This is a genomic window from Microvirga pakistanensis (genome assembly GCF_004458765.1).
Taxonomy (GTDB): Bacteria; Pseudomonadota; Alphaproteobacteria; order Rhizobiales; family Beijerinckiaceae; genus Microvirga; species Microvirga pakistanensis.
Genome location: NZ_SPJX01000288.1, coordinates 1 through 54,914 on the forward strand (window position 1 = coordinate 1; position 54,914 = coordinate 54,914).

Consider the following 54,914-nt stretch of genomic DNA (forward strand, 5'->3'; position numbering starts at 1 on the left):
GGTGCCCACGCTCAGGGGCATGCGCACCGCCTCGGGCACCTCCAGAAGCCGGAACAGCTCGTAGAGGATCGGCACCGCCACGGCCCCGCCGCCAACCCCGAACACCCCCGCTAGAAGTCCCGTCACCGCCCCGGCCGCCAACAGCGCAGCCACAAGCCAAACAAGATCAATAACCGCGATACCGTACATGAGAAAACCAGCGAAGAACGGGGAGGGGACGCTCGTTCCCGGTTAAAGCAAAGCCGCCGACAAGGGAATTCGCCTAAAGGGAAAGGCGTCCTGCCTGTCTGCGGATGTCCGAAAAGTTCTCATCGAGGCAATGCCATCCCGGCGTGATCCGATGGATCAGGCTCTCCGCAACGGGCGTCAGGATTCTGAGCGCTCCACAGGCGGTCTCTCCCGCAAGGATGCCGAGACCCACATCCCGGCCATGCGGATCGGACAGCCCGAGCAGGAGACCGACGGGGGGAGACGGGAATTGACAGCCGCCGACACGATGATGGTCGACAACAAGTGTCGGAGCATGCCGGAAATAGTCGCGAAAAGCCTCCCGGCGGGCGGCCCGCCGTTCCCCATCGGTCTTGCGCCTCGCGCTGGGAGAGGAGGGGAGGCGCAGGACGGGGATGCCGGGGCGCTCGCCGATCAGGATCTCGATGTCGGGTGCGGCTCCAAGGACGAGCAGCAGATCGGGCCGGATGACGTCGATCTCGGCGGCTTTCAATCTCCGTCCGGGACCCGCCACCAGCCCGCTGGTATTGACGATCCTCACCTGTGCATGGGCCCGCGCGGACAGCCGGTGCACGCCTTCGAGAAGCGGCTTCCAGCCGAGAACGGGATCGGTCGTTCCGACAAACGCGAGGGACAGGCCATCCGCGTCGTTCATGGTGACGCAGGCCGGAGGACCCACCATCTTCTGGCCGAGATCGGTGTCGATCAGGGCTGGTTTCAGGCCTGTCCCCGTCGCCGCCGCGACAAGGAAACGGGCCAAGGTGCTCTTGCCGCTGTCCGCCGGGCCGATCACGCCAACGGTTCGGGACCCGTCGCGTCCGATCCGGCGGGCTGCCTCGTTCCATTCTGGAGGCACATGCGGCTTCGGCAGCGGCTCCATGGATCGATGCCTCTCTTTTGATAAGAGCATCGCCTGTTGCGGAAAACCGGATCCACTTTTCGGCACGATGCTCTAGCCGAGAAAACGATTGGTCGCGCGCTCGACCATCTCGGGCGGGACGACATGGCCCCCGTCGAATTCGTGATACTCCACGTCGTAACCCGCGTTCTGCAGGGCAGGCACGATGCGGCGGCTGCAGGGTCCGATGGGCAGCACCTCGTCGCGCATGCCGTGCGAAATGAAGATCCTGGGCGCGTCTTCGGTCGCGGTCGGCGCCATGAAGCCGGGTGAGAAGGCCAAAAGATGCTTGAAGAGCTCGCCGTTGATGACGCCGAGGGAGAGCGCATAGGAGGCTCCGTCCGAGAAGCCCGAGACGGCAACATGCGCAGGATCGACCGGATGCATCCGGAAGACCCGTCGAAGCGCTTCGTCGATGAAGGTCACGTCCGGCCCGTAGCCGCCACGGATCACATCCCAGGTGGGACCGCGCGACTCGGGCGCGAGAACGATGATACCCCGCGCTTCCGCAAAGGGGGCGAGCAGGGCCAGCATCTGCGAGGCGATGCCGCCGGCGCCGTGAAGGCCCACGATCAGCGGCGCGGGCTTGGCCGGGTCGAGCCCCGGCGGAATGAGCACGATTCCGTCTCGCCCCTTGCCAAGGTCGAGCGCATGACGTCCCGGCGGCGTGCCGGCCGGGGCCGCGATCGTCTCAGGCCGGGCGCTGAGACGACCTGACGTGTGGGCTGACGAAGGGATGGCCATGCTGCGCGATCCTTTTGAGTGCGCGCCAACGCCGGGCGGCTGCGGATGTTCCCGCAGCCCCAGCGCCGGAACAACGCCGGGATCCGGGCGTTGAGGGCCTCTCACCCGATGGATCTCTTTCGATGTCTCTCATGGACTATACCGGCTACGCGGCCGCGCTCTGCACGACCTCCGCCTATATCCCGCAGGTGATCCGGGTCTGGCGCACGCGCTCCACCAAGGACATTTCGCTCAAGATGTTTCTGGTGCTCGTCACAGGGCTTGCCCTCTGGCTCACCTATGGCTTCTGGAAGGGGGAGATCCCGCTGATCGCCGCCAACGGGGTGACGCTCGCGCTGGCGAGCACCATTCTCTATTTCAAGCTCAAGCACGGGTGAGGCATGATCAAAGCGGTAATCTTCGACGTGGACGGAACCCTCGTCGACACGGTCGATCTTCATGCCGCGGCCTGGGTGGAGACCCTGAAGCATTTCGGTTTCGAGGTCGCGTTCAGCGACATGCGCGCGCAGATCGGAAAGGGCGGCGACCAGATCCTGCACGGCCTGCTCCCGCCGGATCTCCTCGAACAGCGCAGGGACGAGATCGAGGCCTTCCGGGCGGATCTCTTCGAGCGTGAATACTTGCCGAAGGCCCGCGCGTTTCCGAGTGTGCGCGCATTGTTCGAGCACATCCGCACCGCGGGCCAACGCGCGGTTCTCGCCTCCTCCGGCAAGGAAGACGAGGTGGAGGGCTACAAGAAGATCGCGAACATCGCCGACCTCGTCGAAGCCGCCACGTCGTCCGACGATGCGGAGCGTTCGAAGCCCTTCCCCGACATTTTTCAGGCGGCCCTGGAGAAGCTGTCGCCGCTCTCCGCCGACGAGGCGGTGGTGGTCGGCGATACGCCCTATGACGCGGAGGCCGCGCGCCATGCGGGTCTCAGGACGGTGGGCGTGCTCAGCGGCGGCTTCTCCGAGCAGGCGCTGCGCGAAGCAGGCTGCATCGCGGTTTATCGCGATCCGGAGGATCTTTTGAGGAATTACGGCAGCTCGCCTCTTGCAGCGTCGTAGACCCCCCGCCGGATCGCTCCGGCGGGGATCGGCCCGCTACGCGGCGCTGCTTTCCACGCGCAGATTGTTCTGCACGTGCCGCACGCCCGAGGCGAGTTCGGCGAGGTCCTCGGCGCGGCGCTTGAGGCCGCGGCTCGCCACCGTGCCGGAGAGCGTCACCTCGCCGTCCTTGACCGTCACCTCCACGTTCGAGGCATCGATGAAGCGGTCTTCCGTCAGGCGCTCGCACACGTCCTCATGAATGCGCTCGTCGGAGCGCGTGTAGCCTTTCGGGCCGCGTCCGCGATGGGGGCCGGACAGGTCGCGGTCCCTGTCGCGCCCGCCGCGCAGATCGGGATCGTTCGGGTCGCGGTCTCCGAGCGCCCCTAGTCCCGAGCGGTGCCGGGCATAGGCGGGCGCGAAACCTTCATCGTCGCGAGGGCCGCCGCGGCCGTCGTCGATGACGCCGCCGGAGAACTCGTTGGCATCGCTGCCGTAGCCGCCCGGATATTCCCGGCCCTCGCCCCGGAAGCCGACGGCGCCGCCCGGCACGTCGCCATAGCCGTTGTCGTCGTTGTACGGGTTCCGATTCCTGCGGCGGGTGTCTACCATGGCTTGAGCTCCTGTTCTGTGCCAAGAGCAACAACCCGATCTCGCCCAGGTTCCCGTCCCATGAAGGCCGCGCAACGTGTCAAGCTGTTCGAGACGATCTATGCCCGCGACGGCGGGCATTGCGTCTATTGCGGCGTGAAAACGCACCGCTTGGCCAAAGGGCTGAGCCGCTCGCCCGGCTTGGCGACTCTCGATCATGTGGTGCCCCGCTCCCAAGGCGGGCCGCTGAATTCCGCCAATCTCGTGCTTGCCTGCCAAGCCTGCAACAACCAGCGGGGCGTGATGGATGCGCAGGCGTTCCGCGCTCTCAAGAAGGTCGGGCCGTCATCCTGATTGTGGAACGCTCGCTCCCGGCCAGCGTTCGGCAGGCAGAGAGCGGATCTGGAGAAGGAGTGCGCCATGAATCTCGAAGACAAAGTGCGCGAGGCGATCATCGCCGAATTGCGACGGCAGGCGGAAGCCGGTCAGCAGGGTCTGCGGGTGGATGCTAAGGAAGCCGAGATGATGACGATCGAAGGACGCGTGAACCTCGACGAACTGGCGATGGCGATCGTCGGCTCCCTGGCCGGCGGGCCTTGATCCTATCACGCGTAAAGGCGGACCCTGGCGCGCATCGCACCGAGCCCGAGAGCGGAATGCAAGCCCCGGTCCGATGCTCTAAGCGCGCACACGGGCGCCCGCCGCGGCCGCGGCCGCAGCCTTGCGCGGATCCAGCCTAATCACAGTCAGCCGGGTTGCCTGGCGTCGCGCCTGGGCGAGCTGTGCGAGCGCATGCTCCATGTCCCGCATGCCGGCCGCCCAGCGGTCCTGGAGCGAGGCGGGCGAGTAATCGAAGGTCTTTCCTGCGCGCTCGTCGCTGCCGGACTGATAGGCAAGATGCAGGAGAGTGACGGATGATCCATCCGGGTCGATCCGCTCGTGAAGCGCGTATTCCCGCTGCAGGGCCCGGATGCTGCGCCGGGTGGCGCTGGCGAAAATCAGGTCGTTGGCGCGCTCGGCGCTCGCACCGAGCGAGACCGGACGCGAGGCCGTCAGGCTGAAGAGCTCGACCGCGATGCAGAGCATGTCTTCCGGAGGCGGTGTTTCCAGCACGACATCCAGCGGCAGGTTGTTGGTGAAGCCCGGATCGCACAGAAGGCGTCCGCCGATTTCGACCGGCGGGAAGACGGGCGTGATGGCGGATGTCGCCAGGAGGTGCTCGGGCGCAACCTCCCCCTGCGCGGTATCGAAGACAACCTCGTCGCCCGTTTCCAAATCGACGCAGACGGCGGTGAAGCGGATGTCGCCCCGGTTCAACCGTCCGAAATCGATAAGCCGCTCCAGGGTGTCCCGCAGCGGCCTGTGATCGTAGAGCGCCACGTCGCTCGGCATCCAGGGCAGCATGGAGAGCAGGCCCGGGAAGCGATGCCCGAAAAGGCCTGGACGCCCGAGCAGGAGGGCGAGCGCCGTGTGGGCCTCGTTGTAGGCGTGCCGGATCGACGAGCCGCGGTTGGGCGCGAAGCCGGAATGAATCTTCGCCTGCTCCCAGAACTCCCTGAGGCGCGGCACCCGGTTCTCCGGGGCGTTGCCGGCGATGATCGCCCCCGTGATCGCTCCGATGGAGGCGCCGGCGATCCAGCGCGGCTCGATCCCCCGCTGCTGCAGATGCTCATAGGTTCCGGCGAGATAGGAGCCGAGGGCATTGCCGCCGCCGAGAACCAGCACGACCGGCCGATTCTGTTCCGGGAGAGACGAGAGGGGCATCATCACCGCCTTGATGGGAGATGGCGGGGAACGCAGGTTTTCTTCCGTTGGTTCCGATGCGCCCTCAGGTGGGAAGCGACGCTTTCGGCGGCAGCGGGAACAGGCGCACGAAGCGTTCCGCCAGGGTCCTGTCGCCTTCCAGCTTGAGCGCGCCTGCGCCCTCCAGCGCCTCCAGTGGCTGGCCGCCATAGATGGCGCCCGCCAGCACGGGCGGCGTTCCGGTGAAGATCAGGCTCGCGTCGTCCACCGGCCCGCGCGCGATGTCGATCCGGCCGCCGGCCAGATGCGCCAGGAAGGTTTCGGTGTCGCTCAGGCGAAAGCCGATCCTCGCCTCGAGACCCTCGGCCCGCGTCACGTCCAGCATCGTCCGCAGCGACAAGAGGAACGATGCGGCGCTGAACGGCAGGGTCGGGTCGTGCAGGGGCGAGCGGGCCGCCCAGCGGCCGAGGGCCTGGAAAATGGGCTCGCTCTCATAGCCCCACGCGGTCAGCTCGTAGACCTGGACGGCGGCAGGCGGCGGCAGCCTGCGGCGCATGAGAACGCCCGCGCCCTCCAGGCTTTCGAGGCGCTGGGTGAGAACGTTGGCGCTGATCCCCGGCAGGCTCTCGCGCAGGTCGCTGAAGCGCTTGGGCCCCAGCATGAGCTCGCGCATCACCAGAAGCGCCCAGCGCTCACCCACGAGGTCGAGCGCATGAGCGGCCGCGCAGGCGTCCTCGTAGTGGCGACGGGACCGGGTTTCCGTCTTCTTAGTTATTTTTTCTAACTTCATGGTTGCTATTTATAACTTTATCTGGAATCAATGTCAAAACCAGAAAGGGAGGAAGCCATGTCCAAGCTCATTTTCGTGAACCTGCCGGTTGCCGATCTCGGCCGCGCCGACGCGTTCTACGAGGCCGTCGGGGCGGTCAAGAATCCGCAGTTCAGCGACCACACCGCCACCTGCATGGTCATCTCCGAGACCATTCACGTGATGCTGCTGACCCACGACAAGTTCCGTCAGTTCACGCCCAAGAGGATCGCCGATGCGCGTGAGACGACCGAGGTTCTGATCTGCCTTTCGGCCGGGAGCCGCGAGGAAGTCGACGCCACGGTGGCGAAGGCCGCTGGTGCCGGCGGGCGCGCCGATCCCGGCCCGAAGCAGGATTACGGCTTCATGTATGGCCGCAGTTTCGAGGATCCGGACGGCCATATCTGGGAAGTGATGTGGATGGACGTGGAGGCGGCGGGAGCCGCCATGGCCGACACGGCGAATGCCTGATCGTCGATCGTCCGAGGCAAAGGCCGAGGGGCCAAAGAGAGCTCGTGAAACAGAGGGAGAGAAGACGATGCGTGTGATGGTACTGGTGAAGGCGACGAAGGACAGCGAAGCGGGCCTCATGCCCTCGACCGAGCTCTTCGAAGCCATGGGCAAGTACAACGAGGAGCTGGTCAAGGCCGGCATCATGCTGGCCGGCGAGGGCCTGAAGCCGTCGTCCCAGGGCAAGCGCGTGGCCTTCGACGGCCCCAATCGCACGGTCATCGACGGGCCGTTCGCCCAGACCAGCGAGCTGGTGGCCGGCTTCTGGCTCTGGCAGGTCAAGGACATGGCCGAGGCGATGGAGTGGGCGAAGCGCTGCCCCAACCCGATGCCGGGCCCCAGCGAGATCGAGATCCGCCCGATCTACGAGATGGCCGATTTCGGCGATGCCCTGACGCCCGAAATCGCCGCACAGGAAGAGCGGCTGCGCGAACAATTGTCCGGCCGCTGAGACCCGGCGGGTTGCCGCGAAGGCCGGCCGATGTCGAGCATAACCGGAGATCAGATCAGGAAGGAGAGCGCCATGAGCTATGTCGATGGATTCATCATTCCCGTGCCCGTGTCCAACCGTGAGGCCTATCGCAAGCTCGCTGCGCAGGCCGCGCCGATCTTCAAGGAACATGGAGCGCTCCGCGTCGTCGAATGCTGGGGCGACGACATCCAGGATGGAGACGTCACCGAATTCAAGAAGGCGGTGAAGGCGGAGGAAGCGGAGAATGTCGTCTTCTCCTGGATCGTCTGGCCCTCCAAGGAAGCGCGCGACGCGGGCAACAGGAAGGTCATGGAAGATCCGCGCCTGGCTATGAACGACATGCCCTTCGATGCCAAGCGCATGTTCTGGGGCGGCTTCCGGATTCTTCTCGATACGGAGGAAGAGTGATGTCCAAGATCGCACCATGCCTGTGGTTCGACGGCAAGGCCGAGGAGGCCGCGAACTTCTACGTGTCGCTGCTGCCCGACTCGCGCATCGACGCCGTTCTGCCCTACACGGTCGAGACGCCCGGCGGAAAGCCGGGCGACGTGATGCTGGTGGAGTTCACGCTGGCGGGCCTGCGCTACATGGCGCTGAACGGCGGGCCGTATTTCCAGTTCACGCCGGCGGTTTCGTTCTTCGTGAGTTGCTCCGACCAACAGGAGGTCGACCGGCTGTGGGATGCCCTGTCGGTGGGCGGAACGCCGATGGAATGCGGCTGGATCACCGATCGCTATGGCGTCTCCTGGCAGATCGTGCCTGAGGCGATGATCCGCATGATCAAGGACGAGGATCCCGCAAAAGTTCGCCGGGTGACCGAGGCGATGCTGACGATGGTCAAACTCGATGTCGAGGCACTTGAGGCGGCCTATCACGGTAGATCGGCGGCTTGATGCAAGTCGAAAGCACCTTCGGCCGTGGGCCGATGGCTACTTCTTCGCACTCACCTTCTGGTGCTCTTCGAGGTAGCTGCGCAATGATTGTCCTGCGCCCTCGATATGCTTCTTCAGGAGCGTGCAGGCCGCATCGATCTTGCCTTGCGTGCACAATTTGAGAATCTCGGCGTGCTCCGCGGCGGCGCGCTCCATGCCCTGGGTCAGCGAGAGCTGGAGGCGCGTGTGCCGGTCGCTCTCCTGCAGAAGGTTGGCAATGATGGCGAGCGAACGCGGCTGCTTGGCGTGCTGATAGAGCACCATGTGGAACTCCGTGTTCAGCTCGCCCCAGCGGCTAATATGCATGGCACGCAGCTCCGAGCTATATTCCTGCAGGATCTCGTTCAGCCGGCCGTAATCCGCTTCGGTCAGGCGAGGCGCCGAGGCCTTGAGCAGGCGCGGCTCGAGCAGGGCCCTCAGGTCGAACAGCTCGTCGATCTCCTCGGTGGACAATTCCGACACGATGGCGCCGCGATGCGGGTGGATCTTCACCAGTCCTTCCGCTTCGAGCTGCATCAGGGCTTCGCGGACCGGAATGCGGCTGACCCCGAATTCCGCCGCCAAGGCGTCCTGGCGGAGCTGGAAGCCCGAGCTGAACTCACCGTCCACGATCCTGCGCCGCAACTCCTCCGCGACGGCCGAGGAGATGGTCCTGTGCTGGAGGGATTTCTGGGCGGGTCTGGACGGCGGCATGGGGTCTATGGTCTCGGTTGGTGAGGAATCGTATCTTATAACTCTGACGCCGCACGGCTAGAGACGCGGCTTGACATCGGCGATTTTATACAATCTACATTGGGCGAGTTCAACGCCTCATCGCAGGAGCTAAGAGCACAATGGCGAAGAAAATCGGCTGGGAAGGCGTCTTTCCCGCAGTGACCACCCAGTTCAAGCCGAATTACGAGCTGGATATCGAGGCCACCGCCAAGGTCATGGAAGGCCTGATCCGCGACGGCGTCTCCGGATTGATCGTCTGCGGCACCGTCGGCGAAAACACCTCCCTGTCCCGCTCCGAGAAGGTCGCCGTCATGGAGGCCGCGAAGGATGTTTCCCGCGGTCGCGTTCCCGTCATCGCCGGCGTCGCCGAGTTCACGACGGCCTTCGCGTCCGAGGTCGCCAGGGAGGCCGCGCGCGTGGGCCTCGACGGCGTGATGGTCATGCCGGCGCTCGTCTATTCCTCGAAGCCGCACGAGACGGCCGCGCATTTCCGCGGCGTCTCCAAGGCCACCGACCTGCCGGTGATGGTCTACAACAATCCGCCGATCTACAAGAACGACGTGACGCCCGAGATCCTCGCTTCCCTCGCCGATTGCGAGACCATCGTCTGCTTCAAGGATTCGTCCGGCGACACCCGCCGGTTCACGGATGTGAAGAACATGGTGGGTGATCGCTTCGTGATGTTCGCCGGTCTCGACGACGTGGTGGTCGAGAGCGTGATGCTCGGCGCCGCCGGCTGGATTTCGGGCATGTCGAACGCGTTCCCGCAGGAGGGCGAGACCCTGTTCCGCCTCGCCAAGGCCGGCCGCTACGAGGAGGCCCGCGCGCTCTACGAATGGTTCATGCCGCTCCTCCATCTCGATGCCCGCCCCGATCTCGTCCAGTGCATCAAGCTCTGTGAGGAGATCATGGGCCGCGGCTCCGCGCTGACTCGTCCGCCCCGTCTTCCCCTGGAAGGCAAGGATCGCGCCTATGTCGAGGAGATCATGGACAAGGCGCTGAAAAACCGCCCGGCGCTTCCGGATGTGGGATTGAGGCCGGCAGCCTGATAAGATGACGACGGGGGAGATACGGTCTCCCCCGCTTCTTTCATAACCATTCACGACCCGAGTTCGACCCCAAGAGCAAAGCCATGGCGCGTCACACCTTTTTCTGCATCGACGGTCACACCTGCGGCAATCCGGTCCGCGTGGTGGGCGGCGGCAGCATTCCCCAGCTCAGAGGGGAGACGATGTTCGAAAGGCGCCAGCATTTCCTGGCGGAATTCGACTGGATCCGCACGGGCCTGATGTTCGAGCCGCGCGGGCACGACATGATGTCCGGCTCGATCCTCTATCCGCCGACACGCCCCGATTGCGACGTGGGCATTCTCTTCATCGAGACCTCCGGCTGCCTGCCCATGTGCGGCCACGGCACCATCGGGACGGTGACGATCGCCCTCGAGAACGGCCTGATTCACCCGAAGACTCCGGGGCTTCTGCGTCTCGACACGCCGGCGGGCGTGGTCGAGGCCCGCTACGAGCAGAACGGGCCCTTCATCGAGCGCGTGCGCATCACCAACATCCCGTCCTTCCTCTATGACACCGGCTACGAGGTGGAGGTCGAAGGCCTCGGGCATCTCACGGTCGACGTGGCCTATGGCGGCAATTTCTACGCCATCGTCGAGCCACAGGCGCTCTATTCGGATCTCGCGGACGTCAACCCGTCCGACATCCTGCGCTGGAGCCCGAAGCTGCGCGAAGCCTTCAATGCGCGTTACCGGATCGCGCATCCCGAGAACCCCGACATCAACCGTCTGACGCATGTTCTGTGGACCGGCAAGGCCCGGACGCCCGGCGGCACGGCGCGCAACGCCGTGTTCTACGGCGACAAGGCCATCGACCGCTCGCCCTGCGGGACGGGAACCTCCGCCCGCATGGCGCATCTTGCCGCGCGCGGCGCCTTGAAGGAGGGCGACGCCTTCGTGCACGAGAGCATCATCGGCTCTACCTTCACCGGCCGCATCGAGGGCCGCGCGAAGGTGGGCGACCGCGACGCGATCATTCCCTCCATCGAGGGATGGGCGCGGGTGACCGGGTTCAACACCATCTTCATCGACGACCGCGATCCGTTCGCCAATGGATTCCAGGTTGTCGATCAAACCCGTTCCGCATAAACCGTCGAACTTGACATGGGCGGCTCGCGGGCGGGCCGCCCATGTCCGTGATCTTCTCCCACAACAGGTTTCATGATGCGGATTGCAATTGTTGGTGCCGGGATCGTCGGTCTCACGGCCGCCCATGCGCTTCTCGACAAGGGCCACCAGGTCACGCTCGTCGATCCCGGCAACCATCAGCAGCGACCCACGGAAGGCAATGCGGGCTGGATCGCCCATATGGACGTGATGCCGCTGGCCTCCCCGAAGGCGTGGCGAAATCTGCCCCGCTGGATGATGGATCCCCTCGGGCCGCTCACCATCAGGCCGTCCTATCTCCCGGCCCTGACGCCCTGGCTGGTGCGGTTCGTGCTGGCCTCGTCGCCGGCGCGCATCAAGTCCAGCATCGCGGCCATCCGCTCGCTCAACGCACAGGCTCTTCCATCCTGGAAGGAGCGTCTCTCCTCGCTCGGGTTGGAGAGCCATCTGCGCGAGAAGGGAATCCTGTCCGTCTGGCGGGACCGCAATCATTTCGTCAAGGCGCAGGATATCATCGAGAGACAGAAGAGCTTCGGCATTCCCCTCGAGGTTCTCGGGCCGCGTGAACTCGCCGATCTGGAGCCTGCGCTCCGCAACATCGAGGCGGCCGTTCTCTATCCGGACGGCTGCCATGTCTCGGATCCCGCGCTCCTCGCCTCCGATCTGCTGCGGCTCGCCGTCGAGCGCGGCGCCGTGCGGGTCGAGGGCAAGGCCCTCTCCGTCGAGGCGTCGAGCGATGCCGTCCGCGTTCACACGGATGGCGCCGTGAAGATCGTGGCGGCCGACCGCGTCCTGATCTCCGCCGGCGTGTGGTCCCGCGCGCTCGCCAGGCAGCTCGGCGACGCCATCCCGCTCGATACCGAGCGCGGCTACAACGCCACCTACGCGAAGGGCGCTTTCGGCCTCGGCCGTCCGGTGATGTTCGAGGGCGAGGGATTTGTCGCCTCGACGCTCGACACCGGCGACCGGGTCGGCGGCGCCGTGGAGTTCGCCGGGACGCAGGCGCCGCCCAATCATGAGCGCACCTCCGCCATGATCACGCGCCTCAAGCGCTTCCTGCCGCACCTCGATGCGGACCAGCCGGCCAGGCGCTGGATGGGTTTCAGGCCCTCGATCCCGGATTCGCTTCCCGTGATCGGACAGGCGTCGCGGGACAGGCGCGTGGTCTATGCCTTCGGCCATGGCCATCACGGGCTCACGCAGGCGGCCATCACGTCGCGCCTGGTGGCCGAGCTGATGGAGGGAACGTCCGCCTCCCTCGACCTGAAGCCGTTCTCGGCACAGCGCTTTTGATCGTGATGGTCAAGATGAAGCGAACGCGGATGCTCCATTCTTGGACGTGCGCATCGTTCGACGTGGCCTGTGGGTCGCTGACGCAGCCCTCTGGGTCCGCACGATGCGCCAGAGCATCCGAGCCGATCGCGCATGTGCTTCCTCGTGCTGTTGAAGCATACCGAAGGCCTTGTCAGTCCTGGAGGGCCGCTTGACCAATCTCTACCCAAAAGCGCTCAGACGTTGGGCGAAGTGAAACAAATTTCATATTGCAAATTGTATCCAATATGCGGATGGTGCGTTTGCTGATCTCAGGCGGGATTGCCGGGCTCGGACATGAATCAAACAGAGGACCAACGATGAAACTGAGGACAACAGCGGCCGCCCTTCTTATCGGCATGATCGCCGCCATGCCGGCCAAAGCGGACAAGCTCGACGATATCATCGCCTCCGGCACGCTGCGCTGCGCCGTGACGCTCGACTTCCCGCCCATGGGATCGCGTGACGAAAAGAACCAGCCCATCGGCTTCGATGTGGACACCTGCAACGATCTCGCGAAGGCGCTCGGCGTCAAGGCCGAGATCGTCGAAACGCCGTTCCCGGATCGCATCCCGGCCCTCGTGTCGGACCGCGCCGACGTGGGCGTCGCCTCCACCTCCGATACGCTGGAGCGCGCCAAGACCGTCGGGTTCTCGATTCCCTATTTCGCCTTCAAGATGGTCATCCTGACCCGTGAAGACACGGGAATCAGCACCTATGAAAGCCTGAAGGGCAAGAAGACCGGCTCGACCTCCGGCACCTTCGAGGCGATCGCGCTCGAGAAGGACGTGAAGGCGTGGGGTGGCGGTTCGTTCCGTCCCTACCAGACCCAGGCCGACGTGTTCCTCGCGCTCTCCCAGGGCCAGATCGACGCGACCGTCGTGACGAACACCGTCGCGCACGCTGTCGTGAAGTCCGGCAAGTACAAGGGCTTCGTGGTGAAGGGCGATGCTCCGTATGTCACGGACTTCGTCTCGCTGATCGGGCTGCGCCAGGAGCAGGGTCTTCTCAACTACCTCAACCTGTTCGTGAACCAGCAGGTCCGCACGGGCCGCTACAAGGAGCTGTTCGAGAAGTGGGTCGGCGGTGAGGCTCCCGACCTGACCGTGAAGGGCGTCTACTACTAAACCGAACGCATCGGGCCGAGGACGGGCATCCGTCCTCGGTCCTTCCCGGCTGTTGCAACATCCGCAGGCACGCCCTCATGCTGAATTACACATTTCACTGGCGTCCGGCCCTGAACGCTTTGCCAGACATGCTGTCTGGCGCCTTGGTGTCGCTCCAGATCGCCGTGCTGTCGATGGTGATCGGCGTTATGTTCGCCGTGTTCCTGGCGCTCGGCCGCCAGTCGAGCAACAAGCTGTTTTACGGCGTCTCCACCGCCTGGGTGGAACTGGCGCGCAACACGCCGGCCCTGTTCCAGGTGTACATGACGTATTTCGGCCTGGGCTCCTTCGGGATCCAGCTCGATTCCTACGTGGCGCTTCTCGCGGGCATCGCTTTCAACAATGCCGGCTATCTCGCCGAGACCTTCCGCGGCGGCTTGCGCGCCATTCCGCATACGCAGACGCGCGCCGCCCGCTCGCTCGGCATGAGCGCGCCGCAGGCCTTTCGCCTCATCGTCCTGCCGCAGATGTTCAGGATCGTGTTCTACCCCATGTCCAACCAGATGGTCTGGGCGCTCCTGATGACGTCGCTCGGCGTCACGGTGGGCCTCAACACGGATCTCACCGGCGTGACGCAGGATCTGAACGTGCGCACGTTCCGCACCTTCGAGTATTTCGCCCTCGCGGCCGTCATCTACTATCTGCTGGCCAAGTTCATCACCCTCTCGTCGCGCCTCTTCGCCTGGCGCCTGTTCCGGTACTGAGGAGACGGCGATGTTCGAGACAAGTCTCACCTGGAACGACGTCCTGTTCCTGCTTCAGGGCGCTGGAACGACGCTTTCCATCACCTTCTGGGCCGTGCTCGGCGGCACCGCCTTGGGCATGCTCTTCGGCCTCATCCGCGCCTCCGCGCCGTGGTGGCTCAACCTCCCGGTCGGGTTCGTGCTGGATATCCTCCGCTCGGTCCCGCTCCTGATCCAGTTCGTGCTCGCGAACTCGTTCAAGTCCATCCTCAAGCTGAACGTGTCGGCCTTCACGGTGGGCTGCGTGGTGCTTGCCCTCTACACGGCCGCCTATTGCGCGGAGATCGTGCGCGGCGGCATCCTGGCCGTTCCGCCCACCACGCGCCGGGCCGCCCGTTCGCTCGGCATGACCTACACTCAGGACCTGACGAACATCGTCTTTCCGATCGCGCTGCGTGTCGCGCTCCCGAGCTGGATCGGCCTCACGCTCGGCGTCATGAAGGATACGGCGCTCGTTCTCTGGATCGGCATCGTCGAGCTGCTGCGGTCGTCCCAGATCATCGTGACCCGCATCCAGGAGCCGCTCTTCGTTCTCTCGATTGCCGGTCTGATCTACTTCCTCATGAGCTTCCCGATCGCACGGCTCGGGGCGCGGCTCGAAAAGCGGTGGCGTGAAAATGATTGAGTTGAAAGACGTTCGGAAGTCATTCGGCAGCCTCGAGGTGCTCAAGGGCGTCAGCCTCACGGTTCAGAAGGGCGAAGTGCTTTCCGTCATCGGCGGCTCGGGCTCGGGCAAGTCCACGATGCTCATGTGCATCAACGGCCTCGAGCCGATCCAGGGTGGGCAGATCCTGGTCGACGGCACCGATGTCCACGCGCGCGGCACCGACCTCAACAAACTGCGCCAGAAGATCGGCATCGTGTTCCAGCAGTGGAACGCCTTTCCGCATCTCACCGTGCTTGAAAACGTGATGCTCGCGCCGCGCAAGGTTCTGGGCAAGAGCAAGCGGGAGGCCGAGGAGATCGCCGTCAGGCAGCTCACCCATGTGGGCCTGGGCGAGAAGCTGAAGGTCTATCCCTCCAAGCTCTCCGGCGGTCAGCAGCAGCGCATGGCCATCGCGCGCGCGCTCGCCATGCAGCCGGACTACATGCTCTTCGACGAGGTGACGTCCGCGCTCGATCCGCAGCTCGTCGGCGAGGTTCTGGATACACTGAAGATGCTCTCGGAAGAGGGCATGACCATGATCCTCGTCACCCACGAGATCCGTTTCGCACGGGACGTCTCCGACCGGGTGGCCTTCTTCCACAAGGGGTTGATCCACGAGATCGGCACGCCGGAGCAGGTGATCGGCAACCCGCAGAAGCCCGAGACCATCGAGTTCCTGAAATCCGTTCTCTGACGGTGCAGGTTTCGACCTCGCGAGAAACCACGTAAGACAGCCCTGGCCCGGAGATCTCCTCAATGCGCACGTCGAAAGTCGTTCATGTGGTCAGCTGCCACGCGGAAGGAGAGGTCGGCGACGTGATCGTCGGCGGCGTCGCGCCGCCTCCGGGCGACACGATCTGGGAGCAGTCCCGGTTCATCGCCGGGGACGAGACCCTGCGCAACTTCGTGCTGAACGAACCGCGCGGCGGCGTCTTCCGGCACGTGAATCTTCTCGTGCCGCCGAAGAATCCGCGGGCACAGATGGGCTGGATCATCATGGAGCCCGCCGATACCCCGCCCATGTCGGGCTCCAACTCCATCTGTGTGTCCACCGTCCTGCTCGACACCGGCATCATCCCGATGCAGGAGCCGCAAACCCGACTCACCCTCGAAGCACCGGGCGGTCTCGTCGAAGTCACGGCCGCCTGCCGCGCGGGCAAGGCGGAGCGGATCACCGTGCGCAACGTGCCGTCCTTCGCCGACAAGCTCGATGTGAAACTCGAGGTCGAGGGCGTGGGCACGCTCACCGTGGACACCGCCTATGGCGGCGACAGCTTCGTGATCGCGGACGCGACGGCGCTCGGCTTCGCGATCCGTCCGGACGAGGCGAAGGATCTGGCGGAGATCGGCATCAGGATCACCCGCGCGGCCAACGAGCAGATCGGCTTCAGGCATCCCGAGCTTCCGGGATGGGACCACATTTCCTTCTGCCAGATCGCCGCGCCGCTCGTCGACCGGGACGGCGTTCCGCACGGCGCCAACGCCGTCGTGGTGCGCCCCGGCAAGATCGACCGTTCGCCGACCGGGACGGGGTGCTCGGCCCGCATGGCGGTGCTCCATGCGCGCGGCATCCTGAAGGTCGGCGACAGCTTCGTGGGCCGCTCGATCATCGATTCCGAGTTCATCTGCCGGATCGAGGACGAGGTGACGGTGGGCGGCAGGCCCGGCATCATCCCGTCCATCTCCGGACGCGCCTGGATCACCGGCACCCATCAGCACATGCTCGATCCCGGCGATCCGTGGCCGGATGGCTACCGGCTGTCGGACACCTGGCCGCAGATCTAGACCTGACGAGACCGCTTCTCTGAAAGCATCGGACACGAACGGACCTGAACGAATGAGTGAAGAAGTCACCCTCTCGCTGGACGAGGTCCGGCGCATCAGCATCGCGGTTCTCAAGGCCGGCGGTCTCTCGGACGAACATGCGCAGGCCATCGCGGGCGTCGTCTATGCGGGCCAGCGCGACGAGTGCCATTCCCACGGCATGTACCGGCTTCTCGGCTGCGTGCGTTCCGTGAAGGAGGGCAAGGTCGACCCGAACGCGGTGCCGGACGTGGTGGACCACGCGCCCGCCATCGTGCGCGTCGACGCCCGTTTCGGCTTCTCCCCGCTCGCCTTCGAGCGCGGCAAGCCGCTGCTCGTCGAGAAGGCCCGCCGGACGGGCCTCGCCGCCATGGCCATCAACAACTGCTATCACTTCTCCGCGCTCTGGCCGGAGGTGGAGGCGATCAGCGCGGACGGCCTCGTGGCGCTCGCGATGACCCCGAGCCACAGCTGGGTTGCGCCTGCGGGCGGCACGAAGCCCGTGTTCGGCACGAACCCGATCGCCTTCGCCTGGCCGCGTCCGGACGGGCCGCCCTTCGTGTTCGACTTCGCCACCAGCGCCATCGCGCGGGGCGAGATCGAGCTGCACCGCCGTGCGGGCAAGCCCATTCCCACCGGCTGGGCCATCGACCGCGACGGTAATCCCACCAACGATCCGGCGGCCGCGATGGCCGGCGCCATGCTGACCTTCGGCGGCCACAAGGGCTCGGCCCTCTCGGCCATGATCGAGCTGATGGCGGGCCCTCTGATCGGCGATATGACCAGCGCGGAATCCATGGCCTTCGATGAAGGCGTCGGCGCCGCTCCCTGCCATGGCGAGCTGATCCTCGCCTTCGATCCGAAGGTGTTCCTCGGCGCCGATGCCGCGCAGCACGTGGCCCGCGCCGAGACGATGTTCGAGTCGATCGTCGGTCAGGGCGCGCGCCTGCCGTCGCAACGCCGCTACGAAGCCCGCGAACGCAGCAAGGCCAACGGCGTGCGCATTCCCAAGGCGCTCTACGACGACCTGCAGGCGCTCCTGCCGCGCCGATGAAAGGAACCGTCATGAACGAGGCCGTTTTCTCCGGTGCCGCCTTCGTTCATGGCGTGGCGGCGGGCGAGATCGTCGCCAGCGACGTGGAGCTGAGCTTCTGGGGCGGCGTCGATCCCGCGACCGGCGAGGTGATCGACCGTCACCACCCCTTGAGCGGCCAGATCCTCACGGGCAAGATCCTCACGATCCCCGGTGGGCGCGGCTCCTGCTCGGGCAGCGGCGTGATCCTGGAGCTGCTCCTCAACGGCAAGGGCCCCGCCGCCATGGTGGTCGAGCGGGCGGACGACATCCTGACCCTCGGGGTCGTGATCGCCGAGGAGGTTTTCGGAAAAGCGATTCCCGTCGTTACGCTCGACCCGAAGGATTTCCGTGAGGCGATGCGGGCGCGCTACGCCCATATCGACGGCGGTCGCGTCGCGTGCGGTGAACGGCCTGAGAACCTCGCTCTGGGACGGAACGATCACGCCAGCCCCGAGCCGATCGCCTCTCGCATGACGCTGACGGAAGCCGACAAGGCCTTTCTGAACGGCGCGCACGGCAAGGCCGCGCAGGTGGCCATGAAGATCGTCCTGCGCATGGGGGAATTGCAGGGCGCCAGCCGGTTGATCGACGTGACCCAAGCTCATATCGACGGCTGCATCTATACGGGTCCGGGCTCCCTCAGGTTCGCGCAGCAGCTGCGGGATTGGGGCGGCAGGGTCACTGTGCCGACGACGCTCAACTCCATTTCGGTCGATCATCGCCGCTGGCGTGCGCAGGGCGTCGATCCCGCCTTCGGAGAACCGGCGAGCCAGCTCGGCGACGCCTATGTGGACATGGGCGCGCGACCGACCTTCACCTGCGCGCCCTATCTCCTCGACAGCGCTCCCCGAAGGGGCGAGCAGATCGTCTGGGCCGAGTCGAACGCCGTCGTCTACGCCAACAGCGTTCTCGGCGCGCGGACGATGAAATATCCCGATTATCTCGATATCTGCATCGCGCTCACGGGCCGCGCACCACTCGCCGGATGTCATGTCGAGAGCAACCGTCGGGCCGGTCTGCGCATCAACCTGCCGAAGTTGCCGAACCTCGACGACGCGTTCTATCCGCTGCTGGGCTATCACGTGGGCCTGCTGGCCACGAACCGGATTCCCGTCGTCGCGGGGCTGGAGCAGGCCGCGCCCTCGCAGGACGACCTGAAGGCCTTCGGCGCTGCGTTCGCCACTACGTCGAGCGCGCCGATGTTCCACATCGTCGGCGTGACGCCCGAGGCGCCGACGCTCGAGGAGGCCACCGGCGGAGCGGACGTCCCGGCGATCGACATCAGCCTTGAGGACCTGACCCGCAGCTGGGACGAACTCAGCAACGCGCAGGATCCATCCGTCGATCTCGTCTCGCTCGGCAATCCGCACTTCTCCTTCGAGGAATGCGAAAGGCTGGCCGCCCTGTGTCGCGGACGCCGGAAGCATGCGGACGTCACGGTGGTCATCACCTGCGGACGAGCCACCCACGAAAGGGTGCGGGACACGGGCATCGCGGCGGAGCTCGAACGCTTCGGCGTTCAGTTCGTCACCGACACCTGCTGGTGCATGATCGTCGAGCCGGTGATTCCGCCGAACGCCAGGACGATCATGACGAATTCCGGCAAATACGCCCATTACGGCCCTGGCCTCACGGGGCGGCGCTTCCATTTCGGGAGCCTTGCAGCCTGCATCGAGGCGGCCTGTATCGGCGCCGCGAGCCGGCAGCGGCCGCTCTGGCTGCAACCGGCCTGAGCGCGCGAGTTTGCGACGCGGCTGAGGCTCGCGTTCAGCCACGCTAGCCTGCCTCCACTCTTCAAGCCAGCAGATGACCAGAGCCATTCCTCCCACCGATCCCGCAAGACCAAGCCCCGCTCGATGAAGCGGGGCTTGGTTTTTCCGCGCCGTGGTAGCGTCGGGATGGATGGCCGTCGTGCCGTTTGAAAGTCCGATCTCGGTGATGTTGGGCCGAAAAGCCTGACGCTACCGGATTGAAGGTTGTGTGGACTACGTGCCGGGGATGTCTCGATCGGCCCCGCGTCCGCGCATGTAGGCCTGGGGGCTGCATCCCATCCCGGTCCGGAACGCGTACACGAAGGCCGAGGTCGAGCCGTAGCCGAGCTCCAGGGCCGTGCGGGTCACGTCCAGGCCGCCGCCCATGAGCTCGATCGCCTTGAACAGCCGCAGGCGCCGCCGCCAGGAGCGCAGGCTCATGCCCACCTCCGCCTCGAAGCGGCGCGCGAGCGTCCGTTCCGACATCCCGAGCTCCCGGCCCCATTCTTCCGGCCCGCGCGGGTCGGCCGGGTCCGCGTAGAGCGCCTCGCACAGAGCCGTCAGGGATGCTTCCCCACGCGGCCACGGGAGCGCGCCCGGGAGGGGCTGCGCCCGCCGGAGCTGGTCGAGGATCAGGTCGGTCACGCGGCCGGCATAGCCGTCACGATCCTCCTCGCCCTCGATGGCGGTGGCCTCCACGACGAGAGCCTTCAGCAGCGGCGTGACGCCGAACACGGTCGGGCTCGCGGGCAGGCCGTGGCCGGCCTCATCGGCGATCCAGAGGCTGCGGAACTCGGCCCCGAGCAGGGACCCGACCCGGTGTGGCAGGCCTGTCGGCAGCCAGACGGCCTGCTCCGGCGAGATCACGAAGGAGTGTCCCTCCACCGCCACCGTCAGCACGCCGGAGATCGCGTACACCATCTGGTGCCAGCGATGGGCATGTTCGGGAAAGGAGTGACGGGCCGGGATCGACTGCGCACGCACGGTGATCGGCCGGGGTGGCGCAAGGCCGGGTGGCGCCTGGACCGTCTCCCAGGTCATGGTGGCCTCCAGTTTGTCAGTTATTCTACAGAGTTTGACGGATTATCAAAATACGGCCAAGCGGAAATCGCGTATAGACGTCTCGAACACGTGCGGACGCCCGCCGATCCTAAAACGAGGAACCCGCGATGACGCACTTCGACAGCCGTGGCCTGCCACTCTCCACCACGTCCGACCGTGCGGCCGAACGCTACCGACACGGCGTTGACCTGCTCCTCTCGGCTTGGCCCGGCGCTGCGGAGGTTTTGGACGAAGCCATCGCGGCCGACCCCGATTTCGCTCTCGCCCACGCGGCCCGTGCCCGCCTGCACGCCATCCGGGCCGAACTGGCCAAGGCCAAGGCGCGGATCGCAACGGCGGAAGAGATCGTCGCGCGCCATGGGACCGAGCGGGAGCGCAGCCATGTGGCGACCCTGGGGCTGGCCGTCAACGGCCAGTCGGCAAAAGCCCTGGAGCGGGCGCTCGCGCATGCCGACGCCTGGCCGCGCGACGTCCTGATCCTGTCGCTGCCGCTCGGCGCCTTCGGGCTCTTCGCCTTCTCCGGCATGGCGGACCACGACCAGGCGCGGGTCGATCTCTGCGAGCGCCATGCCCGGCACTTCGACGCCGACGATTGGTGGTTCCTCACCTACCGGGGCTGGTCGCACGCCGAGAACGGCAACGTCGCGCACGGCCGGGTCCTGACACAGCGCGGCTACGACCTGCGCCGAAACAACGCCAACGCGGCGCACGCGCTCTCGCACGCCCTATACGAGGGCGGCGCGCACCACGAAGCCGAGAAGCTGATCGCGGAGTGGCTGCCGAGCTACGACCGCACCGGCACTCTCCACGGCCACATCGCCTGGCACTCGGCGCTGGGTGCCCTGGAGCGGGGTGATCCGGAGGGAGCGCTGGCGATCTACGCGGAGTATATCCAGCCTTCGGTGACGGCCGGGATGCCGGTCAATGTGGTCAGCGACACCGCCTCGTTCCTGTGGCGGCTGAAAGCCTACGGCCACAGCGTGCCGGCAGGGCTGTGGGAGGACGCGGCGTCATATTCAGCGGGCTACTTCCAGAAGGCGGGCTTCGCCTTCGCCGATGTCCATATGGCTCTTCTCGCGGCAGCGATCGGCGACAAGCCTGCCGTCGAAGAGCGCGTGAAGTCTCTGATGGGCCTGATCGAGATGGGTGCGTTGCCTGCGGGCCCGGTGGTGCCGGCGATCTGCCGCGCCGCTCTCGCCTTCGCGGAGGAGGACTACGCGGCCTGCGCCCGCATCCTGGAGCCGGTCGCGGCCGAGGTCGTGCGCATCGGCGGCAGCGGCGCTCAGCGCGAGATGATCGAGGACATGCTGCTGCTGGCCCTGATGCGCAGCGGCGAGACCGTGAAGGCCGGCGAGTTGCTCGACCGCCGCCTGCACCGCCGTCCATCGTCGCGCGACGCGCGCTGGCACGGCCTGCTCGCCGCCTGAGGAGCACGATGTCACACGCTGATGCCAATGTGGCGGCCGGGGTCATGCCCGTGGTCCGCACCGGGGATGTCGATGTCTGGAAGCTCGCGATCGCGCAGGCGCTGGCCGGCGCCAACTCGGCGGTCGTGTACGCCACCGGCGCCATCGTCGGCAGCATGCTGGCCCCGAGCCAGGCGCTGGCGACGCTGCCGATCTCGATCTTCGTGGTGGGAATGGCGGCCTGCACGCTGCCGGCCGGCGCCATCGCCCGCCGCCACGGCCGCCGCGCCGCGTTCCTGACCGGGACGGGATGCGGCGTGCTCACTGGGCTCTTGGCGGCGCTCGCGGTCGTGCTCGGCTCGTTCTGGCTGTTCTGCTTGGGCACGTTCTTCGGCGGAGCCTATGCCGCCGTGGTGCTCTCGTTCCGCTTTGCCGCCGCTGACTGCGTTCCGGCAGCCCGTCGCCCGCGAGCCTTGTCCGCCGTGATGGCGGGCGGAGTGTTCGCCGGAGTCATCGGTCCGCAGCTCGTCACCTACACCATGGACCTGTGGCAACCCTACCTGTTCGCAGCGACGTTTCTGGCACAGGCCGCTGTTGCGGCGGTGTCCGCTCTCGTCCTGCTCGGCGTCCGGGTGCCGATGCCGACCGCCGCGGAGGTGGCCGGCGGCCGTCCGCTCGGCGCCATTATGCGCCAGCCCCGTTTCATCACGGCGGTGATCTGCGGGATCGTCTCGTACACGCTCATGAACTTCATCATGACGGCCGCGCCTTTGGCGATGCGCCTGTGCGGCCTGTCGCAGGAAGCGTCGAATCTCGGCCTGCAATGGCACATCATCGCGATGTATGCTCCGGGCTTCTTCACGGGGCGTCTGATCACGCGCTTCGGCGCGCCGCGCGTCGCGACCGCTGGATTGACCCTGACGGCTGTCTCCGCCGCCATCGGGCTGATGGGCGTGGATGTGATGCATTTCTGGCTGACCCTGATCCTGCTTGGGCTGGGCTGGAACTTCGGCTTCGTCGGCGCCTCGGCGCTCGTGCTGGAGTGTCACCGTCCCGAGGAACGGACGCGGGTGCAGTCGCTCAACGACTTCCTGGTGTTCGGCACGATGGCCGTGGGCTCCTTCTCGTCCGGCAGCCTGCTGACAGCCTACGGATGGGACACGGTCCTCTGGGTGTCGTTCCTGCCCCTCGCGGTGGCGGCTGCGGCCCTTGTTGTCACCGCATCGTCCCGCGCCGGTCGCGTGGCGGGCTGATCATCGTGCGGCATGACGGGGTGTGGCCGCAAGCGGACTTCTGCCGCTGCCACTGAGGCCCCCATGCATCGGTGGGCCCTTGGGCGAGACCCTGCACACAAGGACTCGCAGGCGGCGGTTGAAACCAAACGCGAAAAGCCCCGCCCTCCGGCGGGGAGGGCGGGGCTTTGATGGAATCCTCGGCCCGAACGGACGGCCGAGGCGATGCGGATCAAGAGCCCCGGCGAGAGCCGAACGTCCATACCGGGAACAGCTGTCGTGCGGTCTGGAAGTCGGACTCCAAATGGCCAGAGATCGCGGAATTCCGGCTGAGAACATTCACCGTACTCAGGCCACGGGAACGAAGGCGCGCGTTTCCGGCAGAAAACATCGACTCGATTCGTCGAAATGGCTGACCTTCGCGGGGGTGATTTGCCGAAAAGGCTGACTCTACGAACCGTTGGTTGCAGCGGTCATCGTGCCGGATTGCGGTGGCCCATCGAGATCGGTTCAGAAATCCATGATGCCCCTCCGCAACCAGCAATGTGCTGATGCAGTCTCCTATCCGCCGAACCGTTGGCCTCCTCGACGTCCGGTACCGGATTTTGGACGGGCGACGCGTCTGCGCGTTGCTGCCTTCAGGAGCTTGCGGAAGGTTGGGCATTCCAGGTGAGACGGGGCTGGACATTCGGCGACGTGCCGAAGGGCATCCCGCAGCACCCGCAAGTCAAGCATCTGCCGCTGCAAATCATCCGCCTTGGCATGCAACTGATCCCGGGGGATGTCGGGCCGGCCGTCCTTCCCGAACATGCCCGCGATCTCGGCGAGGGAGAAGCCTGCCATCTTGCCGAGCTCGATCAGGGACAGATTCAAGAGGACGTCGGCATCGAATTGCCGCCGCAGCCCATGTCGGGTGATCGATCGGATCAAGCCGATATCCTCGTAGTAGCGCAGCGTCGAGGGCGGCACGCCCGATCGTTCGGCAACCTCACCGATATCCATCATTCCTGTGCTTGACCTCAAGTTGGCTTGAAGTCGTAGCCTCTCTCGAATCGTCAATTGGATCAAGAGGCACCCTATGACCATCGCTGCAATCGCAAGGCAGACACAGGTTTGGCGAGACCCGCGAGCGATCGCGCTGCTGATGGCGGCGTCGCTCACGACCATGGCCAATGCCACGATCAGTCCCGCGCTCCCTGGGCTTGAGCGTCTGTTCGCGGATGATCCGAATGCTGGGATGCTGGTGCGCCTGCTGGTGCCCGCCCCCTCGATCAGCGTCGCCATCTTCGCGCCATTCGCCGGTCTCATCGCTGATCGCTACGGTCGGCGTCGGATGCTCCTTGCCGGGGTCATCCTCTTCGTGATCGCCGGATGCGCGGGGTTGTTCCTTCCCGACCTGCCAACCATCTTTGCCAGCCGTCTCGCCTTGGGGCTGGCTGTCGCCCTCATCATGACGGCGCAGACAGCACTCATCGGCGACTACTTCACCGGCAGCGACCGGAGCGCGTTGTCGGGACTTCAGATATCGGCCCGGAACTTCGGGGGGCTCGTGTTCATCACCCTGGCGGGATGGTTCGCGGCGATCTTGCCGCGTCTGCCCTTCGTCATCTATGGAGTTGCGGCGCTCTTCCTGCCGTTGATGTGGAAGGTCATTGTCGAACCGCAACGGACCTCTCCGGTTCCTGGTGCCAGGCAGGAGGACAACGCCCCAGAGCGGTCATCATGGGGCCTCGTCTTGGCGTTGCTCGTGCTTCTCCAGGCGGCGACGAACATGATCTTCTTCGTGATGCCGACCCAGTTGTCGTTTTTCTTCGAAGCGGCGGGCTACAGCAGCCCAGTGATGACCGGCGCGGCGCTCGGCATCCTGATGCTCTCCGGTGGCAGCCTCGCGCTGCTGTATGGCCGGGTCCAGCGGGCGATCGGTTACGTCGGGGTCTTCGCTCTGGGCTATGGTACGATGGCACTTGGTTTCGTGTTGCTGGCCGTTGCGGCGACGCCCCTGGCCTGGTTCGTAGGCGCCGCGGCCGTCGGCGCAGGCTATGCATTGGTTTCGCCGAGCTTCGTGACCCTTGCCTTGGGGCTTGCTCCGCTCCCGCGGAGGGGGACGGCGGGCGGTATCCTGACCGCTTCCGTGTTCATCGGCCAATTCTGTTCGCCGCTCCTGAGCACGCCCTTGGTCACGGCATACGGTTACGAGGGGCTGTTCCACCTCACATCATTGCTAGCCGCCGCGATGGCCGCCGCGGCGGCCTTGAAAGGCTGCGCGATGAAACTTCAGGCGGTGAAACGCGGAATCTCACCGATGGAGTGGCGTGATACGGCCCAACAAGGGCCAGCTCCCGGGACGAATTCCAGGGAATGACGCCTTTGGGCACGAGGCGGAAGTAGACCAAGGGCCGGCGATGCGGTGACAAGCGGACCTTCAATGCAGCTCTGTAGTATTCATCGCACGACCGGGCATTGGACAGCGTCCACGCACTCCAGGGACTCGAAAGGCGGCCATCGCGGCCAGACGCAAGAAGCCCCGCGTTCCGCCAGGGAGCGCGGGGCTTCAATCGAATCATTAGCCTGACATGGTCATGGATGCCTCGACCGCCCATGCAACCGAAAGATGTGCAGCGCGAAGAGGCAGGCTTTTCGCCGATTCGAGTCAGGATACCCCCGGTTCGAGCCAGACTTCAAGACCGGGGGACAACAGCCTGCCCCTTACACGTCGAGGTTCGCCACCGAGAGAGCATTCTCCTGGATGAACTCGCGGCGGGGCTCGACGACGTCGCCCATGAGCTTCACGAACAGGTCGTCGGCGTCGGTGGTGTCCTTCACCTTCACCTGAAGCAGCGAACGCACGTCGCGGTCGAGGGTGGTCTCCCAGAGCTGCTGGGCGGTCATCTCGCCGAGACCTTTGTAGCGCTGGAGCTGCAGGCCCTTGCGGCCCGACGCGATGACGGCGTTGAACAGCGAGAGCGGCCCATCGATCTGCATCTCGTCGTTCTTGCGGACCAGCCTCGCGGGCTTGGCATAGACGTCCTGCAGGGACTTGGCGCGCTCGTCGAGCTTCTTGGCCTCCTGGCTGGCGATCAGCGCCTGATCGAGAACGGCCGTCTGCGTCACGCCGCGCACGGTGCGCGAGAAGACGTACCCGCCCTCGCTCACCTCGCCCGTCCAGCCGCGCTCGAGTTCTTCCGAGATCGCGTCGAGGCGGGTTGCGATGTAGGCGGCCGCCGCAGGGCCGCGCTCGGGATCCTCGACCACGTCGGGACGCAAGGCGCCGGCAATCGCCGCCTGCTCGACGGCCTTGCGGTTGTAGCGCGTGTGCAGGTTGTTCAGCACCTGACGCACGAGCCGCGCCTCGTCGATCAGGCCCTTCAGCTGATCACCCTGGAATTCCACGCCGGATTCGAGCCTGAGAGAGGCGCTCTCGATGCCTGCGTCGATGAGGAAGTCTTCCAGCGCGCGCTCGTCCTTGAGATAGATCGCCTGCTTGCCGCGGGTCGCCTTGTAGAGCGGCGGCTGCGCGATGTAGAGATGCCCGCGCTCGATCAGCTCCGGCATCTGGCGGAAGAAGAACGTGAGCAGCAACGTACGGATGTGCGAGCCGTCCACGTCCGCGTCCGTCATGATGATGACGCGGTGGTAGCGCAGCTTGTCGAGGTTGAACTCCTCGCGGCCGATGCCCGTGCCGAGCGCGGTGATCAGCGTGCCGATTTCCTGCGACGACAGCATCTTGTCGAAGCGGGCGCGCTCGACGTTGAGGATCTTGCCGCGCAAGGGCAGCACGGCCTGGAAGGCGCGGTCGCGGCCCTGCTTGGCGGAGCCGCCGGCGGAATCGCCCTCCACGAGGATGAGTTCGCATTTCGACGGATCGCGCTCCTGGCAATCGGCGAGCTTGCCGGGCAGCGACGCGATGTCGAGCGCTCCTTTCCGGCGGGTGAGCTCGCGTGCCTTGCGGGCGGCCTCTCGCGCGGCGGCGGCTTCCACCACCTTGCCCACGAGGGTGCGGGCTTCCTGCGGGTGCTCCTCGAGCCAGTTGTTGAGCGCCTCGTTGACCACGTTCTCGACGGCGGGGCGCACCTCGGAGGAAACGAGCTTGTCCTTGGTCTGGGACGAGAACTTCGGATCGGGCACCTTCACGGACACGACGGCGGTCAGGCCCTCGCGGCAATCGTCGCCGGTGAGAGAAACCTTTTCCTTCTTCGTCAGGCCGGAGGATTCCGCATAGCCGTTCACCTGGCGGGTGAGCGCCGCGCGGAAGCCCGCGAGGTGCGTGCCGCCATCCCGCTGCGGGATGTTGTTGGTGAAGCACAGCACGTTCTCGTGATAGGAGTCGTTCCACCAGAGCGCCACTTCCACCCCAATGCCGTCCTTCTCCGAGCGGATCATGACGGGCTGCTGGATCAGTGGGGTCTTGGCACGGTCGAGGTAACGCACGAAGGCTTCCACGCCGCCCTCGTACATCAGCTCCTCGCGCTTGTGCTCCGCATGGCGCTTGTCGGTGAGGATGATGCGCACGCCCGAGTTCAGGAACGCCAGCTCGCGCAGGCGATGCTCGAGGGTGCTGTAGTCGAACTCCACCATGGTGAAGGTTTCAGGCGACGGCGTGAAGGTCACCTCCGTGCCGCGCCTGTCCGGCGCATCGCCGACCACGGCGAGCGGCGCCACGGCGTCGCCGTGGCGGAACTCCATGAAGTGTTCCTTGCCGTTGCGGAAGATGCGCAGCTTGAGCGAGGTGGACAGCGCGTTCACCACCGACACGCCCACCCCGTGCAGGCCGCCGGAGACCTTGTAGGAATTCTGGTCGAACTTACCGCCCGCGTGCAGCTGGGTCATGATGACCTCGGCCGCCGAGACGCCTTCTCCGGGATGGATGTCGGTCGGGATGCCGCGGCCGTTGTCGGTGACCGTCACCGAGCCGTCGGCGTTGAGCGTGACGGTGACTTCGGTCGCGTGACCGGCCAAAGCCTCGTCGATGGCGTTGTCCACCACCTCGTAGACCATGTGGTGGAGGCCCGAGCCGTCATCGGTATCACCGATATACATGCCCGGCCGCTTGCGCACCGCATCAAGGCCCTTGAGCACCTTGATCGATTCCGCGCCATAGGCGTCGGCATTCACGTTGATAGCAGGTTCGGCCATTTGGGATCCTTGCAAGGCGCGGCGAAAAGGATCAGAGGCGCGCCAGGGTTTTGATTCGTCAGATCAGATATTTAGTGACGATCCGTTGAAATTTCACCCCCACGCGCCTACGCGCGCGTGAAAAGGGGCACAAAAATCCACGAAAAAGTGCCGCCTCAGGGCTGATGAGGGGCGGTTCTTTGCCTCAGGAGGTGCCGGAGGCTCCTCAGCGCGAGAAGGCCGAAAACGAGCGCCGGCGTTCCCCAAATCGGACCGGCCTGCTCGACCATCACGCCGGCTTGCGGATCGTAACAGCGGCCAAGCTCGTTGAAACAGTCCCGCCAGCGCCAGTAACGCTCGTGGAAAGCCAGGGCGCAGGCCAGGCTGAGCCCGAGCCAGAGCAGAAGCCGGACGATCCTTACGGATGGCCTCACCGGGCCGCGACGGCTGCCGCTGCGCCCGCCATGACGGCTCCCGTGAAGCGGTTGAGGATCCGGATGGCGCCGGGGCTGGTGAAGAGCCGGCGCGCCCGGGTTGCGAGCAGGATGTAGCCGCCGAAGACCACCGCCAGCACGCTCAGGGTGGCGAGAGCCAGCTCCGCAAAGCCCAGAACCGTGATCTGCGTGAGGTCGAGGAAGGTGGGCAGGAGGGCGAGGTAGAACACCATGGTCTTCGGGTTGCCCAGAGTCAGCGCCAGCCCGCCCAGCAGAAGCCTGGCCGGGTGCTCGGCCCTCTCCTCGGCCTTGACCTCTCGCGCCATGGCGGGCGCCGTCCAGAGCTTGTAGGCGAGATAGAGCAGATAGGCCGCACCGGCGTATTTGATGATCAGGAAGACCTCATGGAAGGCTTGGGCCAGGGCGGCGAGCCCCAGAACCGCAAAGGTCAGCCACACCACGTCGCCCAGGGCGATCCCGATGCTGAACGGCACGGCTTCCGCCGGACCCCGTCCCAGCACCCGCGCCACGATGGCGGCGATGCCCGGCCCCGGGGAAGCCGCGGCGATGAAGAGGGCTGACGAGAACAGAATGAGGCCCGCGGGTTCCATGGCGATCACTCAAGCATCGGACCCGCTTTTGGATCCAATGCTTCCTCTCTAAGCTGGCGCATCGTTGAGCGCGAAAAACCGGATCCACTTTTTCGCACGATGCGCTGACGAAGGAAATGCTGTTGCGCCTCCTTCATACGCCGGAACGGCCCCGGAGACCATTAACGTCTTGTGATGGGTTCGATCACGCCGGGCGAGACCTGCAGCAGATCCGCCCGGCCTTCGAGTTCGGCGAAGAGGCCCGGATCCGCCCCCGTCATCCAGACCTGACCGCCTAAGGATTCCAGCGCCGCAAAGAGGCCCGCGCGGCGGCGCGGGTCGAGATGGGCCGCGACCTCGTCGAGCAGCACGAAGGGCGCGATGCCGCTCATGCTGGCGACCAGCCGCGCATGAGCGAGCACCAGGCCGATGAGAAGCGCCTTCTGCTCGCCCGTGGAGGCGGTGCTGGCGGCAATGTCCTTGGGCCCGTGGCGCACCAGCAGGTCGGACGCCTGCGGACCGACCAGGGTCCGGCCGGCGGCGCGGTCACGCGCGCGGTTGTCGCGTAGGATGGCCCGGTAGCGATCCTCCGCGTCGACGGCCGGGAGCGTGGCGAGCAGGGTGTCGATCTCGCCCTCGAGGCCCATCGTGGCGAAGGGGAAGGGGGATTCCTCCTCGCGCGTCTCCAGAATCAGCTGGCTCAGCCGCTCCACGGTCTCCCGTCGCGCTGCGGCGACCGCGATGGCGAGTTCCGCGACCTCGCGCTCCAGGGCATCGAGCCAGAGCCGGTCGTCCGGGTTCTCCTCAAGCACCCGATTGCGGGAGCGCAGGGCCCGTTCCAGCGCATTCACGCGGGTGCCGTGCTCCGCATCGACCGCGAGCACCAGGCGGTCGAGGAAGCGGCGGCGGTCGCCGGCGGGGCCGCGAAACAGCGCATCGAGATCGGGCGTGAGCCAGACGACCCGCAGGAACTCGGCGAAGGCCGTTGGCGACGAGGCGGCCATGCCGTCGATGCGGCACAGGCGGGAGGCGCGGGCCGTCTCGCCGGGCGGCTCGATTCCCGTGCCGAGGCGATGCTCGCCGTAAGGAGCGTCCAGGGTGAGCGAGACGGCGAACGAGCCCGGACCGCCTTGGCGTGCCATGTCGCCGAGCTCCGCACGGCGAAGGCCGCGTCCGGGCATGAACAGGGAGACCGCCTCCAGCACGTTGGTCTTGCCCGCGCCGTTCTCGCCCACGAGCGCCACGAGCTGGCGCGACACGGCGAGATCCAGGCTCGCATAGGTGCGGAAATCCTGGAGAATCAGGCGGACGATTCGGGAGGCGGCGACGGGAGCGGAGGACATGTGCTCCCTTCTTTCAGGAGCGGGCGCGAAAGATCAAGCGTCGGCACGGCCAAACGTGGTTTGAATGGTCGTGGGGCAGGCGCCAAGTCTGTTCCAATGTCTTATCCTCATCCTGAGGAGGCGCGGAGCGCCGTCTCGAAGGAGGTTCCAGGGAGCACTGGAGGCTCCTTCGAGACGCAGCCTGAAGGCTGTTCCTCATGATGAGGTTCGTGTTTGCTGAAACGAAAATCACCGGCACAAGGCCGGTGATGAAAGAGCTCTGTCCTGACAGCGATCCCGGATTCTGCTGCGCAGCTCCGAGATGGCACTTGCGGGAGGAATCAAACGCGCATCGGCATCAGAACGTAGAGCGCGGTTGCGCCCTCGCGATCCTGGATGACGGTGGGCGAGCCGGGATCGGCGAGCTTGAACAGGGCGGTATCGCCGTCGAGCTGGGCCGTGATGTCGAGGAGATAGCGGGCATTGAAGCCGATATCGATCGGGGCGGCATCGTAATCGACTTCGATCTCTTCCGTTGCGCTGCCCGAATCCGGGTTGTTGACGGTCAGCGTCAGGCGTCCCTCGGCGAGCGCCAGCTTCACGGCGCGGCCGCGCTCCGAAGAGATGGTGGAGACGCGGTCCACGGCCTTGGCGAAGTCGCCGCGCTCGACGACGAGGATCTTGTCGTTGCCGGCCGGAATGACGCGCTGGTAATCGGGGAAGGTGCCGTCGATGAGCTTGGAGGTCAGCACCACGCCGTCGAAGGTCAGGCGCACCTTCGCCGGGGACAGCTCGACCGTGACGTTTTCCGAACCGTCCTCGACGAGCTTGACGATTTCGGCCACGGCCTTGCGGGGGATGATCACGCCGGGCATGCCCTCCGATCCGGCGGGGGCGGGAAGCTCCACGCGGGCGAGGCGGTGGCCGTCGGTGGCAACCGCGCGCATCGTGAGCGAGCCGCCCACGTCCAGCGTGTGGAGATAGATGCCGTTGAGATAGTAGCGGGTCTCCTCCGTCGAGATCGCAAACTGGGTCTTCTCGATCAGACGCTTGAGGTCGCTTGCCGCCAGCGTGAAGCGGTGCGGAAGGTCGCCCGCCGCGAGATCCGGGAAGTCGCTTTCCGGCAGCGCCTGCAGCAGGAAGCGCGAGCGGCCCGAGCGGATCTGCATCTGGCCCACATCCGCGGTCATCTCCAGGGACACCTGCGCGCCGTCGGGCAGTTTTCGCACGATGTCGTAGATCATGTAGGCCGGCACCGTGGTGGAACCTGCCTCCGTGATCTCGGCCGGGATCGTCTCCGTGACCTCGATGTCGAGGTCGGTCGCGCGCAGGCGCAGGGAGCCCTCCTCGCCGCGCAGAAGCACGTTCGACAGGATCGGGATGGTGTTGCGGCGCTCGACGACGCGGTGCACGTGCCCCAGCGCCTTCAAAAGAGCGGCGCGCTCAACAGTAACTCTCATAACGCGACACCTATTGTCGGTGAAATTCTTGGCCCATCACCGGCGTGACAAGCGAGGCGGCAAGATTGGCGTTTGTTGCCGCAGAAAGCAAGGCCGCAGGTTCCTGCCTGCTCCGAAGGAGCCCTCGCCCCCCTGGAAGCGCTTATTCCTGCAGCATCCGCTTGAGGAGCTCGACCTCGTCGGAGAGCGCGTGATCCTCGCCCAGGGCCTTCTCGATCTTGCGCACCGCATGGAGCACGGTGGTGTGATCACGTCCGCCGAAGCGGCGGCCGATCTCCGGCAGGGAGCGGAGCGTCAGCACCTTGGACAGGTACATGGCGATCTGTCGCGGCCGCACCACGGCGGCGGTGCGGCGCTCGGAGAGGATGTCCGATCGGGAGACGTTGTAGCGCGAGGCGACGAGCTTCTGGATGTCCTCGATCTTCACGCGCTTGGGTTCGCGGTTGCGCACGAGGTCGCGGATCGCGGTCTCGGCGGTCTCGAGGGTGATGGCGGAGCCGGTGAGGGTGGCGTGCGCCAGGAGGCGGTTCACCGCGCCTTCGAGATCGCGACCGTTCGCCGTGATCGAGCGGGCCACATAGGCGATGACGCTCGGGCCCACCTCGAAGGTGGGGTGAATGGTTTTCAGCGCCTCGATCCGGGTGGAGAGAATCGAGGTGCGAAGGGCCTCGTCCAGGGCCGTGACCTCGACCACGAGGCCGCCCGCCAGGCGTGAGCGCACGCGTTCGTCCAGGTTCTCCAGGTCTGCCGGCGGCCGGTCGGCCGCGATCACGATCTGGCGGCCCGCATCGATGAGGGCGTTGAGCGTGTGGCCGAATTCCTGCTGGATCTGCTTGCCCTGGATGAACTGCACGTCGTCGATGATGAGCAGGTCGATGCCGCGCAGGCGCTCCTTGAAGGCGAGCGACGTCTGCGCCTTCAGGGATGCCACGAAGCCGTACATGAAGCGGTCGGCGGTGAGATAGATGACACGGCGGCCTTGCGTGCGCATCTCATGGCCGATGGCGTGAAGCAGATGGGTTTTGCCGAGGCCCACCCCCGCGTGGAGATAAAGCGGATTGTAGATCACCTGGCCGTTGGGGGCATGGGCCACCCGGTCGGCGGCGGCATGGGCCAGCGCATTGGAGCGGCCGACGATGAAGCTTTCGAAGGTCAGTCGCGGATCGAGCGGAGCGCCGCCGAGATCGGAGTTCTCGGTCCGCTCCTCCTGCGGGAGCGGCAGGGATGGGGCCTTGGGCTCGGTGGCCTGGGCCGTCGTCATCGGAGCCGGCGTGCTCGGACGGGAGGTCTCGTTGGGACGGCGCTGGGGAGACGCCTCGCGGCCGAGAGTGTTGCGCACGCCGATCACGACGCGCTCCACATCCTTGGCTTCCGAACGATAGACCGACAGGACGCGGTCGGCGTAATGGGACTCGATCCAGCTTTTCAGAAAACGGGTGGGCACCGTCAGATAGGCGCAGCCGTCCAGCACCGAATCCAGCTCGAGGCGGCCGAACCAGCTGGCAAAGATGTCCTCGCCCAGCTCGGCCCGCAGACGGCGCTTCACCCGCGCCCAGACATCCGCTGCCGTTGGCTCGCCTGAAGCCTCCATGCCGCTCTCATTGGCAGCGGCAAAGGTGCGATGGTCCTCGCTGCGATACATCAAATTCCCTCCACGAGGTCTCGCCGAACTTGGCTGAAACCCCCACGCATGACCCGTTCTGAACAGACAATCAGCCCTGGTTCACAGGTTGTTCAGAACGTGGCGCCCCCAATTGTACTAAAGATTATCAAGCTGCTTCTAAGTCGAGACGATCTGAAAGCGCCGTCTCTTGGACATCTCTTCAAGCTCAACCAAGTCTACCCCTGGGTAAGGGATATACTTTCGCCTGCTTCTTGTTGAACTGAAACAAAGCCCTAACCCCGTGGTTGTGTTCTATAGCTCAGGACCTGAAAGGATGACTTAACGGCAAGCCGTTGAAGCAACATGACCTTATACAGGCTGGGGGATGGTCCGCAACATGGTCGAGTCAACAGGCGCCCGGGGATGATCCCCAAAACGACCCACAGACCCGTCCACAGGTTTTGGGGTGCGGCGATAAAGTCCTGACTCTTCAACTGATTCACAATGTCGCCCCGGCTCGTTCCGGCTCGCGAAAAAAGCTTGTTCCGCAACCTTGATTCAGCGCCGATTCGGGCCGACTCGCGATGTGATTCCGATGCTTCGCGAACCTTTGCCTGCTAAGCTATTGAACGTTCTGGGCATTTCATGTGCATTTCGATTCCTGCTCGCGGACGTGCTCACCCCGCTTTTCCGGCTTAAAGTCAAGCTCGCGTGTGGATAAGAGCGCGCCGGAAAAACGACGCTCGAAGCGGTGCTGAAATTGCGCCCTTGCACGCCGGTTCCCGTGACGGCGAGCCGCTGCTCAGGCGAGCCGACCGGGGTCTTCTCACGGATGCCGATCCGGCGAGGAACGGCCGCGGCCTGTCCGAAGGACTCGAGCATCGGACGTGAAAAGGGGAATCCACTTCTGGGATCCAATCCGATGCTCCACTCTCGGGAGAGCGCATCGTTCGGGCAGACCCAAAGGGCCATGCTCGTGAAAACCGGGTCCGCTTCTCGCTGACGTGGCCCTCTGGATCTTGAGGCCGAGGCGCAGGCTCTGGGCTCGGCTTCGAATCCGGTGGCGAGCGTGCCGCGAGGCAACAAAAAACCCGGCCATCGGGCCGGGTTCGATGATCGTCGATCCGTCTGGAGTCGATCAGGCGCTCAGAGCCTTGATGCGGCTCGTCAGGCGCGACACCTTCCGGGAGGCGTTGTTCTTGTGCACGATGCCCTTCTGGGCGGCGCGCATCATCTCCGGCTCGGCGGCGCGAAGAGCGGCAAAGGCTTCGGTCTGATTGCCGGAGGCGATCGCCTCCTCGACCTTGCGCACGAAGGTCCGCATGCGGCTGCGGCGCGACTTGTTGATCGCGGTGCGCTTCGCAATCTTGCGGGTCATCTTCTTGGCGGACACGGTGTTGGCCATGGCCAATCCTCGTTTGTTAAAGTCCGACGCGACAAGCCCGGCTTGGAGCCCCGTCAGCGACCGGTTGATGAATGGAAACCGAAGAGCCCGCGGGACGCGCGGGCTCGTGTGGGGCGGCTTATAGACGTGATCCCGGAGAACGTCAATGTCCGTGGGCCTTTGCGCGTCAAAAAAGCGCCTGGAGGCCTCTGACGATTCCCTCCGGCAGCAGGTGCCGCCAGGGATTGGCGGGATCGAGAAGGAGCCGCAGGGCCATCGCGGCCGAGACCAGCACCAGGAGCGGCCGGATGATCCGGCTCCCCAGCCGCATGGCGAGCCGCGAGCCCACCTGCGCCCCGAGGAAGGAGGCTCCGGCCATGACGAGCCCCACGGGCCAGACGACGGCTCCGGTGGCGGCATAGAGAAGGAGGCTGCCCAGGTTGCTCGCCAGGTTCAGGAGCTTGGTATGGGCGGTGGCCCGCACGACCCCGTAGCCGAGGAGGGTCACGAAGGCGAGCATGTAGAAGGAGCCCGCGCCCGGTCCGAAGATGCCGTCGTAGAAGCCCACGGCCACCGGAGCCGTGACGCCGAAGGCAAGGGCTGTCATCCGGGCGTGCGCGTCCTCATCCTTCATCTTGCGGGACAGGGCGAAATAGAGCGCGATGGCGATCAGCAGCACCGGGATCAGGGTCTGGAGCACGGCTTGCGGCAGGAAGCGCACGCACAGCGCCCCCGCGATCCCGCTGACGAAGGCTACGCCCGTGAAGGCCCAGGCCTTGCGCCATTCGATCATCCCCCGGCGCCCGAAGGTGTAGGTGGCGGAGGCGGCCGCGACGGCGCCCTGCACCTTGTTGGTGGCGATGGCGCCCGCCGGGCTCATGCCCGCGAGCAGGAGGGCCGGCACCGTGAGGAGCCCGCCGCCGCCTGCAATGGAATCCACGAAGCCTGCAAAAAAAAGAGATCGCGGCGAGCGCCGCGATCATGTCGAAGCCGAACTCTGGCACGGTTACTGGTCTTTGAACTCGGCCGCGCGCTTTTCCACGAAGGCAGCCATGCCCTCCTTCTGGTCGGCGGTGGCGAACATGGCGTGGAAGACGCGCCGCTCGAAGCGGATGCCCTCGGAGAGGGACACCTCGTCGGCGCGGTTGACGGTTTCCTTCGTCATCATGGCAATGGGCAGCGACATGGACGCGATGGTCTCCGCCGTCTTCATAGTCTCTGTCATCAGGTCGGCCAGCGGCACCACGCGGGCCACCAGGCCGGAGCGCTCGGCCTCCTCGGCGCCCATCATGCGGCCCGTCAGGCACATCTCCATGGCCTTGGCCCGGCCGATGAGGCGGGTGAGGCGCTGCGTGCCGCCCATGCCGGGCATGACGCCGAGCTTGATCTCGGGCTGCCCGAACCTGGCGTTGTCCGCCGCGATGATGAAATCGCACATCATGGCGAATTCGCAGCCGCCGCCGAGGGCGAAGCCCGCCACCGCCGCGATCATCGGCTTGCGGCGGCCGGCCACCTTCTCCCAGCCGGAGAAAAGGTTGTCGAGATAGATCTGCGGATAGGCCAGCGACGCCATCTCCTTGATGTCGGCGCCGGCGGCAAAGGCCTTCTCGGACCCGGTGACCACGATGCAGCCGATCTGCGGATCGGCCTCGAACGCGTCGAGCGCCAGGTTCACCTCGTTCAGGAGGGCCGCGTTGAGAGCGTTGAGCGCCTGGGGCCGGTTGAGGGTGATGAGCCCCACCTTGCCGCGCGTCTCGACGATGATCGTTTCATAGGCCATGTCGCCATCTCCGCTGTTCTTCCTCCCTGGGTTACGGGAGGCGGCGGAACTCGGCAAGCCCTATCGTCATCGCCCTTTCCTCATCTCCGGACCCATCTCCGGAGATGAGGGGCTAGAGCATCGGACCCAAAAGTGGATTTGCACTTTTGGGATTCGATCCGATGCTCCACTCCTGGGAGAGCGCATCGTTCGACGCGGAAAACCGGGTCCACTTTTCCGCACGATGCGCTAAGCGGATTATTCCACCACCTTCCGGTAAAGGTGCCAGGTCGCATGGCCCAGGATCGGCAGCACCACGGCCAGGCCGATGAAGAGCGGGATGAAGCCGATGGCGAGCGCCAGGGCGACGATCAGCGCCCAGACGAGCATGGGTCCCGGATTGGCGGCCACGGCCCTGAAGGAGGCGACGATCGCCGGGATCGCGCCCACGTCCCGGTCGAGCAGGAGCGGGAAGGAGATCACGCTCAGGCAGAACACGACGGCGCTGAAGACGAAGCCCACGGCGTTGCCGACAACGATGAGGGTCCAGCCGTTCCGGGTGGTGAAGACCTCCTGCAGGAAGGCGCTCATGGATTGAGGGGCGTGCCAGCCGAAGAGCGACTGATAGATTGCCTGCGCCGCCAGAATCCAGGCGATGAAGATCACCATCAGCAGAACGCCGAGGGCCGCGATGGAGCCGATCGCGTGTGAGCGGAAGACATTGGAGACGCTGCTCACGGACACCTCCTGCCCGCGCTCGCGCTCGCGGCTGATCTCGTAGAGCCCCACGGCCGCGAGCGGCCCGACCAGGGCAAAGCCCGACATGAGCGGGAAGAGAAGCGGCAGCATGTTGTTGCCGAACGCGAGCCCCGCGAAGAACACGCCGATGACCGGATACATCAGGCAGAGAAAGAACAGATGCGTCGGGGCGGCCCAGAAATCCGCCATGCCCCGCCTCAGGGCATCCATGAGATCGGAGAGGCCGATCCGGCGGATCGTGAGCTCCTCCGAAACGGGGTCTCTCCGAACGTGGGGAAGTGCGTCGAGCTTGGCCATGGCGGTTCCTCCTGAACCTTCCGTTCAAGCGGTCGCGAGCCTGTCATGCAGAAGATGCCGACGGGAGCGTCGCAACCTTCAGCCGGGAGGATGCAGGCTTTTTCGGGCTTTTTCGGGGAGGGCCGAGGACCGCCCGATCATATTACCGGGCGCGGTGCGGCTTCTGGCAGACCGGGCAATAGAAGGTGGAGCGGCCGGATTGCACGAGGCGCGCGACTGTGCCCGTGCATTCCGGCGTCACGCAGGGCTCCCCCTCCCGGTCGTAGACGCGGAAGGAATGCTGGAAATAGCCGAGGGAGCCGTCCACCTGGGCGTGATCCCGCAGGGTGGAGCCGCCCGCTTCCACGGCCTCCGACAGGACCTCGCGGATCACCTGCGCGAGCTGGTGCGCCTTGTCCGTCGGCTTGCCGGCCTTGGTGGCGAGCGCGCCCGCCGGGGCTTCGGGGTGCAGGCCGGTGCGGAACAGGGCCTCGCAGACATAGATGTTGCCGAGACCCGCGATGAGGCGCTGATCGAGGAGAGCGGCCTTCAGGGGCGCGCGCCTGCCAGCGAAGAGCCGGGCGATGGCCTCGCCCGAGAGTTCGTTGCCGAGGGGCTCGATGCCCATGCCGGCAAAATGCCGGCAGGTTTCGATCCCGGAGCGGGGAACGAGGTCCATGAAGCCGAAGCGGCGGGCGTCGTTGTAGGTGACGCTGGCTCCGTTCGACAGCGCGAAGACCACGTGATCGTGGGCGCCCAAGCCCCCATGCTCGTGGTGGAACTCCCCGGGCATCCGGGTTTCTCCCCCCTTCGTGACCAGGAAGCGGCCGGACATGCCAAGATGCATGATCAGAACGTCCCCGGAGGAGAGATCGGCCAGCAGATACTTGGCCCGGCGGCCGAGAGCCCTAACCTCCTGTCCTTCCAGACGCTCCGCGAAGCGTTCGGGGAACGGAAAGCGCAGGTCCGGGCGGCGTTGCACCACCTTGGTGAAGCGGGCGCCCACCATGGCGGGCTCCAGGCCCCGGCGCACGGTTTCGACTTCGGGCAGTTCAGGCATCAACCATCTCTTCGGTTCTTGGGCTCCCTTACATAGCCATCGGGCCCCGGTTCGGCTATGGATCGCGTTTGGATTGCGACGAAAAGGTTACTGAGGATCATGACCGACGAGAACACCCATTTCGGGTTTCAGTCCGTGCCCCTGGGCGAGAAGCAGGACCGCGTGAACGAGGTCTTCCGTTCGGTGGCGGGCCGCTACGACCTCATGAACGACCTCATGTCCGCAGGCCTTCACCGCCTCTGGAAGGATACCCTCGTGTCCACCCTCCGGCCGCCCCGCGACCGCGCCTTCCGTCACCTGGACGTGGCCGGCGGCACCGGGGACGTGGCCTTCCGCATCCTGGATGCCGGCGGAGCGCAGACCCACGTGACCGTGCTCGACATCAATGGCGAGATGCTGAAGGTCGGCGCCGAGCGGGCAGACCGCCGCTACGACGGCCGCGTCGACTTCGTCGAGGCCAATGCGGAAGAGCTGCCGCTCGAAGCCAGCACGTACGACGCCTACACCATCGCCTTCGGCATCCGGAACGTGCCGCGCATCGACTGCGCCCTACGCGAGGCGCATCGCGTGCTGAAGCCCGGCGGGCGTTTCCTCTGCCTCGAATTTTCCAAGGTCGACGTGCCGCTCCTCGACCGGATCTACGACGCCTATTCCTTCAACGTCATTCCGCGCATGGGCCAGATGGTGACGGGGGATGCGGAATCCTACCAGTACCTGGTGGAATCCATCCGCCGCTTTCCGCCGCCCGCCGCCTTCGCGCGCATGATCGAGGACGCGGGCTTCAGGCGCGTGACCTATCGCCAGCTCACCGCAGGCGTGGTGGCCATTCATTCCGGCTGGAAGATCTGACACGTGATCGGCAGCATCGTTCATCTCGCGCGAAATCTCCGCGCCGGCTTCATTCTCGCCCGCGAAGGCGCACTCGGGCTGTTCGATCCGAGCGCCCTGCCGCCGTCCGCTCGCCTCGCCTTGAAACTGGCGCGCACGATCGAGCGGCGGCAGGCGAAAGACGGTGCGGCGCGTCTGTCCAAGGCGCTCACGAGGCTCGGTCCGTCCTATGTGAAATTCGGCCAGTTCCTCGCGACGCGTCCCGATATCGTCGGCGCGGCGGCGGCGCGCGATCTCGAGCGGCTCCAGGACCGGATGCCGCCATTCCCGCGCGCGCAAGCGGTTGCCGTGATCGAGGCGGCGCTCGGACGGCCCATCGGCGACCTCTTTCTCGACTTCAGCGAGCCCCTGGCGGCCGCCTCCATCGCGCAGGTGCACAAGGCGCGCATCCGCACGCCGGAGGGTGAGGAGACGGTCGCCGTGAAGGTGGTGCGCCCGGGCGTGCGCGAACGCTTCGCCCGCGACCTTCAGGCCATGCGCGCGGCCGCCCGCCTCTTCGAGCGCGTGATGCCCGACGCACGCCGCCTGAAGCCCATGGAAGTGGTGGAGACGCTCGCCCGGTCGGTCTCTGTCGAGATGGATCTGCGGCTCGAGGCGGCCGCGGTTTCGGAGCTCGCCGAGAACACCAGGGACGATCCGGATTTCCGCGTGCCGAAGCCGGAATGGGATCTCACGGCCCGGGACGTGCTCACCACCACCTGGATCGACGGAATCCGCCTCAACGATATCGAAGGCATCGCGCGGGCGGGCTTCGACCGCGAGGCGCTCGCACAAACGGTGATCCAGTCCTTCCTGCGCCATGCCATCCGCGACGGCTATTTCCATGCGGACATGCATCCCGGCAATCTGTTCGTGGATGGGGAAGGGCGTCTCGTGGCCGTCGATTTCGGCATCATGGGGCGCCTCGGCATGAAGGAGCGGCGTTTCCTCGCCGAGATCCTCCTCGGCTTCATCCGCCGGGATTACCTGCGCGTGGCGCAGGTGCATTTCGAGGCGGGCTACGTGCCGCCGCACCATTCGGTGGAGGATTTCGCACAGGCGATCCGCGCCATCGGCGAGCCGATCCACGATCGGCGCGCGGACGAGATCTCCATGGCGAAGCTCCTGACGCTGCTCTTCGAGATCACGGCCCTGTTCGACATGGCCACCCGCACCGAACTCGTGATGCTGCAGAAGACCATGGTGGTGGTGGAGGGCGTTGCGCGCACGCTCGACCCCAAGCTCGACATGTGGACCGCCTCGGAGCCGGTGGTGCGCGAATGGATCGAGCGCCATCTCGGGCCCCTGGGCCGCGCCGAACAGGCGGGCCGCGGGCTGCTGACGCTCGCGGGGGTCATCGGCGACCTGCCGGACCTGGCCCTGCGCGCCGAGCGGGTTCTCAACCAGATGGAGGAGGTGACCGCCCGCGGCGTCGCCCTCAACCAGGACAGCGTCGCGGCCATCGGGCGCGCGGAGGCGCGGGGCAACCGCTGGGGCGTGGCGGCCTTGTGGATCATCGCCGTCGCGCTGATGATCATGTTGCTGAGAGGTTTCGCATGACGGCGCTTTCGGGCAAACGCATTCTCCTCGTGATTGGCGGCGGGATCGCGGCCTACAAATCGCTCGACCTGATCCGGCGCCTGCGCGAGCGCGGCGCGTCGGTGCGCTGCGTCCTCACCCAGGGCGCGCAGCACTTCATCACGCCGCTGGCGGCATCCGCCCTCACGGGGCAGCGCACGCATACGGATCTCTTCGACCGCGAGGACGAGGCCGATATCGGCCATATCAGGCTGGCGCGCGATGCGGACCTCGTCGTGGTCGCGCCCGCCACCGCCAATCTCATGGCGAAGATGGCGGGGGGGCATGCGGACGATCTGGCCTCGACCGTGCTGCTCGCCACCACGCTGCCCATCCTGATCGCGCCCGCCATGAACGTGCGCATGTGGCTGCATCCGGCGACGCAGCGCAATCTCAAGGCCCTGCAGGCCGACGGCGTCCATGCGGTCGGGCCGAACGAGGGCGCGATGGCGGAGGCCGAAACAGGCCCGGGCCGCATGGCCGAGCCGTTGGAGATCGCGGCCGCGGTGGAGCGCCTGCTGGCTCCCTCCGGAATGCTTGCGGGCAGGCATGTGATCGTGACCTCGGGCCCGACGCACGAGCCCATCGATCCGGTGCGCTACATCGCCAACCGCTCCTCGGGCAAGCAGGGGCATGCGATCGCGAAAGCGGCCCGCGAGGCGGGAGCGCGCGTCACGCTGATTTCCGGCCCCGTGGACCTGCCCGATCCCGCAGGCGTCCAGACGGTTCATGTGGAGAGCGCCCGCGAGATGCTGGAGGCGGTGCAGGCGGCGCTGCCGGCCGATATCGGCATCTTTGCGGCCGCCGTCGCCGATTGGCGCGTGGCCCAAGCGGGCGCGCAGAAGATCAAGAAGAAGGACGGCGCCCTACCGACCCTGTCCCTTGCCGAAAACCCCGATATTCTCGCGACCGTTTCGCACCTTACCACGGAGCGTCCCGCGCTCATGGTGGGCTTCGCCGCCGAGACCGAGAACGTCATCGAGCATGCCCGGCAGAAGCTCGCGAAGAAGGGCTGCGATCTCATTCTCGCCAATGACGTCTCGCCCGCCACGGGCGTGATGGGCGGCGAGAGCAACACGGTGCATCTCGTGACCCGATCCGGCGTCGAGACCTGGCCGACGCTCTCGAAGACCGCGGTTGCCGAGAGGCTCATCGCGCATGTGGGCGCATTGATCGGAGGCCGCAAACCATGACCCGTATGCTGCGCGTTCAGCGCCTGCCCCACGGCGCGGATCTGCCGCTGCCGCGCTATGAAACGTCGGGTGCCGCGGGCCTGGACCTCACCGCCGCCTGTCCGGCGGATGCGCCGATGGTGCTTGCGCCTCTTGAGCGCAAGCTCGTTCCCACCGGTCTCGTCATCCAGCTGGAGCAGGGGTTCGAGGCGCAGGTGCGCCCCCGTTCGGGTCTCGCCTTCAAGCACGGCGTCACGGTCCTCAACGCGCCGGGCACCATCGATGCGGATTATCGCGGCGAGGTGCAGGTGCTGCTCGTCAATCTGGGCGCGGAGCCCTTCACCATCACGCGCGGCATGCGGATCGCCCAGATGATCGTCGCGCCCGTCACCATGGTGGAGGTGGTCGAGGTTGCCGCCGTCGATCACACGGCGCGGGCCGCGGGCGGGTTCGGATCGACGGGATTGAACTGAAAGGCACGCGATGAACTTTCTCTCCCGCCGTTCCCTGCTCGCGATCGCGGCCGTCACGGATATCGCGCTCCATGCGCGCCCCATGCCGGTCTCCGCGAAGGCGCTCGCGGCGCGGCACAATCTGCCGCCGCGTTATCTGGAGCCCGTGCTGCAGGCTCTGGTCCGGCAGGGGATCCTGAAGGGCGTGCGCGGACCGCGCGGCGGCTACGAGCTCGCCCGCGAACGGCGCCGCATCACGGCCGGAGACGTGGTGCGGATCGCCATGGCGGCGCAGGATGACGAAGGCAATTCGCCGCTCCCGGAATCGCGGCTCGCGGAAGCGGTGGTGGCTCCCCTCGTGACGAAGGGGACGGATGCCTTTCTCGCCGAGCTCGACAAGGTGACGGTGGAGGACCTCTGCGCCAAGGCGCAGGCCGAATCGGTCGGCGAGCCGACGATTCCTGTCGATTTCACTATATAGTTTGTGAAATATAGCAATTATCGACACCTGTTGCGAAAAGGACTAGGATCCTCTCGTTCTCACGGAGGATTTTCATGGCTGACACCCTCGACGCCCCGGATTCCGGCACGAAGCCCGGCCGCGGCCGCATCTACGGCTCCATCACGGATACCATCGGCAACACCCCGCTCGTGCGCCTCAACCGGCTGCCGAGGGAACACGGGGTCGATGCGGAGATCCTCCTCAAGCTCGAGTTCTTCAACCCGATCTCCAGCGTGAAGGACCGTATCGGCGTCAACATGATCGATGCCCTGGAAGCGGCCGGCCGGATCCGGCCCGGTGCGACGCTGATCGAGCCCACCTCCGGCAATACCGGCATCGCGCTCGCCTTCGTGGCGGCCGCCCGGGGCTATCGTCTCATCCTCGTCATGCCCGAGACCATGTCGGTCGAGCGCCGCAAGATGCTGGCCTATCTCGGAGCCGAGCTCGAACTCACCCCCGGGCCGCAGGGGATGAAGGGCGCGATCGCCCGCGCCGAGGAGCTGCTCGAGCAGATTCCGGGCTCGGTCATTCCGCAGCAGTTCAAGAACCCGGCCAACCCGGAGATCCACCGCAGGACCACGGCCGAGGAAATCTGGAACGACACCAATGGCCAGTTCGACGTCTTCGTGGCGGGCGTCGGCACCGGCGGCACCATCACGGGCGTCGCCCAGGTCATCAAGCCGCGCCTTCCCGCCATGAAGGTCTTTGCCGTGGAGCCCGAGGATTCTCCGGTACTCTCCGGCGGCCAGCCCGGCCCGCACAAGATCCAGGGCATCGGCGCCGGCTTCGTGCCGGACGTGCTCGACCGCTCCCTCATCGACGGCGTGATCACCATCGGCAACCAGACGGCGTTCGACATGGCGCGTCAGCTCGCCAAGCTCGAGGGCATCCCGGGCGGCATCTCCACAGGCGCCAACGTGGCGGCGGCCCTGGAGATCGCGGCCCGTCCCGAGTTCAGCGGCAAGCGCATCGTCACGGTCGCGCCCTCCTTCGCCGAGCGCTATCTCTCGACGGCCCTGTTCGAGGGGCTGTGAGCTTCATCGCGTGAGGCCTGCAAAAGGACAGCTTTCGAGGGCGGCTTTCGAGCCGCCCTTTTTGTTGGGCGCCGCCCTTAAAGCTTGGCAAGAACTTCCCTCAACCCGCCGGGTTCTCCTGGAAGCACATGAATTCACCCATGTTTCCAGTCAAGTTTTTCAGGAGTTCATCATGGCGGAGCGCAAGGCGCCTCATTCATTGAAAGACCAGGACGCGGACCAGATCCGCAACGAGCAGCGCGGCGGCATCGACAGCCCCATCGACCCGAGCCGCGACGGCGGGCCCGAGGGCAACGCAACCCTTCGCCGCGTCTGGAGCGAGCCCGGCGGCGAGGCCTACAACTATCGCCAGGGCCAGACGGGTCAGACGAGCCAGGCCGGCATGGACGGTCATGATGAACTCACCGCCGCCGAGACGCCCGAGGCCACGAAGCACCTGAGCGATGCGACCCTGTCGCCCGAGGACAAGGATGCGACGGCGGAAGCCATCGAGCGTATGACCGCCGTTAACGGCAAGGACGAGGGCTGACAGGAGAGCGCCATGGGCAATGCAGGTTACGGCAATCACACCGAAGACACGAAGAACCATGTGGATCCCGAGCGGCCGGATCCGAATGCCGGGCGCGCCGGCTCGTCCGAGAACAAGCCCGGCGGCGCGCCTCCCGCGGCCGGGCCGCACAGCAAGCCGTCGCTGACGAATCCCGACTCGACGCCCGGTTCGGGCGCCCTGCCGGATGCTGGCGACCGTGACGCAACCGACACCACCAGTTCGTAGCAGGAACCGATCATGGTGCAGAACAAGAATTCCGAACCCCGCGTTCCCACCGAGCGGCCCGACCCCGAGGCGGCCGCCCGCAATCCGAGGCCCGACTCCCAGGACCGCCCCGGTTTCGATCTCGGCGGTTCGGTCGATGAAACCAATGCGACAGGTACGGGCTCGGGGGTCATTCCCGGTGGTCCGAAGGGCAGCACATCGAGCGGCACCGATGCCGGGGGCCGCGCAACCGGTCTCACCGATCCCAGCGGCTCACGGTCGCTGGGCGGCGAAGGCAATGCAGGTTCCGACGCCGGAGGAGGTCCGACGGACGGCTCCGGCGGTCCCACATAAGCGCAGCAGGATGGAAGAAATGGCTCAATCCGACGACAAGTCCAACCAGGCGACCGAGAAGGATATCAGCGCCCCGCGCCTGACGCCGCAGGGGCGCGAAAACCCCGATGCGGCCGGCGAGGATTCCACCAATCCCATGGGAGAGGGTGCGAAGAAGGGGCAGAGCGACAAGGCCGAAGGGTGATGATTCTGTTCCGGTGATCCCGCTCGCATGAGGCGAGCTGGCGCCCTGTCGACCGCAGCATGAAAAAGGCCGCCTCGAAGGGCGGCCTTTTTCGTCTCTTGCAGCAGATGCTTAAGCGCTCAGCGCTTCCTTCTGCTTCTCGGCGCGCTTGCGGTCGTTCGGGTCGAGGATCGCCTTGCGGATGCGGATCGACTTCGGCGTGACCTCCACGAGCTCGTCGTCCTCGATCCAGGCGAGCGAGCGCTCGAGGGTCATGCGGATCGGCGGCGTCAGGCGCACCGCCTCGTCCTTCGAGGTCGTGCGGATGTTGGTGAGCTTCTTGCCCTTGAGCACGTTCACCTCGAGGTCGTTCTCGCGGTTGTGCTCGCCCACGATCATGCCCTGATAGACCTTCCAGCCGGGCTCGATCATCATCGGACCGCGATCTTCCAGGTTCCACAGCGCGTAGGCCACCGCCTCGCCCGAGTCGTTGGAGATCAGCACGCCGTTGCGCCGTCCCGCGATCTCGCCCTTGTAGGGCTCGTAGGCGTGAAACAGGCGGTTCATGATGGCCGTGCCGCGCGTATCGGTCAGAAGCTCGCTCTGGTAGCCGATGAGGCCGCGGGTCGGGGCGTAGAACACGAGACGCTGGCGGTTGCCGCCGGAGGGACGCATCTCGACCATCTCGGCGCGGCGCTCGGACATCTTCTGCACCACGACGCCGGAGAACTCCTCGTCCACGTCGATCACCACCTCCTCGATGGGCTCGAGCAGACCGCCGTTCTCGTCCTTCTCGAACACCACGCGGGGACGGGAGACGGCGAGCTCGAAGCCCTCGCGGCGCATGGTCTCGATGAGGATCGCGAGCTGCAATTCGCCGCGGCCGGAGACGTAGAACGAATCCTTGTCGGCGGCTTCCTCGATCTTCAGCGTCACGTTGCCTTCCGCTTCCTTGAACAGGCGGTCGCGGATCATGCGGCTCGTCACCTTGTCGCCCTCGGTGCCCGCGAGCGGGCTGTCGTTGACGATGAAGGACATGGTCACGGTGGGCGGATCGATCGGCTGGGCCTGGATCGGGATGTCGTTCTCGGGCGCGCAGAAGGTATCGGCCACGGAGCCCTTCACGAGACCCGCGATGGACACGATGTCGCCGGCCTCGCCCACGTCGATGGGCTGGCGCTCCAGACCGCGGAAGGCCAGGATCTTGGACACGCGGCCGGTTTCCACCACGTTGCCCTCGCGGTCGAGCACCTTGATCGACTGGTTCGGCCTCACCGTGCCGGAGCTGATGCGGCCCGTGACGATCCGGCCCAGGAAGGGGTTGGATTCGAGCAGCGTGCCGAGCATGCGGAACGGGCCTTCCTCGGTCTTGGCCGGGGGCACGTGCTCGAGCACGAGGTCGAAGAGCGGGGCGAGGCCCTCGTCGCTCGGTCCTTCCGGCGACTTCGCCATCCAGCCGTTGCGGCCCGATCCGTAGAGGATCGGGAAGTCGAGCTGCTCGTCGGTGGCGTCGAGCGCCGCGAAGAGGTCGAAGACCTCGTTGATGACCTCCTGGTGGCGGGCGTCCGGACGGTCGATCTTGTTGATCGCCACAATGGGGCGCAGGCCGATCTTGAGCGCCTTGGAGACCACGAACTTGGTCTGCGGCATCGGGCCTTCCGCAGCGTCAACAAGCACGATGGCGCCGTCCACCATGCTCAGGATTCGCTCCACCTCGCCGCCGAAATCGGCGTGGCCGGGGGTGTCGACGATGTTGATGCGGGTGTCCTTCCAGACCACCGAGGTGGCCTTGGCCAGGATGGTGATGCCGCGCTCCTTCTCGAGGTCGTTGGAATCCATCGCGCGCTCTTCGACGCGCTGGTTCTCGCGGAAGGCGCCGGACTGCTGGAGCAGCTTGTCGACGAGGGTGGTCTTGCCATGGTCGACGTGTGCGATGATGGCGATATTGCGCAGCTTCATGAAGGTTGGTCTTTCAAAGCAAAGCGGCCCGGCTCGCGGCAAGCGTTGCCGCGCCCCTGGCTCGAACCGGGCGGAAATCTGATGAGGTGCAATATAATGATTACTCTGCGGCGGCAATAGGGCGACCCGGCCCGATCGGCCCGAGGCGGTCGAAAAAACCCTGCTGCCGGATAGAGGTCGGGCCAGACTCGCAGGGATAGGATCTCCGGATCCGGAGCCGCCGGTCCGGCCGACGCCCCGTCCGCCCGCCCCAGGGCGGCCGTTTCGACCGTCGGCCGGACGAGACTGTGAGGAAGGTCACAGACCCTCGCCCGTGAGGGGATCATGGTGAGGGCGTTCTTCAGCAGGAATGGACCCGCGCAGGCTCTCGGACCGCTGTTGCCTGCCGTCCGTTCGGTTGAACCGGGAGGGCCTCTCATGACGATTCATTCGACGAAGCGCCTGCGCCTGACATCATCCGCTCACCTCATGACGGGCGCAGCCACCGCCCTTGTTCTGGCGACCTCCGCCGCCGCCTGTCCGCTCGGCGACCACAACAGCCCGCGCGTGAAGCTTCTCCACGGGCTGAGCCATGCTCCGGCCGCGCGGATGACGGTGGCGCAGGCCGATCACACGTCCCATCCCCAGCCGCCCGCGCGCAACGAGTTGGGAGCCTACAGCCGCGATCTGCCCAAAGGCGCGGCGGCTCCGCGCGCCGAGGAGAGGCCGCCCCTCTACGAGAACCTCGGGCGGTTCGCCTGGGCGCGAGTCGGTCCCTCGACGCAGGAGGCCCGCGCCTATTTCGACCAGGGCTATCGCCTCGGCTGGGGCTTCAACCACGCCGAAGCGGCCCGCGCCTTCCGGGCGGCGCAGGATCTCGATCCGACCTGCGCCATGTGCCTCTGGGGCGAGGCATGGGTGCTGGGTCCCCATATCAACTACCCGATGGAGGCGGCTGCCAACGCCCGGGCGCTTGCGGCGCTCGATCAGGCCAGGCGCGTTGCCCCCGCCGGCGGGCTCGAGGCTGCTCTCGTCGAGGCCCTCGCGCAGCGCCATTCGCCCGATCCGCAGGCCGACCGCAAGACGCTGAACGAGGCCTATGCGGACGCCATGGAGGCCGTGCAGGCCCGCTTCCCGGACGATCCCCATGTCGCCCTTCTGACCGCCGACGCGCTCATGAATCTCAGCCCCTGGGATTACTGGGCGGATGGCGGCAAGACCCCGAAAGGCCGGACCGCCCGGATGGTCGAGCTCATCGAGGGCGTCCTCGGGGACCGGCAGGTGGGATCGCTCGAGGCGGCGCCCGACCATCCCGGGGCCGTCCATCTCTACATCCATGCCGTCGAGGCTTCGGACCGGCCGGAACGCGCGGCGCCGCATGCGGCGCGCCTGGCGGCGCTGATGCCGGGAGCCGGGCATCTGGTGCATATGCCGAGCCATATCTGGTACCGCCTCGGGCGCTGGCGCGAGAGCCTGGACGCCAACGTGCAGGCGGCCGCCGCCGACGAGGCGCTGATCAGGCAGGGCGGCGCGAGCCTGCTCTACGCGGAGGGCTACCACGCCCACAATGTCCATTTCGTGCTGGTCTCGGCCCTCATGGGCGGCGATGGAAGCACCACCATCGCGGCGGCGGAGAAGCTCGGTGACCTCGTGTCGAGCCGGGCGCAGCGCGAGGTCCCCTGGACCCAGCCGATCGCCGCGGCCCGCTACTCGGCCCATGCGCATTTCTCCGCGCCCGAGACGGTCCTGGCCCTGCCGGCGCCGGACGCGAACTTCCCCTTCGTGGTCTCCCGATGGCACTACGCCCGCGGCGTCGCCCTGGCGCGGCTGGGGCGGCACGACGAGGCGCGCGCCGAAGCAGCGGCCATCACGGCTCTGGCGAACACGCCGGAGATCGCGGAATTGCCCAAGCTCGGCGTGCCGGGTCCAGCCGTGCTGGCCATCGAGGCGAAGGTGATAGAGGGGCGCATCGCCCAGGCCGGGGGCGACCACGGGAGGGCCGCCGCGCAATTCGCCGAAGCCGCCGAGATCCAGAATGGACTGCCCTACATGGAGCCGCCCTTCTGGTATTACCCGGTGCACCAGTCGCTCGGCGCCGCCCTGCTGCAGCAGGGCAAGCCCGAGGAGGCGCAGGCCGCCTTCCGGGAGGCGATCCGGCAGGCGCCCAACAACGGCTGGGCCGCCGCCGGCCTGCTCCGGGCCGCCGAGGCGCGGGGCGACGCCGCGGGAGCCGGGGAGGCGAAGGCGCTCATGACCAAGAACTGGTTCGGCGGAGGCGATCCGTCCCTCGACCGGCTCTGATCGTCGGACCGGCGCGGACGGGGGCCCGGTGCAGGTTCGCCGATCTCCATTTCCTACCCTCGTCGTCATCCCCGGGCTTGTCCCGGGGATCCCCGTCTTCAACCCGCTGAGGTTCTCAAGACGTGGATGGCCGGGACTGATCCCCGGATCAAGTCAGGGGACGGCCATGACGGGAGGGGTGTGAGGAGGGAGGGGGCGCGCTGACGGCTCTCACACCCGCTCGAGCCGGCGGTGAGGCTCGGGCGGCAGAACCACGGCGATCGGATCTCCCGGGTGCACGTCTCCGCCCGTCACGACGATGCCCATGACGCCCGCCTTGCGGACAACCTGTCCCCCGCCGTCGCGGTCGAGCACGGCGCTCATCAGGCCCCTCCGGAAGCGGTCGAGCTGGACGCAAGGGTTGCGCAGGCCGGTCAGTTCCACCACGGCGGAGGCGCCGAGATGCAGGCGCGTGCTCACGGGAAGGGCGAGCAGGTCGATGCCCCGGGTGGTGACGTTCTCGCCCATGTCTCCCGGGGCGACGGAAAAGCCCTTCGCCGCAAGCTCGTCGAACAATTCCCCCTGGATGAGGTGAATCTGGCGCAGGTTTGCTTGCGTGGGATCGATTTTGACGCGGGAGCGGTGCTTGACCGTTGCTCCCGCATGAGCGTCGCCCTCGATCCCAAGTCCTGCGACTAGCCGGATGCTCAAGCGGTTCGACTTGCTGAACGAATGCGTCGGGCTCCGGCTGACGGCGGCGACCGACGCATCCATGGCCTTACAGTCCCAGCTTCTTCTTGCGCTGGGCGAGCGTGCGCAGGCGCAGGGCGTTGAGCTTGATGAAGCCGGCGGCGTCGCGGTGGTCATAAGCCACGGCGCCTTCCTCGAAGGTCACGAGGTCCTGGTCGTAGAGCGTGTAGGGGCTCTGGCGGCCGATCAGGTGGACGCCGCCTTTGTAGAGCTTCAGCTTCACCTCGCCGGTGACGAATTCCTGGCTCTTGTCGATCATCGCCTGGAGCATCTCGCGCTCCGGCGAGAACCAGAAGCCGTTGTAGATGAGCTCCGCGTATTTCGGCATCAGCTCGTCCTTCAGATGGGCCGCGCCGCGGTCCAGCGTGATCGACTCGATGCCGCGATGGGCGAGGTGGAGGATCGTGCCGCCGGGGGTCTCGTACATGCCGCGGCTCTTCATGCCGACGAAGCGGTTCTCGACGAGGTCGAGACGGCCGATGCCGTTGAGGCGTCCGAGCTCGTTGAGCTTCGCGAGAAGATCGGCCGGACCCATCTTCTGGCCGTCGATGGCGACCGGGTCGCCCTTCTCGAACTCGATCGCGATCACGGTCGGCGTGCCGGGGGCGGATTCGGGATCGTTGGTGCGCGAATAGACGTAATCCGGCACTTCCATGGCCGGGTCTTCCAGCACCTTGCCCTCGGAGGAGGCGTGCAGGAGGTTGGCGTCGACGGAGAACGGAGCCTCGCCGCGCTTGTCCTTGGCGATCGGGATCTGATGGGCCTCGGCGAAGGCGATGAGCTGCTCGCGGGAGCGCAGGTCCCATTCGCGCCAGGGGGCGATCACGGTGACGTCGGGCTTGAGGGCGTAATAGCCGAGCTCGAAGCGCACCTGGTCGTTGCCCTTGCCGGTCGCGCCGTGCGCCACCGCGTCGGCGCCCACCTTCTCGGCGATCTCGATCTGCTTCTTGGCGATCAGCGGGCGGGCGATGGAGGTGCCGAGCAGGTAGAGGCCCTCGTACTGGGCGTTCGCCCGGAACATCGGGAACACGTAGTCGCGCACGAACTCGTCGCGCAGGTCCTCGATGAAGATGTTCTCCGGCTTGATGCCGAGCAGCTCCGCCTTCTTGCGGGCGGGCTCCAGTTCCTCGCCCTGGCCGAGATCGGCCGTAAAGGTCACCACCTCGCAGCCATAGGTGGTCTGCAGCCACTTGAGGATGATGGAGGTGTCGAGGCCGCCGGAATAGGCGAGCACGACCTTGTTCACGCGCGTCGAAGCCATGGTCGAGGTTCCAGAGTGAAAGGACGTCCGCGACTTAGAACATCGGGCCTCAAAGGGGAAGCCACTTTCGGGCAGAGACTCGGTTTGAGGCCCGGTGTCATCCTTAGCCCCGCCTCTGTCGTCCCCGGCGCGCCGTAGGCGCGGGAAGGGGTTCCATAGCGGAGTACTTGTGAGTGGATTCCCTTCCCCTTCGCTTCGCTCCGGCCGGGATAGGCCTGGCCATGACACAGCTGGTCCGCGACCATGCCCTGTCATCCTCGCGCCGCGCAGCGGGAACGGGCGGCGGCGATATGCTTCTCCCGCATCCCTGGCCGCAACGGCAGGACCTGCCCAGGGAACGGGGAATGCTTTAGCCCTTTGTCCGACGATGAAGGAGGAGCGCCCATGATCCGCCGTCCGATGTTCGAGTTCTGGTACGAGTTCGCCTCCACCTATTCCTACCTCGCCGCCATGCGCATAGAGCAGGCCGCCGAGGCGGCGGGCGTGGAGCTCGTATGGCGGCCGTTCCTGCTGGGCCCGGTCTTCAAGGCGCAAGGGTGGGACACGTCGCCGTTCAACGTGTATCCGACGAAGGGCCGCTACATGTGGCGGGACATGGAACGGGAGGCCGCGCGCCTCGGTCTGCCGCTCTGCAAGCCCAATCCCTTTCCGCAGAACACGCTCCTGGCCGCCCGCATCGCCCTCGCCGGGCTGGACAAGGGTTGGACGCCGGTCTTCACCAAAGCCGTCTATAGGGCCGAATTCGGCGAGGGACGGGACGTGTCCGACCCGCAGGTCCTGTCCGGCATCCTGTCCGGCCTCGGGCTCGATCCGGAGGAGGTGATCGCCGAGGCCCGCTCCGAGATCAACAAAACCCGCCTGCGCCGCCTGAACGACGAGGCCCTGTCCCGTGGCGTCTTCGGCGCGCCCTCCTTCTTCGCCGAGGACGGCGAGATGTTCTGGGGCAACGACCGGCTGGAACAGGCCTTGGACTGGGCCGTCACCCAGGCCCGGCGCTCCGAGGTTCCGCTCTGAGGCGCAGGGATGTTTGACGCAGCGTTGTGCCGGGCTTATGTCCCCGGCAAATCATAATGCTGCAGTGGAACGCCAACGCTGCTGCTCCTTCTCCCGAAAATTCAGCCTCTTCTCAGGCCATGCGCTCTCCCGGCGCGGGGAGCGCATGCATTCTTCGAAAGAATTACCTGATGCTTATGGAAAACAGCCTCGCCGACCGCAGGCACCGCCTGAAATCGATTCTCGGCGGCTCGGCGGGCAACATGGTCGAATGGTATGATTGGTACGTCTATTCGGCCTTCACCCTCTACTTCGCTCCGATCTTCTTCCCCAAGGGCGACCAGACTGCCCAGCTTCTGAACGCCGCGGCCGTTTTCGCCGTGGGCTTCCTCATGCGCCCCATCGGCGCCTGGATCATGGGGATCTACGCGGACCGGAAGGGCCGCAAGGCGGGCCTCACCCTGTCGGTGACGCTCATGTGCCTGGGCTCCCTGATGATCGCGGTCACGCCCGGCTACGACACGATCGGCACGCTCGCTCCCGTGATCCTCGTCTTCGCCCGCCTGCTCCAGGGCATCAGCGTGGGCGGCGAATACGGCGCCAGCGCCACCTATCTGAGCGAGATGGCCGGCAAGAGCCGCCGCGGCTTCTTCTCGAGCTTCCAGTATGTCACGCTGATCTCGGGCCAGCTGCTGGCCCTGGGCGTGCTGCTGATCCTGCAGCTGTTCATGAGCGAGCAGGAGATCGAGACCTGGGGCTGGCGGATCCCGTTCTTCATCGGCGGCATCCTGGCGGTGCTGGTGTTCTACCTGCGCCGTGGTCTCGCGGAGACGCAGTCCTACAAGAACGCGCAGGGCACCAAGGAGCCCCGCTCCAGCGGCATGACGCTCTTCGTCAAATATCCGCGCGAGGCCTTCACGGTGCTGGCCCTGACGGCGGGCGGCACGCTCGCCTTCTACGCCTACACCACCTACCTGCAGAAGTTCCTGGTCAACACCTCGGGCTTCTCCCGCGAGACCGCGAGCCAGATCACGGCGGCGGCCCTGTTCGTGTTCATGCTGCTGCAGCCGGTGGCGGGCTCCCTGTCGGACCGGGTCGGGCGCAAGCCGCTGATGGTCGGCTTCGGTATTCTCGGCGTGATGTTCACCTACCTGATCTTCTCGACCCTCGCCGGGACCAGCAATCCCTACACGGCGTTCGCCCTGTGCCTGGGCGCCCTTGTGATCGTCACCGGCTACACCTCCATCAACGCGGTGGTGAAGGCCGAGATGTTCCCGGCGCATATCCGGGCCCTCGGCGTGGCTCTGCCCTATGCCTTGGCTAACACGATCTTCGGCGGCACGGCCGAATATGTGGCGCTCTGGTTGAAGCAGGCGGGCGTCGAGTACGGCTTCTTCATCTATGTGACGGTCATGATCGGCCTGTCCCTCATCGTCTATCTGCGCATGAAGGACACCCGCGATCACAGCCTGATCCACGAGGACTAGCTCTCTGCATTCCTCATCACGTCCCTTCCGCGGCTTCGGCCGCGGAAGGCCCCGCCGGGACTGAACGGGACCGTCCGGCGCGGGCTCTCAAGCGCGGGAGGGGTGGGTGAGACGTTCCACATCCGCCCTCGACAGGCCCAGATCGGCCAAGCCCGCGTCATCGAGGCGGTAGATCGCGCGGCGGCTCGCCCGGTCGTCGAGCCATGCCTCCACGGTCAGGAGGAGCCTCATCCAGTCGATCCGGGTTGAGGGCCGGACGGAGTACATCGCAAGATTTTCTACGGAAAGGGCGGCGGCCATGACGGGCTCCTCGGAAGCAAGTTTTTCTAGGTGTAAATCTGCTCCTGTTCTATGCTGGTTTCAAACGAGAACTCCTTGCGTTATGCCCAAGCCCTGCTTGGGCATAACCGTGAAGATGAACCTTGAGCCGCCATGTCCCGCCGTCGTCTCCCGCCCCTCAACGCCGTTCGCGCCTTCGAAGCCGCAGCCCGTCACCTGAGCTTCGAGAGAGCGGGCGACGAGATCGCCGTCACC

59 protein-coding genes and 1 pseudogene (1 of these 60 running past the window's edge) are annotated in these 54,914 nt (G+C 66.1%); 36 read left to right on the forward strand and 24 right to left on the reverse strand.

Going from position 1 to position 54,914, the window contains the following annotated elements:
* The 3 genes and pseudogenes from E4K09_RS31075 to E4K09_RS15480 form a co-directional block, all read right to left on the reverse strand.
* Positions 1-189: pseudogene (locus tag E4K09_RS31075) on the reverse strand (sulfite exporter TauE/SafE family protein); the annotation flags it as partial.
* A 73-nt stretch (positions 190-262) separates the two neighbouring features.
* On the reverse strand, positions 263-1,108 hold the full coding sequence (locus E4K09_RS15475; RefSeq protein WP_166802348.1) for a Clp1/GlmU family protein: 846 nt from the start codon (positions 1,106-1,108) through the stop codon (positions 263-265).
* A 72-nt stretch (positions 1,109-1,180) separates the two neighbouring features.
* On the reverse strand, positions 1,181-1,870 hold the full coding sequence (locus E4K09_RS15480; protein WP_193557296.1) for an alpha/beta hydrolase: 690 nt from the start codon (positions 1,868-1,870) through the stop codon (positions 1,181-1,183).
* A 122-nt stretch (positions 1,871-1,992) separates the two neighbouring features.
* Between E4K09_RS15480 and E4K09_RS15485 the strand changes: the two genes are divergently transcribed.
* Complete coding sequence (locus E4K09_RS15485) at positions 1,993-2,247, forward strand: SemiSWEET transporter (protein WP_134498489.1); 255 nt, start codon at positions 1,993-1,995, stop codon at positions 2,245-2,247.
* 3 nt (positions 2,248-2,250) lie between these two features.
* Entirely contained in the window at positions 2,251-2,919 is a 669-nt protein-coding gene (locus E4K09_RS15490; RefSeq protein ID WP_193557297.1) for an HAD family hydrolase, read from the forward strand.
* A gap of 36 nt (positions 2,920-2,955) precedes the next feature.
* Here E4K09_RS15490 and E4K09_RS30850 read toward each other — a convergent pair whose 3' ends face one another.
* The gene (locus E4K09_RS30850; protein ID WP_204985738.1) at positions 2,956-3,510 is read right to left on the reverse strand and encodes a BON domain-containing protein; all 555 of its coding nucleotides are present in this window, start codon (positions 3,508-3,510) and stop codon (positions 2,956-2,958) included.
* Between the two features lie 60 nt (positions 3,511-3,570).
* On the opposite strand from E4K09_RS30850, the gene E4K09_RS15500 reads away from it, so the two are divergent.
* Both E4K09_RS15500 and E4K09_RS15505 read left to right on the forward strand, forming a co-directional pair.
* A complete protein-coding gene (locus E4K09_RS15500) occupies positions 3,571-3,843 on the forward strand; it encodes an HNH endonuclease (protein ID WP_134498493.1) in 273 nt (90 codons plus the stop codon).
* Between the two features lie 66 nt (positions 3,844-3,909).
* Positions 3,910-4,089: a hypothetical protein gene (locus tag E4K09_RS15505; RefSeq protein ID WP_134498495.1), complete on the forward strand. Its 180-nt coding sequence runs from the start codon at positions 3,910-3,912 to the stop codon at positions 4,087-4,089.
* Positions 4,090-4,167: 78 nt separating this feature from the next.
* Here the strand turns inward: E4K09_RS15505 and E4K09_RS15510 are convergent, their stop codons facing one another.
* Both E4K09_RS15510 and E4K09_RS15515 read right to left on the reverse strand, forming a co-directional pair.
* Positions 4,168-5,253: a patatin-like phospholipase family protein gene (locus E4K09_RS15510; protein WP_193557298.1), complete on the reverse strand. Its 1,086-nt coding sequence runs from the start codon at positions 5,251-5,253 to the stop codon at positions 4,168-4,170.
* A 64-nt stretch (positions 5,254-5,317) separates the two neighbouring features.
* The gene (locus E4K09_RS15515; RefSeq protein ID WP_134498499.1) at positions 5,318-6,022 is read right to left on the reverse strand and encodes a winged helix-turn-helix transcriptional regulator; all 705 of its coding nucleotides are present in this window, start codon (positions 6,020-6,022) and stop codon (positions 5,318-5,320) included.
* A gap of 57 nt (positions 6,023-6,079) precedes the next feature.
* Here E4K09_RS15515 and E4K09_RS15520 point away from each other — a divergent pair, with 57 nt between their 5' ends.
* The 4 genes from E4K09_RS15520 (at position 6,080) to E4K09_RS15535 (ending at position 7,915) form a co-directional block, all read left to right on the forward strand.
* Positions 6,080-6,511: a VOC family protein gene (locus tag E4K09_RS15520; RefSeq protein WP_134498501.1), complete on the forward strand. Its 432-nt coding sequence runs from the start codon at positions 6,080-6,082 to the stop codon at positions 6,509-6,511.
* A 67-nt stretch (positions 6,512-6,578) separates the two neighbouring features.
* On the forward strand, positions 6,579-7,001 hold the full coding sequence (locus E4K09_RS15525; protein WP_134498503.1) for a YciI family protein: 423 nt from the start codon (positions 6,579-6,581) through the stop codon (positions 6,999-7,001).
* A gap of 72 nt (positions 7,002-7,073) precedes the next feature.
* On the forward strand, positions 7,074-7,430 hold the full coding sequence (locus E4K09_RS15530) for a DUF1428 domain-containing protein (protein WP_134498505.1): 357 nt from the start codon (positions 7,074-7,076) through the stop codon (positions 7,428-7,430).
* Positions 7,430-7,915, forward strand: coding sequence for a VOC family protein (locus tag E4K09_RS15535; RefSeq protein WP_134498507.1), 486 nt, complete (start codon positions 7,430-7,432; stop codon positions 7,913-7,915). Before E4K09_RS15530 ends, E4K09_RS15535 begins: the two co-directional genes overlap by 1 nt.
* Before the next feature lie 36 nt (positions 7,916-7,951).
* Here E4K09_RS15535 and E4K09_RS15540 read toward each other — a convergent pair whose 3' ends face one another.
* Positions 7,952-8,647: a GntR family transcriptional regulator gene (locus tag E4K09_RS15540; protein WP_134498509.1), complete on the reverse strand. Its 696-nt coding sequence runs from the start codon at positions 8,645-8,647 to the stop codon at positions 7,952-7,954.
* 140 nt (positions 8,648-8,787) lie between these two features.
* Here E4K09_RS15540 and E4K09_RS15545 point away from each other — a divergent pair, with 140 nt between their 5' ends.
* From E4K09_RS15545 to lhpI, 10 genes are all read left to right on the forward strand, one after another.
* The gene (locus tag E4K09_RS15545) at positions 8,788-9,717 is read left to right on the forward strand and encodes a dihydrodipicolinate synthase family protein (RefSeq protein WP_134498511.1); all 930 of its coding nucleotides are present in this window, start codon (positions 8,788-8,790) and stop codon (positions 9,715-9,717) included.
* A gap of 83 nt (positions 9,718-9,800) precedes the next feature.
* Positions 9,801-10,823 (forward strand): 4-hydroxyproline epimerase, encoded by a 1,023-nt coding sequence (locus tag E4K09_RS15550; protein WP_134498513.1) that lies wholly within the window; start codon positions 9,801-9,803, stop codon positions 10,821-10,823.
* A 72-nt stretch (positions 10,824-10,895) separates the two neighbouring features.
* Entirely contained in the window at positions 10,896-12,134 is a 1,239-nt protein-coding gene (locus tag E4K09_RS15555; RefSeq protein WP_244610518.1) for an NAD(P)/FAD-dependent oxidoreductase, read from the forward strand.
* 338 nt (positions 12,135-12,472) lie between these two features.
* Positions 12,473-13,279 carry an ABC transporter substrate-binding protein gene (locus E4K09_RS15560; protein ID WP_134498515.1) on the forward strand — a complete coding sequence of 269 codons (807 nt, stop codon included), beginning with the start codon at positions 12,473-12,475 and terminating at the stop codon, positions 13,277-13,279.
* Between the two features lie 77 nt (positions 13,280-13,356).
* On the forward strand, positions 13,357-14,022 hold the full coding sequence (locus E4K09_RS15565; protein ID WP_134498517.1) for an amino acid ABC transporter permease: 666 nt from the start codon (positions 13,357-13,359) through the stop codon (positions 14,020-14,022).
* Positions 14,023-14,032: 10 nt separating this feature from the next.
* Positions 14,033-14,686: an amino acid ABC transporter permease gene (locus tag E4K09_RS15570; protein WP_134498519.1), complete on the forward strand. Its 654-nt coding sequence runs from the start codon at positions 14,033-14,035 to the stop codon at positions 14,684-14,686.
* On the forward strand, positions 14,679-15,401 hold the full coding sequence (locus E4K09_RS15575) for an amino acid ABC transporter ATP-binding protein (protein ID WP_134498521.1): 723 nt from the start codon (positions 14,679-14,681) through the stop codon (positions 15,399-15,401). Before E4K09_RS15570 ends, E4K09_RS15575 begins: the two co-directional genes overlap by 8 nt.
* A gap of 62 nt (positions 15,402-15,463) precedes the next feature.
* Positions 15,464-16,492: a trans-3-hydroxy-L-proline dehydratase gene (locus tag E4K09_RS15580; protein WP_134498523.1), complete on the forward strand. Its 1,029-nt coding sequence runs from the start codon at positions 15,464-15,466 to the stop codon at positions 16,490-16,492.
* Between the two features lie 52 nt (positions 16,493-16,544).
* Positions 16,545-17,564: an Ldh family oxidoreductase gene (locus tag E4K09_RS15585; protein WP_134498525.1), complete on the forward strand. Its 1,020-nt coding sequence runs from the start codon at positions 16,545-16,547 to the stop codon at positions 17,562-17,564.
* Positions 17,565-17,575: 11 nt separating this feature from the next.
* On the forward strand, positions 17,576-19,318 hold the full coding sequence (gene lhpI, locus E4K09_RS15590; RefSeq protein WP_134498527.1) for a cis-3-hydroxy-L-proline dehydratase: 1,743 nt from the start codon (positions 17,576-17,578) through the stop codon (positions 19,316-19,318).
* A gap of 252 nt (positions 19,319-19,570) precedes the next feature.
* Here lhpI and E4K09_RS15595 read toward each other — a convergent pair whose 3' ends face one another.
* Positions 19,571-20,377, reverse strand: coding sequence for an AraC family transcriptional regulator (locus E4K09_RS15595; RefSeq protein ID WP_134498529.1), 807 nt, complete (start codon positions 20,375-20,377; stop codon positions 19,571-19,573).
* Between the two features lie 128 nt (positions 20,378-20,505).
* Between E4K09_RS15595 and E4K09_RS15600 the strand changes: the two genes are divergently transcribed.
* Complete coding sequence (locus E4K09_RS15600; RefSeq protein ID WP_134498531.1) at positions 20,506-21,825, forward strand: tetratricopeptide repeat protein; 1,320 nt, start codon at positions 20,506-20,508, stop codon at positions 21,823-21,825.
* Between the two features lie 8 nt (positions 21,826-21,833).
* Positions 21,834-23,057, forward strand: coding sequence for an MFS transporter (locus E4K09_RS15605; protein ID WP_134498533.1), 1,224 nt, complete (start codon positions 21,834-21,836; stop codon positions 23,055-23,057).
* A gap of 540 nt (positions 23,058-23,597) precedes the next feature.
* On the opposite strand, the gene E4K09_RS15610 is transcribed toward E4K09_RS15605, so the two are convergent.
* On the reverse strand, positions 23,598-24,041 hold the full coding sequence (locus tag E4K09_RS15610; protein ID WP_134498535.1) for a helix-turn-helix domain-containing protein: 444 nt from the start codon (positions 24,039-24,041) through the stop codon (positions 23,598-23,600).
* Positions 24,042-24,114: 73 nt separating this feature from the next.
* Here E4K09_RS15610 and E4K09_RS15615 point away from each other — a divergent pair, with 73 nt between their 5' ends.
* A complete protein-coding gene (locus E4K09_RS15615) occupies positions 24,115-25,398 on the forward strand; it encodes an MFS transporter (RefSeq protein ID WP_134498537.1) in 1,284 nt (427 codons plus the stop codon).
* Positions 25,399-25,742: 344 nt separating this feature from the next.
* On the opposite strand, the gene gyrB is transcribed toward E4K09_RS15615, so the two are convergent.
* The 11 genes from gyrB to mutM form a co-directional block, all read right to left on the reverse strand.
* Positions 25,743-28,169, reverse strand: coding sequence for a DNA topoisomerase (ATP-hydrolyzing) subunit B (gene gyrB / locus E4K09_RS15620; protein WP_134498539.1), 2,427 nt, complete (start codon positions 28,167-28,169; stop codon positions 25,743-25,745).
* Between the two features lie 155 nt (positions 28,170-28,324).
* Positions 28,325-28,582 carry a hypothetical protein gene (locus tag E4K09_RS29635; protein ID WP_134498541.1) on the reverse strand — a complete coding sequence of 86 codons (258 nt, stop codon included), beginning with the start codon at positions 28,580-28,582 and terminating at the stop codon, positions 28,325-28,327.
* Entirely contained in the window at positions 28,579-29,193 is a 615-nt protein-coding gene (locus tag E4K09_RS15630; protein ID WP_134498666.1) for a LysE family translocator, read from the reverse strand. The genes E4K09_RS29635 and E4K09_RS15630 overlap by 4 nt, the downstream gene beginning before the upstream one ends.
* A gap of 161 nt (positions 29,194-29,354) precedes the next feature.
* Positions 29,355-30,515, reverse strand: a complete 1,161-nt coding sequence (gene recF, locus E4K09_RS15635; RefSeq protein ID WP_134498543.1) for a DNA replication/repair protein RecF — start codon at positions 30,513-30,515, stop codon at positions 29,355-29,357.
* 320 nt (positions 30,516-30,835) lie between these two features.
* Positions 30,836-31,954 carry a DNA polymerase III subunit beta gene (gene dnaN / locus E4K09_RS15640; RefSeq protein ID WP_134498545.1) on the reverse strand — a complete coding sequence of 373 codons (1,119 nt, stop codon included), beginning with the start codon at positions 31,952-31,954 and terminating at the stop codon, positions 30,836-30,838.
* Positions 31,955-32,096: 142 nt separating this feature from the next.
* Entirely contained in the window at positions 32,097-33,545 is a 1,449-nt protein-coding gene (gene dnaA, locus E4K09_RS15645) for a chromosomal replication initiator protein DnaA (RefSeq protein ID WP_134498668.1), read from the reverse strand.
* 1,150 nt (positions 33,546-34,695) lie between these two features.
* Positions 34,696-34,962 carry a 30S ribosomal protein S20 gene (gene rpsT / locus E4K09_RS15650; RefSeq protein WP_134498547.1) on the reverse strand — a complete coding sequence of 89 codons (267 nt, stop codon included), beginning with the start codon at positions 34,960-34,962 and terminating at the stop codon, positions 34,696-34,698.
* A 166-nt stretch (positions 34,963-35,128) separates the two neighbouring features.
* On the reverse strand, positions 35,129-35,881 hold the full coding sequence (locus E4K09_RS15655; protein ID WP_166802349.1) for a TSUP family transporter: 753 nt from the start codon (positions 35,879-35,881) through the stop codon (positions 35,129-35,131).
* Between the two features lie 66 nt (positions 35,882-35,947).
* Positions 35,948-36,721, reverse strand: a complete 774-nt coding sequence (locus E4K09_RS15660; protein WP_134498549.1) for an enoyl-CoA hydratase — start codon at positions 36,719-36,721, stop codon at positions 35,948-35,950.
* Positions 36,722-36,958: 237 nt separating this feature from the next.
* Entirely contained in the window at positions 36,959-37,756 is a 798-nt protein-coding gene (locus E4K09_RS15665) for a DUF2189 domain-containing protein (RefSeq protein WP_134498551.1), read from the reverse strand.
* 142 nt (positions 37,757-37,898) lie between these two features.
* A complete protein-coding gene (gene mutM / locus E4K09_RS15670; protein WP_134498553.1) occupies positions 37,899-38,795 on the reverse strand; it encodes a bifunctional DNA-formamidopyrimidine glycosylase/DNA-(apurinic or apyrimidinic site) lyase in 897 nt (298 codons plus the stop codon).
* 99 nt (positions 38,796-38,894) lie between these two features.
* Here mutM and ubiE point away from each other — a divergent pair, with 99 nt between their 5' ends.
* The 10 genes from ubiE (at position 38,895) to E4K09_RS29155 (ending at position 45,692) form a co-directional block, all read left to right on the forward strand.
* Positions 38,895-39,644, forward strand: a complete 750-nt coding sequence (gene ubiE / locus E4K09_RS15675; protein WP_134498555.1) for a bifunctional demethylmenaquinone methyltransferase/2-methoxy-6-polyprenyl-1,4-benzoquinol methylase UbiE — start codon at positions 38,895-38,897, stop codon at positions 39,642-39,644.
* Between the two features lie 3 nt (positions 39,645-39,647).
* Positions 39,648-41,222, forward strand: coding sequence for a 2-polyprenylphenol 6-hydroxylase (gene ubiB, locus E4K09_RS15680; protein ID WP_134498557.1), 1,575 nt, complete (start codon positions 39,648-39,650; stop codon positions 41,220-41,222).
* Complete coding sequence (gene coaBC / locus E4K09_RS15685; protein WP_134498559.1) at positions 41,219-42,433, forward strand: bifunctional phosphopantothenoylcysteine decarboxylase/phosphopantothenate--cysteine ligase CoaBC; 1,215 nt, start codon at positions 41,219-41,221, stop codon at positions 42,431-42,433. Before ubiB ends, coaBC begins: the two co-directional genes overlap by 4 nt.
* Positions 42,430-42,885, forward strand: coding sequence for a dUTP diphosphatase (dut, locus tag E4K09_RS15690; protein WP_134498561.1), 456 nt, complete (start codon positions 42,430-42,432; stop codon positions 42,883-42,885). Before coaBC ends, dut begins: the two co-directional genes overlap by 4 nt.
* 10 nt (positions 42,886-42,895) lie before the next feature.
* Positions 42,896-43,345, forward strand: coding sequence for an RrF2 family transcriptional regulator (locus tag E4K09_RS15695; RefSeq protein WP_134498563.1), 450 nt, complete (start codon positions 42,896-42,898; stop codon positions 43,343-43,345).
* Between the two features lie 74 nt (positions 43,346-43,419).
* A complete protein-coding gene (gene cysK, locus E4K09_RS15700) occupies positions 43,420-44,400 on the forward strand; it encodes a cysteine synthase A (RefSeq protein ID WP_134498565.1) in 981 nt (326 codons plus the stop codon).
* Between the two features lie 172 nt (positions 44,401-44,572).
* On the forward strand, positions 44,573-44,929 hold the full coding sequence (locus tag E4K09_RS15705; RefSeq protein WP_134498567.1) for a hypothetical protein: 357 nt from the start codon (positions 44,573-44,575) through the stop codon (positions 44,927-44,929).
* 12 nt (positions 44,930-44,941) lie between these two features.
* Positions 44,942-45,175, forward strand: a complete 234-nt coding sequence (locus E4K09_RS15710) for a hypothetical protein (RefSeq protein WP_244610519.1) — start codon at positions 44,942-44,944, stop codon at positions 45,173-45,175.
* A 12-nt stretch (positions 45,176-45,187) separates the two neighbouring features.
* Positions 45,188-45,508 (forward strand): hypothetical protein, encoded by a 321-nt coding sequence (locus E4K09_RS15715; protein ID WP_134498569.1) that lies wholly within the window; start codon positions 45,188-45,190, stop codon positions 45,506-45,508.
* A 19-nt stretch (positions 45,509-45,527) separates the two neighbouring features.
* Positions 45,528-45,692 (forward strand): hypothetical protein, encoded by a 165-nt coding sequence (locus tag E4K09_RS29155; protein ID WP_166802347.1) that lies wholly within the window; start codon positions 45,528-45,530, stop codon positions 45,690-45,692.
* Between the two features lie 111 nt (positions 45,693-45,803).
* On the opposite strand, the gene typA is transcribed toward E4K09_RS29155, so the two are convergent.
* The gene (gene typA / locus E4K09_RS15720) at positions 45,804-47,630 is read right to left on the reverse strand and encodes a translational GTPase TypA (RefSeq protein ID WP_134498571.1); all 1,827 of its coding nucleotides are present in this window, start codon (positions 47,628-47,630) and stop codon (positions 45,804-45,806) included.
* A 417-nt stretch (positions 47,631-48,047) separates the two neighbouring features.
* Between typA and E4K09_RS15725 the strand changes: the two genes are divergently transcribed.
* Positions 48,048-49,910, forward strand: a complete 1,863-nt coding sequence (locus tag E4K09_RS15725) for a tetratricopeptide repeat protein (protein ID WP_134498573.1) — start codon at positions 48,048-48,050, stop codon at positions 49,908-49,910.
* A 210-nt stretch (positions 49,911-50,120) separates the two neighbouring features.
* On the opposite strand, the gene E4K09_RS15730 is transcribed toward E4K09_RS15725, so the two are convergent.
* Complete coding sequence (locus E4K09_RS15730) at positions 50,121-50,663, reverse strand: MOSC domain-containing protein (protein ID WP_134498575.1); 543 nt, start codon at positions 50,661-50,663, stop codon at positions 50,121-50,123.
* A gap of 4 nt (positions 50,664-50,667) precedes the next feature.
* Entirely contained in the window at positions 50,668-51,900 is a 1,233-nt protein-coding gene (locus tag E4K09_RS15735; RefSeq protein ID WP_134498577.1) for an argininosuccinate synthase, read from the reverse strand.
* A gap of 221 nt (positions 51,901-52,121) precedes the next feature.
* On the opposite strand from E4K09_RS15735, the gene E4K09_RS30680 reads away from it, so the two are divergent.
* From E4K09_RS30680 to E4K09_RS15745, 3 genes are all read left to right on the forward strand, one after another.
* A complete protein-coding gene (locus E4K09_RS30680; protein WP_280177468.1) occupies positions 52,122-52,253 on the forward strand; it encodes a hypothetical protein in 132 nt (43 codons plus the stop codon).
* A gap of 31 nt (positions 52,254-52,284) precedes the next feature.
* The gene (locus E4K09_RS15740; protein WP_134498579.1) at positions 52,285-52,914 is read left to right on the forward strand and encodes a 2-hydroxychromene-2-carboxylate isomerase; all 630 of its coding nucleotides are present in this window, start codon (positions 52,285-52,287) and stop codon (positions 52,912-52,914) included.
* A gap of 170 nt (positions 52,915-53,084) precedes the next feature.
* Positions 53,085-54,380, forward strand: a complete 1,296-nt coding sequence (locus E4K09_RS15745) for an MFS transporter (RefSeq protein ID WP_134498581.1) — start codon at positions 53,085-53,087, stop codon at positions 54,378-54,380.
* 87 nt (positions 54,381-54,467) lie between these two features.
* Here the strand turns inward: E4K09_RS15745 and E4K09_RS15750 are convergent, their stop codons facing one another.
* Complete coding sequence (locus E4K09_RS15750; RefSeq protein WP_134498583.1) at positions 54,468-54,680, reverse strand: DUF1127 domain-containing protein; 213 nt, start codon at positions 54,678-54,680, stop codon at positions 54,468-54,470.
* Between the two features lie 132 nt (positions 54,681-54,812).
* Here E4K09_RS15750 and gcvA point away from each other — a divergent pair, with 132 nt between their 5' ends.
* On the forward strand, positions 54,813-54,914 hold the start of the coding sequence (gene gcvA, locus E4K09_RS15755) for a transcriptional regulator GcvA (protein ID WP_134498585.1). 825 nt of this gene lie beyond the right edge of the window; only the first 102 of its 927 coding nucleotides appear in the window; its start codon is at positions 54,813-54,815; its stop codon lies beyond the right edge, outside the window.

Coding starts and splice junctions, on each gene's coding strand:
- E4K09_RS15475 (WP_166802348.1), bottom strand. CDS start 1,108: ATGGAGCCGCTGCCGAAGCCGCATGTGCCTCCAGAATGGAACGAGGCA.
- E4K09_RS15480 (WP_193557296.1), bottom strand. CDS start 1,870: ATGGCCATCCCTTCGTCAGCCCACACGTCAGGTCGTCTCAGCGCCCGG.
- E4K09_RS15485 (WP_134498489.1), top strand. CDS start 1,993: ATGTCTCTCATGGACTATACCGGCTACGCGGCCGCGCTCTGCACGACC.
- E4K09_RS15490 (WP_193557297.1), top strand. CDS start 2,251: ATGATCAAAGCGGTAATCTTCGACGTGGACGGAACCCTCGTCGACACG.
- E4K09_RS30850 (WP_204985738.1), bottom strand. CDS start 3,510: ATGGTAGACACCCGCCGCAGGAATCGGAACCCGTACAACGACGACAAC.
- E4K09_RS15500 (WP_134498493.1), top strand. CDS start 3,571: ATGAAGGCCGCGCAACGTGTCAAGCTGTTCGAGACGATCTATGCCCGC.
- E4K09_RS15505 (WP_134498495.1), top strand. CDS start 3,910: ATGAATCTCGAAGACAAAGTGCGCGAGGCGATCATCGCCGAATTGCGA.
- E4K09_RS15510 (WP_193557298.1), bottom strand. CDS start 5,253: ATGCCCCTCTCGTCTCTCCCGGAACAGAATCGGCCGGTCGTGCTGGTT.
- E4K09_RS15515 (WP_134498499.1), bottom strand. CDS start 6,022: ATGAAGTTAGAAAAAATAACTAAGAAGACGGAAACCCGGTCCCGTCGC.
- E4K09_RS15520 (WP_134498501.1), top strand. CDS start 6,080: ATGTCCAAGCTCATTTTCGTGAACCTGCCGGTTGCCGATCTCGGCCGC.
- E4K09_RS15525 (WP_134498503.1), top strand. CDS start 6,579: ATGCGTGTGATGGTACTGGTGAAGGCGACGAAGGACAGCGAAGCGGGC.
- E4K09_RS15530 (WP_134498505.1), top strand. CDS start 7,074: ATGAGCTATGTCGATGGATTCATCATTCCCGTGCCCGTGTCCAACCGT.
- E4K09_RS15535 (WP_134498507.1), top strand. CDS start 7,430: ATGTCCAAGATCGCACCATGCCTGTGGTTCGACGGCAAGGCCGAGGAG.
- E4K09_RS15540 (WP_134498509.1), bottom strand. CDS start 8,647: ATGCCGCCGTCCAGACCCGCCCAGAAATCCCTCCAGCACAGGACCATC.
- E4K09_RS15545 (WP_134498511.1), top strand. CDS start 8,788: ATGGCGAAGAAAATCGGCTGGGAAGGCGTCTTTCCCGCAGTGACCACC.
- E4K09_RS15550 (WP_134498513.1), top strand. CDS start 9,801: ATGGCGCGTCACACCTTTTTCTGCATCGACGGTCACACCTGCGGCAAT.
- E4K09_RS15555 (WP_244610518.1), top strand. CDS start 10,896: ATGATGCGGATTGCAATTGTTGGTGCCGGGATCGTCGGTCTCACGGCC.
- E4K09_RS15560 (WP_134498515.1), top strand. CDS start 12,473: ATGAAACTGAGGACAACAGCGGCCGCCCTTCTTATCGGCATGATCGCC.
- E4K09_RS15565 (WP_134498517.1), top strand. CDS start 13,357: ATGCTGAATTACACATTTCACTGGCGTCCGGCCCTGAACGCTTTGCCA.
- E4K09_RS15570 (WP_134498519.1), top strand. CDS start 14,033: ATGTTCGAGACAAGTCTCACCTGGAACGACGTCCTGTTCCTGCTTCAG.
- E4K09_RS15575 (WP_134498521.1), top strand. CDS start 14,679: ATGATTGAGTTGAAAGACGTTCGGAAGTCATTCGGCAGCCTCGAGGTG.
- E4K09_RS15580 (WP_134498523.1), top strand. CDS start 15,464: ATGCGCACGTCGAAAGTCGTTCATGTGGTCAGCTGCCACGCGGAAGGA.
- E4K09_RS15585 (WP_134498525.1), top strand. CDS start 16,545: ATGAGTGAAGAAGTCACCCTCTCGCTGGACGAGGTCCGGCGCATCAGC.
- lhpI (WP_134498527.1), top strand. CDS start 17,576: ATGAACGAGGCCGTTTTCTCCGGTGCCGCCTTCGTTCATGGCGTGGCG.
- E4K09_RS15595 (WP_134498529.1), bottom strand. CDS start 20,377: ATGACCTGGGAGACGGTCCAGGCGCCACCCGGCCTTGCGCCACCCCGG.
- E4K09_RS15600 (WP_134498531.1), top strand. CDS start 20,506: ATGACGCACTTCGACAGCCGTGGCCTGCCACTCTCCACCACGTCCGAC.
- E4K09_RS15605 (WP_134498533.1), top strand. CDS start 21,834: ATGTCACACGCTGATGCCAATGTGGCGGCCGGGGTCATGCCCGTGGTC.
- E4K09_RS15610 (WP_134498535.1), bottom strand. CDS start 24,041: ATGATGGATATCGGTGAGGTTGCCGAACGATCGGGCGTGCCGCCCTCG.
- E4K09_RS15615 (WP_134498537.1), top strand. CDS start 24,115: ATGACCATCGCTGCAATCGCAAGGCAGACACAGGTTTGGCGAGACCCG.
- gyrB (WP_134498539.1), bottom strand. CDS start 28,169: ATGGCCGAACCTGCTATCAACGTGAATGCCGACGCCTATGGCGCGGAA.
- E4K09_RS15630 (WP_134498666.1), bottom strand. CDS start 29,193: ATGGAACCCGCGGGCCTCATTCTGTTCTCGTCAGCCCTCTTCATCGCC.
- recF (WP_134498543.1), bottom strand. CDS start 30,515: ATGTCCTCCGCTCCCGTCGCCGCCTCCCGAATCGTCCGCCTGATTCTC.
- dnaN (WP_134498545.1), bottom strand. CDS start 31,954: ATGAGAGTTACTGTTGAGCGCGCCGCTCTTTTGAAGGCGCTGGGGCAC.
- dnaA (WP_134498668.1), bottom strand. CDS start 33,545: ATGGAGGCTTCAGGCGAGCCAACGGCAGCGGATGTCTGGGCGCGGGTG.
- rpsT (WP_134498547.1), bottom strand. CDS start 34,962: ATGGCCAACACCGTGTCCGCCAAGAAGATGACCCGCAAGATTGCGAAG.
- E4K09_RS15660 (WP_134498549.1), bottom strand. CDS start 36,721: ATGGCCTATGAAACGATCATCGTCGAGACGCGCGGCAAGGTGGGGCTC.
- E4K09_RS15665 (WP_134498551.1), bottom strand. CDS start 37,756: ATGGCCAAGCTCGACGCACTTCCCCACGTTCGGAGAGACCCCGTTTCG.
- mutM (WP_134498553.1), bottom strand. CDS start 38,795: ATGCCTGAACTGCCCGAAGTCGAAACCGTGCGCCGGGGCCTGGAGCCC.
- ubiE (WP_134498555.1), top strand. CDS start 38,895: ATGACCGACGAGAACACCCATTTCGGGTTTCAGTCCGTGCCCCTGGGC.
- coaBC (WP_134498559.1), top strand. CDS start 41,219: ATGACGGCGCTTTCGGGCAAACGCATTCTCCTCGTGATTGGCGGCGGG.
- dut (WP_134498561.1), top strand. CDS start 42,430: ATGACCCGTATGCTGCGCGTTCAGCGCCTGCCCCACGGCGCGGATCTG.
- E4K09_RS15695 (WP_134498563.1), top strand. CDS start 42,896: ATGAACTTTCTCTCCCGCCGTTCCCTGCTCGCGATCGCGGCCGTCACG.
- cysK (WP_134498565.1), top strand. CDS start 43,420: ATGGCTGACACCCTCGACGCCCCGGATTCCGGCACGAAGCCCGGCCGC.
- E4K09_RS15705 (WP_134498567.1), top strand. CDS start 44,573: ATGGCGGAGCGCAAGGCGCCTCATTCATTGAAAGACCAGGACGCGGAC.
- E4K09_RS15710 (WP_244610519.1), top strand. CDS start 44,942: ATGGGCAATGCAGGTTACGGCAATCACACCGAAGACACGAAGAACCAT.
- E4K09_RS15715 (WP_134498569.1), top strand. CDS start 45,188: ATGGTGCAGAACAAGAATTCCGAACCCCGCGTTCCCACCGAGCGGCCC.
- E4K09_RS29155 (WP_166802347.1), top strand. CDS start 45,528: ATGGCTCAATCCGACGACAAGTCCAACCAGGCGACCGAGAAGGATATC.
- typA (WP_134498571.1), bottom strand. CDS start 47,630: ATGAAGCTGCGCAATATCGCCATCATCGCACACGTCGACCATGGCAAG.
- E4K09_RS15725 (WP_134498573.1), top strand. CDS start 48,048: ATGACGATTCATTCGACGAAGCGCCTGCGCCTGACATCATCCGCTCAC.
- E4K09_RS15730 (WP_134498575.1), bottom strand. CDS start 50,663: ATGGATGCGTCGGTCGCCGCCGTCAGCCGGAGCCCGACGCATTCGTTC.
- E4K09_RS15735 (WP_134498577.1), bottom strand. CDS start 51,900: ATGGCTTCGACGCGCGTGAACAAGGTCGTGCTCGCCTATTCCGGCGGC.
- E4K09_RS30680 (WP_280177468.1), top strand. CDS start 52,122: ATGACACAGCTGGTCCGCGACCATGCCCTGTCATCCTCGCGCCGCGCA.
- E4K09_RS15740 (WP_134498579.1), top strand. CDS start 52,285: ATGATCCGCCGTCCGATGTTCGAGTTCTGGTACGAGTTCGCCTCCACC.
- E4K09_RS15745 (WP_134498581.1), top strand. CDS start 53,085: ATGCTTATGGAAAACAGCCTCGCCGACCGCAGGCACCGCCTGAAATCG.
- E4K09_RS15750 (WP_134498583.1), bottom strand. CDS start 54,680: ATGGCCGCCGCCCTTTCCGTAGAAAATCTTGCGATGTACTCCGTCCGG.